The 57,671-nt window shown below is 62.2% G+C and carries 53 protein-coding genes and 1 tRNA gene (2 of these 54 running past the window's edge); 33 read left to right on the forward strand and 21 right to left on the reverse strand.

Annotated features, from left to right (window positions below):
- From deoA to ATY77_RS06265, 9 genes are all read right to left on the reverse strand, one after another.
- Positions 1-618: the beginning of a thymidine phosphorylase gene (gene deoA / locus ATY77_RS06225; protein ID WP_088686579.1), read on the reverse strand. It extends 690 nt beyond the left edge of the window; 618 of the gene's 1,308 nt are visible here — the first part of the coding sequence; it begins with the start codon at positions 616-618; its stop codon lies beyond the left edge, outside the window.
- A gap of 1 nt (position 619) precedes the next feature.
- Positions 620-1,396 (reverse strand): deoxyribose-phosphate aldolase, encoded by a 777-nt coding sequence (deoC, locus tag ATY77_RS06230; protein WP_088686580.1) that lies wholly within the window; start codon positions 1,394-1,396, stop codon positions 620-622.
- Between the two features lie 114 nt (positions 1,397-1,510).
- On the reverse strand, positions 1,511-2,311 hold the full coding sequence (locus ATY77_RS06235) for a purine-nucleoside phosphorylase (RefSeq protein ID WP_088686581.1): 801 nt from the start codon (positions 2,309-2,311) through the stop codon (positions 1,511-1,513).
- Positions 2,308-2,697, reverse strand: coding sequence for a cytidine deaminase (locus tag ATY77_RS06240; protein ID WP_088686582.1), 390 nt, complete (start codon positions 2,695-2,697; stop codon positions 2,308-2,310). Before ATY77_RS06240 ends, ATY77_RS06235 begins: the two co-directional genes overlap by 4 nt.
- A 2-nt stretch (positions 2,698-2,699) precedes the next feature.
- Entirely contained in the window at positions 2,700-3,671 is a 972-nt protein-coding gene (locus tag ATY77_RS06245; RefSeq protein WP_088686692.1) for an ABC transporter permease, read from the reverse strand.
- Between the two features lie 10 nt (positions 3,672-3,681).
- Positions 3,682-4,785 (reverse strand): ABC transporter permease, encoded by a 1,104-nt coding sequence (locus ATY77_RS06250; RefSeq protein ID WP_088686583.1) that lies wholly within the window; start codon positions 4,783-4,785, stop codon positions 3,682-3,684.
- A gap of 7 nt (positions 4,786-4,792) precedes the next feature.
- Positions 4,793-6,304, reverse strand: a complete 1,512-nt coding sequence (locus tag ATY77_RS06255; protein ID WP_088686584.1) for an ABC transporter ATP-binding protein — start codon at positions 6,302-6,304, stop codon at positions 4,793-4,795.
- A gap of 88 nt (positions 6,305-6,392) precedes the next feature.
- Positions 6,393-7,385, reverse strand: coding sequence for a BMP family ABC transporter substrate-binding protein (locus tag ATY77_RS06260; RefSeq protein WP_088686585.1), 993 nt, complete (start codon positions 7,383-7,385; stop codon positions 6,393-6,395).
- Between the two features lie 319 nt (positions 7,386-7,704).
- The gene (locus ATY77_RS06265; protein ID WP_088686586.1) at positions 7,705-8,022 is read right to left on the reverse strand and encodes a hypothetical protein; all 318 of its coding nucleotides are present in this window, start codon (positions 8,020-8,022) and stop codon (positions 7,705-7,707) included.
- A gap of 227 nt (positions 8,023-8,249) precedes the next feature.
- On the opposite strand from ATY77_RS06265, the gene ATY77_RS06270 reads away from it, so the two are divergent.
- From ATY77_RS06270 to ATY77_RS06280, 3 genes are all read left to right on the forward strand, one after another.
- Positions 8,250-8,339, forward strand: a tRNA-Ser gene (locus tag ATY77_RS06270).
- Between the two features lie 242 nt (positions 8,340-8,581).
- Positions 8,582-8,791 (forward strand): KTSC domain-containing protein, encoded by a 210-nt coding sequence (locus ATY77_RS06275; protein ID WP_088686587.1) that lies wholly within the window; start codon positions 8,582-8,584, stop codon positions 8,789-8,791.
- A gap of 371 nt (positions 8,792-9,162) precedes the next feature.
- Entirely contained in the window at positions 9,163-9,402 is a 240-nt protein-coding gene (locus ATY77_RS06280; protein ID WP_088686693.1) for a CrpP-related protein, read from the forward strand.
- Here ATY77_RS06280 and pncB read toward each other — a convergent pair.
- From pncB to ATY77_RS06315, 7 genes are all read right to left on the reverse strand, one after another.
- Complete coding sequence (gene pncB, locus ATY77_RS06285; protein ID WP_088686588.1) at positions 9,384-10,688, reverse strand: nicotinate phosphoribosyltransferase; 1,305 nt, start codon at positions 10,686-10,688, stop codon at positions 9,384-9,386. The two genes, ATY77_RS06280 and pncB, sit on opposite strands and share 19 nt — an antisense overlap.
- Before the next feature lie 188 nt (positions 10,689-10,876).
- Positions 10,877-11,239, reverse strand: coding sequence for a hypothetical protein (locus ATY77_RS06290; protein WP_190237585.1), 363 nt, complete (start codon positions 11,237-11,239; stop codon positions 10,877-10,879).
- An 84-nt stretch (positions 11,240-11,323) separates the two neighbouring features.
- Positions 11,324-12,283, reverse strand: a complete 960-nt coding sequence (locus ATY77_RS06295; RefSeq protein ID WP_088686589.1) for a glyoxylate/hydroxypyruvate reductase A — start codon at positions 12,281-12,283, stop codon at positions 11,324-11,326.
- A gap of 8 nt (positions 12,284-12,291) precedes the next feature.
- On the reverse strand, positions 12,292-13,929 hold the full coding sequence (locus tag ATY77_RS06300; protein WP_088686590.1) for an ABC transporter ATP-binding protein: 1,638 nt from the start codon (positions 13,927-13,929) through the stop codon (positions 12,292-12,294).
- Positions 13,926-15,074, reverse strand: a complete 1,149-nt coding sequence (locus ATY77_RS06305; protein WP_088686591.1) for an ABC transporter permease — start codon at positions 15,072-15,074, stop codon at positions 13,926-13,928. The genes ATY77_RS06300 and ATY77_RS06305 overlap by 4 nt, the downstream gene beginning before the upstream one ends.
- Positions 15,074-16,162, reverse strand: coding sequence for a microcin C ABC transporter permease YejB (locus ATY77_RS06310; RefSeq protein ID WP_088686592.1), 1,089 nt, complete (start codon positions 16,160-16,162; stop codon positions 15,074-15,076). Before ATY77_RS06310 ends, ATY77_RS06305 begins: the two co-directional genes overlap by 1 nt.
- A 150-nt stretch (positions 16,163-16,312) precedes the next feature.
- Positions 16,313-18,145, reverse strand: a complete 1,833-nt coding sequence (locus ATY77_RS06315) for an extracellular solute-binding protein (protein ID WP_088686593.1) — start codon at positions 18,143-18,145, stop codon at positions 16,313-16,315.
- 240 nt (positions 18,146-18,385) lie between these two features.
- Between ATY77_RS06315 and mepA the strand changes: the two genes are divergently transcribed.
- The 6 genes from mepA (at position 18,386) to ATY77_RS06345 (ending at position 24,385) form a co-directional block, all read left to right on the forward strand.
- Positions 18,386-19,462: a penicillin-insensitive murein endopeptidase gene (gene mepA / locus ATY77_RS06320; protein ID WP_088686594.1), complete on the forward strand. Its 1,077-nt coding sequence runs from the start codon at positions 18,386-18,388 to the stop codon at positions 19,460-19,462.
- Positions 19,463-19,550: 88 nt separating this feature from the next.
- Positions 19,551-19,931, forward strand: coding sequence for a methylglyoxal synthase (locus ATY77_RS06325; protein WP_088686595.1), 381 nt, complete (start codon positions 19,551-19,553; stop codon positions 19,929-19,931).
- A gap of 17 nt (positions 19,932-19,948) precedes the next feature.
- Positions 19,949-20,974 carry a glucokinase gene (locus ATY77_RS06330; protein WP_088686596.1) on the forward strand — a complete coding sequence of 342 codons (1,026 nt, stop codon included), beginning with the start codon at positions 19,949-19,951 and terminating at the stop codon, positions 20,972-20,974.
- 122 nt (positions 20,975-21,096) lie between these two features.
- Positions 21,097-22,884 carry an ABC transporter ATP-binding protein gene (locus ATY77_RS06335; RefSeq protein WP_088686597.1) on the forward strand — a complete coding sequence of 596 codons (1,788 nt, stop codon included), beginning with the start codon at positions 21,097-21,099 and terminating at the stop codon, positions 22,882-22,884.
- A 19-nt stretch (positions 22,885-22,903) separates the two neighbouring features.
- Positions 22,904-23,728, forward strand: a complete 825-nt coding sequence (gene dapB, locus ATY77_RS06340; RefSeq protein WP_088686695.1) for a 4-hydroxy-tetrahydrodipicolinate reductase — start codon at positions 22,904-22,906, stop codon at positions 23,726-23,728.
- Positions 23,729-23,749: 21 nt separating this feature from the next.
- Positions 23,750-24,385 carry a 2,3-bisphosphoglycerate-dependent phosphoglycerate mutase gene (locus ATY77_RS06345; protein WP_088686598.1) on the forward strand — a complete coding sequence of 212 codons (636 nt, stop codon included), beginning with the start codon at positions 23,750-23,752 and terminating at the stop codon, positions 24,383-24,385.
- Positions 24,386-24,428: 43 nt separating this feature from the next.
- Here the strand turns inward: ATY77_RS06345 and phnF are convergent, their stop codons facing one another.
- Positions 24,429-25,166, reverse strand: coding sequence for a phosphonate metabolism transcriptional regulator PhnF (gene phnF, locus ATY77_RS06350; protein ID WP_088686599.1), 738 nt, complete (start codon positions 25,164-25,166; stop codon positions 24,429-24,431).
- A gap of 111 nt (positions 25,167-25,277) precedes the next feature.
- Here phnF and phnG point away from each other — a divergent pair, with 111 nt between their 5' ends.
- The 15 genes from phnG to ATY77_RS06425 all read left to right on the forward strand — a co-directional run bounded on the left by phnG (position 25,278) and on the right by ATY77_RS06425 (position 37,963).
- Positions 25,278-25,754 (forward strand): phosphonate C-P lyase system protein PhnG, encoded by a 477-nt coding sequence (phnG, locus tag ATY77_RS06355; protein WP_088686600.1) that lies wholly within the window; start codon positions 25,278-25,280, stop codon positions 25,752-25,754.
- On the forward strand, positions 25,754-26,362 hold the full coding sequence (gene phnH, locus ATY77_RS06360; protein WP_088686601.1) for a phosphonate C-P lyase system protein PhnH: 609 nt from the start codon (positions 25,754-25,756) through the stop codon (positions 26,360-26,362). Before phnG ends, phnH begins: the two co-directional genes overlap by 1 nt.
- Positions 26,363-26,366: 4 nt before the next feature.
- Positions 26,367-27,470, forward strand: coding sequence for a carbon-phosphorus lyase complex subunit PhnI (locus ATY77_RS06365; protein WP_088686602.1), 1,104 nt, complete (start codon positions 26,367-26,369; stop codon positions 27,468-27,470).
- A complete protein-coding gene (locus tag ATY77_RS06370) occupies positions 27,467-28,342 on the forward strand; it encodes an alpha-D-ribose 1-methylphosphonate 5-phosphate C-P-lyase PhnJ (protein WP_088686603.1) in 876 nt (291 codons plus the stop codon). The genes ATY77_RS06365 and ATY77_RS06370 overlap by 4 nt, the downstream gene beginning before the upstream one ends.
- The gene (gene phnK / locus ATY77_RS06375) at positions 28,339-29,115 is read left to right on the forward strand and encodes a phosphonate C-P lyase system protein PhnK (protein ID WP_020052375.1); all 777 of its coding nucleotides are present in this window, start codon (positions 28,339-28,341) and stop codon (positions 29,113-29,115) included. The genes ATY77_RS06370 and phnK overlap by 4 nt, the downstream gene beginning before the upstream one ends.
- Before the next feature lie 81 nt (positions 29,116-29,196).
- Complete coding sequence (gene phnL / locus ATY77_RS06380; protein WP_088686604.1) at positions 29,197-29,904, forward strand: phosphonate C-P lyase system protein PhnL; 708 nt, start codon at positions 29,197-29,199, stop codon at positions 29,902-29,904.
- Complete coding sequence (locus ATY77_RS06385) at positions 29,901-30,518, forward strand: DapH/DapD/GlmU-related protein (protein ID WP_088686605.1); 618 nt, start codon at positions 29,901-29,903, stop codon at positions 30,516-30,518. The genes phnL and ATY77_RS06385 overlap by 4 nt, the downstream gene beginning before the upstream one ends.
- Positions 30,519-30,635: 117 nt before the next feature.
- On the forward strand, positions 30,636-31,481 hold the full coding sequence (gene phnC, locus ATY77_RS06390; RefSeq protein ID WP_088676442.1) for a phosphonate ABC transporter ATP-binding protein: 846 nt from the start codon (positions 30,636-30,638) through the stop codon (positions 31,479-31,481).
- Positions 31,482-31,569: 88 nt separating this feature from the next.
- Positions 31,570-32,475, forward strand: a complete 906-nt coding sequence (gene phnD, locus ATY77_RS06395; protein WP_088686606.1) for a phosphonate ABC transporter substrate-binding protein — start codon at positions 31,570-31,572, stop codon at positions 32,473-32,475.
- Positions 32,476-32,539: 64 nt separating this feature from the next.
- On the forward strand, positions 32,540-33,499 hold the full coding sequence (phnE, locus tag ATY77_RS06400; RefSeq protein WP_088686607.1) for a phosphonate ABC transporter, permease protein PhnE: 960 nt from the start codon (positions 32,540-32,542) through the stop codon (positions 33,497-33,499).
- Between the two features lie 7 nt (positions 33,500-33,506).
- A complete protein-coding gene (phnE, locus tag ATY77_RS06405) occupies positions 33,507-34,850 on the forward strand; it encodes a phosphonate ABC transporter, permease protein PhnE (RefSeq protein WP_088686696.1) in 1,344 nt (447 codons plus the stop codon).
- 144 nt (positions 34,851-34,994) lie between these two features.
- Complete coding sequence (locus ATY77_RS06410) at positions 34,995-35,690, forward strand: DUF1045 domain-containing protein (protein WP_088686608.1); 696 nt, start codon at positions 34,995-34,997, stop codon at positions 35,688-35,690.
- A gap of 14 nt (positions 35,691-35,704) precedes the next feature.
- Positions 35,705-36,844, forward strand: coding sequence for an alpha-D-ribose 1-methylphosphonate 5-triphosphate diphosphatase (locus ATY77_RS06415; protein WP_088686609.1), 1,140 nt, complete (start codon positions 35,705-35,707; stop codon positions 36,842-36,844).
- Entirely contained in the window at positions 36,844-37,437 is a 594-nt protein-coding gene (phnN, locus tag ATY77_RS06420) for a phosphonate metabolism protein/1,5-bisphosphokinase (PRPP-forming) PhnN (RefSeq protein WP_190237591.1), read from the forward strand. The genes ATY77_RS06415 and phnN overlap by 1 nt, the downstream gene beginning before the upstream one ends.
- A gap of 19 nt (positions 37,438-37,456) precedes the next feature.
- On the forward strand, positions 37,457-37,963 hold the full coding sequence (locus tag ATY77_RS06425; protein ID WP_088686611.1) for a GrpB family protein: 507 nt from the start codon (positions 37,457-37,459) through the stop codon (positions 37,961-37,963).
- A 34-nt stretch (positions 37,964-37,997) separates the two neighbouring features.
- Here the strand turns inward: ATY77_RS06425 and ATY77_RS06430 are convergent, their stop codons facing one another.
- Together ATY77_RS06430 and polA are read right to left on the reverse strand one after the other, a co-directional pair.
- Entirely contained in the window at positions 37,998-40,322 is a 2,325-nt protein-coding gene (locus ATY77_RS06430; protein WP_088686612.1) for a DNA translocase FtsK, read from the reverse strand.
- Positions 40,323-40,492: 170 nt separating this feature from the next.
- The gene (gene polA / locus ATY77_RS06435) at positions 40,493-43,492 is read right to left on the reverse strand and encodes a DNA polymerase I (RefSeq protein ID WP_088686613.1); all 3,000 of its coding nucleotides are present in this window, start codon (positions 43,490-43,492) and stop codon (positions 40,493-40,495) included.
- A gap of 426 nt (positions 43,493-43,918) precedes the next feature.
- On the opposite strand from polA, the gene ATY77_RS06440 reads away from it, so the two are divergent.
- Positions 43,919-44,335, forward strand: a complete 417-nt coding sequence (locus tag ATY77_RS06440) for a MarR family transcriptional regulator (protein ID WP_088676433.1) — start codon at positions 43,919-43,921, stop codon at positions 44,333-44,335.
- 11 nt (positions 44,336-44,346) lie between these two features.
- Here the strand turns inward: ATY77_RS06440 and ATY77_RS06445 are convergent, their stop codons facing one another.
- The gene (locus tag ATY77_RS06445) at positions 44,347-46,731 is read right to left on the reverse strand and encodes an EAL domain-containing protein (protein WP_088686614.1); all 2,385 of its coding nucleotides are present in this window, start codon (positions 46,729-46,731) and stop codon (positions 44,347-44,349) included.
- Between the two features lie 281 nt (positions 46,732-47,012).
- Here ATY77_RS06445 and ATY77_RS06450 point away from each other — a divergent pair, with 281 nt between their 5' ends.
- From ATY77_RS06450 to ATY77_RS06480, 7 genes are all read left to right on the forward strand, one after another.
- The gene (locus ATY77_RS06450) at positions 47,013-48,401 is read left to right on the forward strand and encodes a dipeptidase (RefSeq protein ID WP_088686697.1); all 1,389 of its coding nucleotides are present in this window, start codon (positions 47,013-47,015) and stop codon (positions 48,399-48,401) included.
- A gap of 372 nt (positions 48,402-48,773) precedes the next feature.
- Entirely contained in the window at positions 48,774-49,448 is a 675-nt protein-coding gene (locus ATY77_RS06455; RefSeq protein WP_088686615.1) for an SH3 domain-containing protein, read from the forward strand.
- Positions 49,449-49,809: 361 nt separating this feature from the next.
- On the forward strand, positions 49,810-50,031 hold the full coding sequence (locus ATY77_RS06460; protein ID WP_088686616.1) for a hypothetical protein: 222 nt from the start codon (positions 49,810-49,812) through the stop codon (positions 50,029-50,031).
- A 151-nt stretch (positions 50,032-50,182) separates the two neighbouring features.
- A complete protein-coding gene (locus ATY77_RS06465; RefSeq protein WP_088686617.1) occupies positions 50,183-52,510 on the forward strand; it encodes a transglycosylase domain-containing protein in 2,328 nt (775 codons plus the stop codon).
- Between the two features lie 282 nt (positions 52,511-52,792).
- A complete protein-coding gene (gene dnaK / locus ATY77_RS06470; RefSeq protein WP_088676428.1) occupies positions 52,793-54,709 on the forward strand; it encodes a molecular chaperone DnaK in 1,917 nt (638 codons plus the stop codon).
- Between the two features lie 85 nt (positions 54,710-54,794).
- Positions 54,795-55,922, forward strand: a complete 1,128-nt coding sequence (gene dnaJ / locus ATY77_RS06475) for a molecular chaperone DnaJ (protein ID WP_088676427.1) — start codon at positions 54,795-54,797, stop codon at positions 55,920-55,922.
- Between the two features lie 300 nt (positions 55,923-56,222).
- Entirely contained in the window at positions 56,223-56,423 is a 201-nt protein-coding gene (locus ATY77_RS06480) for a hypothetical protein (RefSeq protein ID WP_088676426.1), read from the forward strand.
- A gap of 268 nt (positions 56,424-56,691) precedes the next feature.
- Here the strand turns inward: ATY77_RS06480 and ATY77_RS06485 are convergent, their stop codons facing one another.
- The gene (locus tag ATY77_RS06485) at positions 56,692-57,057 is read right to left on the reverse strand and encodes a helix-turn-helix transcriptional regulator (protein ID WP_088676425.1); all 366 of its coding nucleotides are present in this window, start codon (positions 57,055-57,057) and stop codon (positions 56,692-56,694) included.
- Between the two features lie 379 nt (positions 57,058-57,436).
- On the opposite strand from ATY77_RS06485, the gene recF reads away from it, so the two are divergent.
- On the forward strand, positions 57,437-57,671 hold the 5' portion of the coding sequence (gene recF, locus ATY77_RS06490) for a DNA replication/repair protein RecF (RefSeq protein ID WP_088686618.1). It continues 890 nt past the right edge of the window; the window shows 235 of its 1,125 coding nt (coding positions 1-235); it begins with the start codon at positions 57,437-57,439; its stop codon lies beyond the right edge, outside the window.

Genomic DNA, 57,671 nt, shown 5'->3' on the forward strand with positions numbered 1-57,671 from the left:
AGCGCCGTTGCCGACCTTGACATCGAGCACCAGCGTCTGAAGGCCGGCGGCGAGTTTCTTGGAGAGGATGGAGGCGGTGATCAAGGGAATGGAATCGACGGTGGCGGTCACATCGCGCACGGCATAGAGCCTGCCGTCGGCAGGCGCCAAGGCGCCGGTCTGGCCGATGATGGCGCACCCCGCCTCTTTCACCACCCGGCGGAACAGATCCGCATCCGGGGTAATCGTATAGCCTGGAATGGATTCGAGCTTATCCAGCGTGCCGCCCGTATGGCCGAGGCCGCGTCCCGAAATCATCGGAACAGCGAGGCCGCAGGCTGCGGCGATCGGCGCCAGCATCAGCGAAACATTGTCGCCGACGCCTCCAGTCGAATGTTTGTCGGCGACCGGGCGATCGATGTCGGCCCATTCCAGCCTGTCGCCGGAATTGGCCATGGCCAGCGTCAAGGCCACCGTTTCGGCCCGCGACATGCCCTTGAACCAGACGGCCATGGCGAAGGCGCCGATCTGGCCTTCCGACAGTTGCCCGGCGGCAAGCGCGCCGATGAAGGAGCTGATATCGTTGGAAGCAAGCTCCTCGCCGTTGCGCTTGCGCCGAATGATCTCCTGCGGGATCATTTCAATAGCTCGATGCCGCAGCGGATACCGACTGCGCCCCACCGAGAACCGCCAGAATATCGTCGAGGAGGCCGGAGGCGCCGAAACGGAAGGTCGACGGCATCGCCCAGTCAGGCGTCATGATGGTCTCGGCGAGGCTCAGATAAAGCGCCGCATCGGCGACCGAGCCGATGCCGCCGGCCGGCTTGAAGCCGACCTTGCGGCCGCTCTCGCGAATGGCGCGGATCATGATGTCGGCGGCTTCGAGCGTCGCGTTGACGGCGACCTTGCCGGTGGAAGTCTTGATGAAATCGGCGCCGGCTTCGATGGCGAGTTCGGAGGCGCGGCGGATTAATGCCGCATCCTTCAACTCACCGGTCTCGATGATGACCTTGAGGAGAACCGGACCGGCGCATTCGGCACGAACGGCCCTGACCATGTCGGTCACCGCCTTCTCATTGCCTGCTATGAACTTGCGGTAGGGAATGACCAGATCGATCTCGTCGGCACCATCGGCAATCGCTTCACGCGTTTCGGCGGCGACATCGGCCACTTCCATATCGCCGGAAGGGAAGTTGACGACGGTCGCGATCCGCACCGCATGGCCCGTGCCGAGAATATTGCGGGCATGGGCGACGAAACGCGGCCAGATGCAGATCGCGGCGCTGTTGCCATAGGGCGTCTGCGCGCGGGCGCAGAGCACGTCGATCTGGGCTTCGGTGCAATCGTCCTTCAGATTGGTAAGATCGAGAAGGGAAAGGGCGACGGCTGCCGTCTCCCGGATGGAATGGCTATTCATTTTCGCTTCCTCTAGAGTATGAGGCCGAAAAGTGTGGGCGGTTTTCGGACGACATCATGCTCTCACTCTTGAATGTAGAACAGGATTCAGATTTTAGGCCGACCCGGTCTAAAATCATCCTGTACTGGCCGCAAGCATGTCGTTCAGTATGGCGGCGAGACGGGCGCCGCCGATGGGCGCCATGTCCTTGGTTTCTTCGTGGCTGAGCTCATTGCCAGTCATGCCTGCCCCATAGTTGGTGATAACGGAGGCGGCCGCAACCCTCAGGCCCAGCATTCTTGCGATGATGACCTCGGGCACCGTCGACATGCCGACGGCATCGGCGCCAAGAATGCGCGCCATGCGGATTTCGGCCGGCGTTTCGAAGCTCGGACCGGAGAACCACATGTAGACACCCTGCGCCAGCTCTATCTTGAGCTTTGCCGCAGCCTTCTGCATCGCGGCGGCCAGACCGGCATCATAAGCATTGGTCATGCCGACGAAGCGATGATCGCTTTCCTCGCCGATCAGCGGGTTCATGCCGGAATAGTTGATGTGATCGGTGATCTGCATCACCGAACCGGGCGGCATGTCCTCGCGCAGCGACCCTGCCGAATTGGTCAGGATCAGCGCCTCGACGCCGAGCGCCTTTAAGACCTCGATCGGCAGCCGCATGGCATTGGCGTCGCCCTTCTCATAGTAGTGGACGCGGCCGGAGAGCATGACCACAGGCACGCCGCCGAGGCGGCCGGCGACGACTTCGCCGGCGTGGCCCGACACGGCGCTGACGGGAAAGCCCGGCAGGTCGCGATAGGGAATACGCACGGCGCCTTCCAGCTGCCCAACGAGGGTACCGAGGCCAGAGCCGAGCACGATGCCGTGGCGCGGCTTGATGGTGCCGAGCAATGCGGCAAGCAGATCGACCGTCGCCCTCATCCGAGTTCGGTCTCGAAGCTGAAGGGAAGGAGCTCTTCCATCGTCATGGTTTTCTGCACGCCCGCCTCATCGCAGAGATAGATCCTGGTATCCTTGGAGGCGAATTCGGAGATCTTCTGCCGACAGCCACCGCAAGGCGGGCAGAGCGGCAGTTTCTCGGCGATGACGGCCATTTCGACGATCTGTTTGGCGCCGCCCATGATCATGGCGCTGATTGCCGTCGGCTCGGCGCACCACCCTTGCGGAAAGGAGAGGTTTTCGATGTTGGCGCCGGTATAGACCTTCCCGTTCTCGGCGCGGATCGCCGCGCCGACGGGAAACTTCGAATAGGGCGCATGGGCAAAGGCCATCGCCCCGCGGGCGGCTTCGAACAGGTCGTGGGACATAATCAACGCTCCTTCGTGTAAGGCACGCCGCCGGCCTTCGGCGGGATTGCGACGCCGATGAAGCCGGCAAGCAGGACGCAGGTCAGGATATAGGGCAGCGCCTGGAAGACCTGGACCGGCACCTCGCCGATCAGCGGCACCTGCTTGCCCTGCATGAAGTTCGCCAGCGCATCGAGGAAGCCGAAGAGCAGGCAGGCGAACATGACCGGCACCGGCTTCCACTTGGCGAAGACCAGAGCGGCGAGCGCGATATAGCCCTTGCCGGCCGACATGTCCTTGATGAAGGCGGCGGACTGGGCGATCGCGAGATAAGTGCCGGAAAAGCCGCAGAGGATGCCGGCGCACATGACGGCGCGGTAGCGCAGCCAGGTGACCGAGATACCTGCTGTATCGACCGCGCCCGGGTTTTCGCCGACGGCGCGCATCCTGAGGCCGAAGCGTGTGCGGTAAAGCACCCACCAGGAAAAGGGCACGGCGAGGAAAGCGAGATAGGTAAGGATATTGTTGCCCGATATGACGTTGGCGTAGAGCGGGCCGACGAGCGGGATGTCACGCAGGGCATCGGCGCCCGGCAGGATGATCGGCGCGAAGCGCGCATCCGGCGGCAGCTGCGGCGTGCGCCCGCCCTGACCGAACCAGGCCTGGCCGAGCACGATGGTGATGCCGGCGATGAAGAAGTTGATGGCGACACCCGACACGATCTGGTTGCCGCGGTTGGTGATCGAGGCAAAGCCATGCACCAGGCTGAGGGCCACCGAGCAGACGATGCCGGCGCCGAGACCAAGCCAGGCCGAGCCGGTGAGATAGGCCACGCAGGCGGCGGCGAAGGCCGAGCCCAGCATCTTGCCCTCGAGACCGATATCGAAGATGCCCGCACGCTCGGAAAACAGGCCTGCGAGCGCTGTAAAGATCAGCGGGATGGAGAGCCGTACCGTCGAACTCAGGACATTGATGAAGATGTCATAATAATCCATCATCCGCTCCTCAGGCTCGCTTGAACTGTTGATAGACGCGCACCATCGCCGGCCGAAACATATATTCCAGCGCGCCGGCAAACAGGATCACCAAGCCCTGGATGACGAGGATCATCTCGCGCGTGATGTTCGGCATTTCGAAGGAGATCCAGTCGCCGCCCTGATAAAGGACGCCGAAGAGGATTGCGGCGAAGATGATGCCGAGCGGATGATTGCGGCCCATCAGCGATACAGCGATACCGACGAAGCCGGCGCCGCCGACGAACTCCACCTGCAGACGGGCGGAAGAGCCCATGACCGGGTTCAGCGCCATCATGCCGGCAAGCGCGCCGGACAGCAGCATGGCGATGATGACGATCCGCGAATAGGGAATGCCGGCATAGGCTGCCGCCGTCGAACTGACGCCCAGCGTACGCATTTCGAAGCCGAGCTTGGTGCGCCAGATCAGGATCCAGACGAACCAGGCGGCGAAAAGCGCGATGATGAAGGAGACATTGAACGGCGCGGCACCCAGCTTGCTGCCAAAGATGCTCATGACCCAGCCAAGCTTCGGAAGCTGTCCGCCCTCGAGGAAGGTGCGGGTTTCCGGCGCCATCTTGCCCGGCACGATCAGCACGTGCACCAGCAGGTACACCATGAGAGCGGCGGCGATGTAGTTGAACATGATCGTCGTGATGACGATATGGCTGCCGCGCTTGGCCTGAAGGAACGCGGGAATGAAGGCCCAGGCTGCACCAAAGAGACCAGCGCCTATGACGGCGATCGGCATCGTCACATACCACGGCACATAGCGATCGAGCGCCAGCGCCACGAGCGCGCAGCCGAGGCCGCCAATATAGGCCTGACCTTCCGAGCCGATGTTGAAAAGGCCGGCATGGATGGCAACCGCGACGGAAAGGCCGGTGAAGATGAAACTCGTCGCGTAATAGAGCGTGAATCCTATGCCTTCGCCGCTGCCGAACGCGCCTTCGAGCAGCAGCGACAGCGCATCGAGCGGGCTCTCGCCGATCAGCCAGACGACGAAACCGGAGATCAGGAAAGCGACGAGGAGGTTCAGGAGCGGGATCAGGCCGTAACTGATCCAGTTGGGCAATGGAACTGATGCAGTGCTCATAAAATCCTCACGCGGCAATGCCGGCCATCATCAGGCCGAGGGTCTGTTCACCGGCATCGGGCGTCTTCTCGCCGACGACATGGCCGGCGAACATGACCAGGATACGGTCTGAAAGGGCGCGGATCTCATCGAGTTCGACGGAGACGAGCAGGATCGCCTTGCCCGCATCGCGCATCTCGATTATCCGGCGGTGAATGAATTCGATGGCGCCGATATCGACGCCGCGGGTCGGCTGGCCGATGATCAGCATCTTCGGGTCGCGTTCGATCTCGCGGGCGACGACGATCTTCTGCTGGTTGCCGCCGGAGAAATTCGCCGTCTTCAGCCGCGGGTTCGGCGGGCGGATGTCGTATTTCTTGATCTTTTCCATCGCATCCCTGCGGATCGCTTCGAGATCGAGCAGCGGACCTTTGCTGTAACCCGGGCGGCGATGATAGCCGAGCACGGAATTTTCGTATTCCTCGAACTTCAGCACCAGCCCCATATGATGGCGGTCTTCGGGAATATGGGCGAGGCCGAGTTCGCGCAGACGGGCAGGGTCGGCCTTGTCGATCGTCTGACCGTCGAGAAGGATTTCTCCGGAGATGGGCTTGCGGATGCCGGCAATCGCCTCCAGCAATTCCGACTGGCCGTTGCCGGCGACACCGGCGATGCCAACGATCTCGCCGGCCCTCACGTCGAAGGAGACATTGTCGACCATGGTGACGCCGCGATTGTCCTTGACGGTGAGGTTGCGAACCGTGAGCACCGGAGCGCCGGGGTTTGCCTCACCCTTCTGAACGCGCAGCAGCACGCGGCGGCCGACCATCAACTCGGCGAGTTCCTCCACCGTCGTTTCCGCCGTCTTGCGGGTCGCGACCATCTCGCCGCGGCGCATGACGGACACCGTATCGGTGATCGCCATGATCTCGCGCAGCTTATGGGTGATGAGGATGATCGTCTTGCCCTGGTGGCGCAGCACCTTGAGGATGCGGAAAAGATGGTCGGCCTCCGCCGGCGTCAGCACGCCGGTGGGCTCGTCGAGGATCAGGATCTCGGCGCCGCGATACATGGCTTTCAGGATTTCGACGCGCTGCTGCAGGCCGACCGGAAGCTCTTCGATGAGCGCATCTGGATCGACTTCCAGCCCATATTCCGTTTCCAGCCGCTTCAGCTCGGCGCGGGCCGAAGCGACGCCTCTCGCCAGCAGCATGCCGCCTTCGGCGCCGAGCATGATGTTCTCCAGCACCGTGAAATTGTCGACCAGCATGAAATGCTGGTGCACCATGCCGATCCCGGCGGCGATCGCCGCCTGGCTGTCGCGGATGGTGACCGGATTGCCGTTGACGCGGATCTCGCCGCTATCGGCGTGGTAAAAACCGTAGATGATCGACATCAGCGTCGATTTGCCGGCGCCGTTTTCACCGATGATGCCGTGGATCGTCCCCTTGGCAACGGTGAGGTTGATATCCTTGTTGGCGTGGACGGCACCGAATTTCTTATCGATGCCGACAAGCTCGATAGCGGGCTTATCTGTCACTGCAGGCTCCAAATAAGAAAAGGGCGTATGGCGAAAATCCCCTCCGCCATACGCCCGATCTCAATCGTCGATTACATCAGGGCACGGATCACTTCGGGCAAGCGTTGTCCGAGGTATAATCGTGAACCTTGACGGTTCCGGCAATGATGTCGGCCTTCGCCTTGTCGACGGCGGCCTGCATTTCCGGCGTGATCAGCGACTTGTTGTTGTCGTCGATCGCAGCACCGACACCATCTTCCTTGACGCCGAGCGCCTGGACGCCGCCGGTGAACTTGTCGTTCTTGGTGTCGGTATAGGCGTTGTAGACGGCGAGGTCGACGCGCTTGACCATCGAGGTCAGCACCGAGCCGGGATGCAGGTGGTTCTGGTTGGAGTCGACGCCGATCGACAGCTTCTTGTTGTCGGCGGCGGTTTGCAGAACGCCGAGACCAGTGGCGCCGGCTGCCGCGTAAATGACGTCGGCACCCTGGTCGATCTGGTTCTTGGTGAGCTCACCGCCGCGAACCGGGTCGTTCCAGGCCGCACCGGTGGTGCCGGTCATGTTCTGGAATACTTCGATATCGGCCTTTGCGGCGCGGGCGCCCTGCTCATAGCCGCATTCGAATTTGCGGATCAGCGGAATGTCCATGCCGCCGACGAAACCGACCTTGCCGGTCTTGGAGGCCATGCCGGCGAGAATGCCGACGAGATAGGAGCCCTCTTCTTCCTTGTAGACGACCGAACGGACGTTCGGCTTGTCGACGACGGAATCGACGATGATGAACTTGGTATCGGGGAATTCGGCTGCGACCTTCTCAATGGCCGAAGTCCAGGCGAAGGAAACGGCAACCACCGGATTGAAGCCGCGGCTTGCGAAGTTGCGGATGGCCTGTTCGCCCTGGGTGTCGCCCGTCGGCTCGAAATCGCGATAGGCAATGCCGGTCTCGGCCTTGAATTTCTCTGCGCCGTTATAGGCCGCTTCGTTGAAAGACTTATCGAACTTCCCGCCAGTGCCGTAAACCAGCGCCGGCTTGACATCGGCGGCCAGCGCCGTCGTCGACATGGCAGCCATGGCAAGGAGGGTGAGAAGGGATTTTTTCATGAGTTGCAGCCCTGTTGTTGCTATTTGTTAGGGGTCCTCCCGCAAGTCCTTTTCGGACATGTCTGCGGAACCACCGACCTCCCCCCGGAGGCCAGGCTGCGCGCATCCTTGCATGGCTCACGGAAAAATTCACCAGAAATTTTTCGGTTGGTAAAGATTTGCGGCGATTGCTGAAAATCAGTTCTTGGAGACCGATTTTTGGACGCCCCCGCTCACCTGAATGCGGATTTTCTAGCCAATCCGGCCATCGACGTCGAGAGGAAGGAAGGGCGGCAATCCTTCGAATTTCTCAGCGGATCGTGCCGGCGAGACTTTCCTTCTATGCGATGAAGCGACCGGAAATCTGCGGCTTCTTGTAGCCGACCATCCAGAGAAGCAGCGCGATCACCAGGAAGACGGCAAAGGCCGGCTGGAGCATCAGCCACTGGAAAATGAAAGCATAGAAACGCGGGTGGACGTAGTAGGAAAGAGACGATTGCAGCGAGGTCAGCGTCGTCGGGCTCACATCCTGCCAGGCATCGGAGATCGGAGTCATCACCACGGCCGAGGCCGCAACCGACTGTATCGAATCGATGGTCCCGGCAATAACGGCTGCCGCAAGCGCGACAAGACTCGCCAGACGCAACAGGAAACGCATCAATCCCTCCGACGCTTCGATATGCCAGACAATTCCGGCCAGCCCGCGCCATTCTCCACCTTGAGAATTACATAGTCGTCGATGAGATGAAGTACAATGGGATGGGCGCAGGCGAGTTTTATCGGAAGAAGTCAAAAAACTGTTAGATTTGGGTTGATCGGCAAAAATTCATCGGTATATATCGCGCCGTTCCGACGATTTGCTCCTATCCGGGCGCGAACGCCAAAGGACAGGTGGCCGAGTGGTTTAAGGCGCACGCCTGGAACGCGTGTGTACGTGAAAGCGTACCGAGGGTTCGAATCCCTCCCTGTCCGCCATTTTCCGCATCCGCGTTTTGATCTTCCAATAGATTGAATTTTAAGCCTGACCTGGCTGGTCCAATCTTCGTGTCCATGGCGAATACGGATAATGAGCCAGCGCGGAAACGAAGGCCCGATCCCCCATCGAGAAAAGCGCCAGGACTCATCAGAAAGATTCCTGAATTTTTACCACGCTGCTTCACCGCGTCTTTGCACGTTTGGGTTTAACGTCTGCAAAACTAAAAACAGAGGTAAAACAGGTGGAAGAACTCTCGGTCAAATCGAAGATCATCAAATCCGTCTATTTCAGCCAGGCAGACGGGCGGCTCAGGATTTGTTTCAAGAATGGCGAAGAGCGCCTGTTTGAAGGCGTTCCGTCCGCGGAAGCCCATGCGATGACGGCGGCGCCGTCTCCTGGGCATTATTACCTCGACAAGATCAGGACGCGCTTTCGCAGACTGGCTGCCTAGGTCGGAAAGGGATGCCAGCCCACGCCGGGATGGTTCGGTTTGGGACGAGGCCGGTGGATATTAACCCTTGGTTAACGCTCCCACCCATCGCAGTTGGATCGACCCGAGCGGAAAGCGGCAAGTTGTCGACGCTGCCGGCTTTGAGAGATTCGGACAGCCGGGAGGCCCGGTGGGCGGACCCCAGCCAGGAAACCGGGCCTCCCCGTCACGCTCCCTCCGTCACACTGAGTCGACCTCAGACTGGGCCGCCATCCTCCCAAAATAGCGAATTGGGGCTAATCCTGTGAAAAACCGGAATGGCGATATCCGGACTCGACAATGCTTCATTAGCATGATTGCATAAACCCATCGAATGGAGGGTCGGGGTGATGATGTTCGAGAATCTGCTTGAGATGCAGGAGCGCGGCGTGCGCGACCGTGCACTTGGCCGTACCTTGGCCGACAATCCGATGTCGAAGCCGGATGTGCTGCCGATCACCGATCTGCAGGAATGGTATTCGATGTTCGACGCCTGGCGCTTCGGCTGGTCGATCGAGGATGCGATGGCGGGGCATATCGATATGCCCCGGGACGGCCGCGCCGCGCCGCGCGCCTATACCAGGACGGTCTGATCGACCCTATCCTCGGCGCCGAAGAATTTCAGGTAACGCTCGACCTCCGCCGGCTCGCCGGTTGCCTTCTGCGGGTTGTCCGAGAGTTTTACCGCCGGATGGCCGTTGGCGTCACTGACCTTGCAGACGACGGAGATCGGGTTGAGGCCCGATATTTCGGTTGGCGCGCAGCCGGCAAAATCATTCGTCAGATTGGTGCCCCAGCCGAAGCTCATGCGCACACGTCCTTCGAAATGTCGGTAGGTATCGATGATGGCGTCGACATCGAGGCCGTCGGAAAAAATCAAGAGTTTCTGGCGCGGATCGCGGCCCATCTTCTTCCACCAGTCGATGATCTTTTCGCCGCCTTCGATCGGAGGTGCGCTGTCCGGGCGGAAGCCGGTCCAGTCGGCGACCCATTCCGGCGCGTCGCGCAGGAAGGCCGCAGTGCCGAAAGCATCCGGCAGGACGATCAGAAGATTGCCGCCATAGAGCTTGTTCCAGTCGCGCAGGATCTTGTAGGGCGCGTTGCGCAGCTGCTCGTCGGTTTCCGCCAGCGCTGCGGCCACCATCGGCAGTTCATGGGCATTGGTGCCGACCGCTTCGAGATCGGAATCCATCGCCAGCAATACGTTGCTGGTGCCGGAAAAGGCCGGGCCGATGCCTTCCTTCAGCGCCTCGACGCACCAGCGCTGCCAGAGGAAGCTGTGGCGGCGGCGGGTGCCGAAATCGGAGATGCGCAAGCCTGGAAGCTCCTTCAGCCGCTCGACCTTCGACCACATCTTCGCCTTGGCGCGGGCATAGAGCACATCGAGGGTGAAGGGGCCGAGCGCCTTCATCGCCGAGCGCGAACGCAGCTCGTTGACGATGGCAAGTGCCGGAATCTCCCACATGGTGGTTTCTTTCCACGACCCGTGGAAATCCAGGACATATTGCCCATCCTTCTTCGACAGCTCGTATTCGGGGAGCTGGAAGTTGGAAAGCCAGGCCAGGAATTCCGGCTCGAAGATCTGCGCGCGGCCATAGAAGCTGTTACCCGCAAGCCAGATCATCTCCTTCTTGGAGAGCCTCAATGTGCGGGCATGATCGAGCTGTTCGCGCAATTCGCCCTCGTCGATCTCCTCGGCGAGATGCACGCGCTTGGTACGGTTGATCAGCGTGAAGGAGGCGTTCACATCGGGATAGAGCTTCCAGATCATCTGCAGCATTAGGAGCTTGTAGAAATCGGTATCGATCAGGCTGCGGATGATCGGGTCGAGTTTCCAAGCGTGATTGTAGACGCGTCTCGCGATATCAGTCTTGGCCATGAGATTCCTGCCCCTGTCCACTCCGGTCAGGTGCTGCCAAGTTCCGAGGTGCTGCTAAGCTCCGGCCGGGCGCACGAAACCGGCTCGTGCGCCTTCTTATCGAAAAATCGGCAGAGAAAGTCCAGACAAAACAATAAACATCCCGCCGCGGCATGGCGGCGGGATGCAGGAGATTAACTGGCAAAGCTTTACTGGGCCGGCGCGACCGGCTGGGCTGGTGCAGGCGCGACATTCGGCGCGGCCGGCGTGGTGTTCGGCGTTTCGGTCGGAATCGCATCGCCATTCTGCAGCGTCGGCGCGGGTGCTGCGCTTGGCTGCTGCGATTGAAGCTGCTGACCGGGCTGTTGCGGCGCCACTTCCTCCGCCTCGCGATTGCCCCAGATTTCCACTGGAATCCAGACCACGAAAGCAAGCACCAGGGCGGCGAGCAGCACCATCAGGATGCGATATCCCATGCGCCCCTGCCTTGCCTTCACCGGTGGGATCTGTTCTTCCCGGTGAAGCTTGCCATCGGACTTTTCCCAGCGTGTTTCCGTCTGATGCGCCATCATCGTTTCCTTCCGCTGTCTTGAGGGCCGATCGGCCATAAAGAACTCTGCAGGGAAACGGGCTGATGTCTCGAAGGTTCCGGGCTCTCAGTAGCCGACGGCGCGGTCGACGACGAATTGCAGCGGCTCGCCGCGCTCGAAGCAGGCGATCTGCGCCTCGACATGACGGAAGAGTGCGTTTTCTTCCGAGACGGCCGCATCATGCGGCGTGATGAAGACGTTCTCCAGGTCCCATAACGGGCTGCCGGAAGCCAGCGGCTCCACTTCGAAGACATCGAGGGAAGCGCCGCCGAGGGTACCATCAGCTATTGCGGAAACGATATCGGCCTCCACCTGGCTCTTGCCGCGGCCGGCATTGATGAAGACCGGCTTTCCAAGCGCCCCATCGCGGCGGAGCTTTTTAAAGAGCCCGCTATTATAAAATCCTGTTGTCTCAGGCGTCAGCGGCAGAAGGCCGACGAGAATGTCCGTCCTCGCGAGGAAGCGGTCCAGCGCGCGCGCATCGAAGGTTTCGACGCCGTCGATCTCCCTGCGGGTGCGCGACCAGCCGATGACATCGAAACCCATCACCTTGAGCTTGGCGACCGCATCCTGGCCGAGAATGCCAAGGCCCATCACGCCGACCGTGACCTCGGCCGCCTCCGGCGCAATCAGCTTGGCCCATTGGCGCTGCCGCTGGCTGATATCATGGGCGTATTGGCCACGCAGATGCATTAGGCACTGCATGACCACCCATTCGCTCATGCGGGTCGTCAGGCTGCGATCGACGAAACGGACAATCGGGATATCGGGCAGGCCGTCCATGCCGATGATATGGTCGACGCCGGCGCCGCCCGAGAAGATTGCCTTGAGGTTCGGCGCTCGCTGGAAGAGGTCGGCATCCGGTTTCCAGAGAAGGGCGTATTCAATCTCGCTTAGATCACGCCCGCGATTGGCGGGCTCGGCGAGATTGATGCTGCCGCGATCGGCAAAGGCCGTCTTCAGGACGCGGGCGACGCCTTCGGGATTGAACTTGATATCGACGAGAACGGGAGGACGTGCGGACATAATCTTCTTTACTGCTGCACGGCGGGCGTCGGCACCGCCTCGATGTTGAAAGCGGCGGCCATCAGCGCCTTGGTGTAATCGGCCTTCGGCGCGCGGAAGATTTCCGATGACGGCCCCTGCTCGACCACCTTGCCGAAACGCATGACGATGACGTCGTTGGCGAGCGCCTTCACCACCTTCAGGTCGTGGCTGATGAAGAGATAGGCGAGGTCATGCTTCTTCTGCAGGTCGCGCAGGAGATCGACCACCTGGGCCTGCACGCTCATGTCGAGGGCGGATGTGGGCTCGTCGAGCATGACGAAGCGCGGCTTCAGCACCATGGCGCGGGCAATGGCGATGCGCTGGCGCTGGCCGCCGGAGAATTCATGCGGATAACGCCAGCGGGTCAGGGGATCGAGCCCCACCTCCTCCAGCGCCCAGCAGACGCGCTGGTCGCGCTCTTCGGCGCTCAAGGCGCGCTCATGCACCTTCAGCCCTTCGGCAATGATATCGCCGACCGACATGCGGGGGCTGAGCGAGCCGTAGGGATCCTGGAAGACGATCTGCAGCTGATTGCGCAGCGGCCGCATCTCGCTGAACGAATAGCCGGCTATATCCTTGCCGACGAAAGCGATCCGCCCTTTCGAGGAGATCAGCCGGGTGAGCGCGAGACCGAGCGTGGTCTTGCCGGAACCGGATTCGCCGACGACGCCCAGCGTCTGCCCGGCGCGCAGCGAAAGATCGATGCCGTCCACCGCCTTCACATGATCGACGACCCGGCGCATCAGGCCTGCCTTGATCGGGAACCAGACGCGGATATCGGAGCCTTCCATCACCACCGGCTTCGACGGATCGGCAAGCGGCGGCTCGCCGCGCGGCTCGGAGGCGAGAAGGTGGCGTGTATAGTCGTGCTTTGGATTGGTGAAGACCTCCTCCACCGTGCCGGCCTCGACGATCTTGCCCTTGGTCATGACGCAGACGCGGTCGGCGAATTTGCGCACGATGCCGAGATCGTGGGTGATGAACAGCAGCGACATGCCATGCGCCGTCTTCAATTGCCGCAGCAATTCGAGGATCTGCGCCTGCACGGTGACGTCGAGCGCCGTTGTCGGCTCGTCGGCGATCAGCAGTTCCGGCCGATTGGCGAGCGCCATGGCGATCATGACACGCTGGCGCTGGCCGCCGGAGAGTTCGTGGGGATAGGCCTTCAACCGCTTCTCCGGCTCGCGGATGCCCACCTGGTTCAACAATTCCAGCACGCGCTCACGCGCCGGCTGGCCGGTTAGACCCTGATGCAAAGCGAGGATCTCACCAATCTGCTTCTCGATCGTGTGAAGCGGATTGAGCGAGGTCATCGGCTCCTGGAAGATCATGGTGATGTCGTTGCCGCGCACCTCCCGCAACACTCGCTCCGACGCCTTCAGCAGATCCTTGCCCTTGAACAGGATTTCGCCGGAGGGATGGCTTGCAGAGGGATACGGCAGGAGCCGCAGGATCGAATTGGCAGAGACGGATTTGCCCGAACCGGATTCGCCGACGAGCGCCACGACCTCGCCCTTGGCGATGTCGAAGGAGATGCGATCGACGGCGAGCGAGGTCTCGCCGCCCTGGTGAAAGGCAACCGAGAGATCGCGGACGGAAAGCAGCGGTTCTGTCATCTCACTCATTGAAACGTCTTCCTCGGATCGAAGGCGTCGCGCACGGCTTCGCCGATGAAGATCAGCAGGGAGAGCATGATCGACATGGTGAAGAAGGCCGTCAGCCCCAGCCAGGGCGCCTGCAGGTTGGTCTTGCCCTGGGCGATCATCTCGCCGAGCGAGGGGGAGCCCGGCGGCATGCCGAAGCCCAGGAAATCGAGCGAGGTCAGGGTCGTGATCGAGCCGGAGAGAATGAAGGGCAGGAAGGTCAGCGTGGCCACCATGGCATTCGGCAAGAGGTGACGCCACATGATGGTGCGGTTGTTGACACCGAGCGCGCGGGCGGCGCGGACATATTCGAAATTGCGCGCGCGCAGGAATTCGGCGCGCACGACGCCGACGAAGCCAACCCAGGAAAAGAGCAGCATGATGCCGAGCAGCACGAAGAAGCCGGGCGGCAGGATGGCGGCGATGATCAGCAGGATGTAGAGCACCGGCATCGATGACCAGATTTCGATGAAACGCTGCAGCAACAGATCGGTCCAGCCGCCGAAATAGCCCTGCACCGCGCCCGCCGTGACGCCGATGATCGCCGAGCAGATGGTGAGCGCCAGGCCGAAGAGCACCGATATTCGGAAACCATAGATGACGCGCGCCAGCACGTCGCGGGCCTGATCGTCGGTGCCGAGCCAGTTGAGATTGCCGAGGGTGCAGGCGGGATCGTTCACGCCTTGGGGATAACCGGCGCAGCGCTCTTCCTTGGACATCAGCCAGAAGGGGGCAGTCGGCGCCGAATGCGGGATGTTTGAATTGACCGAGCGGTAGGAATAGCGGATCGGCGGCCAGATCATCCAGCCATTGGCGTTGATTTCGTCCGCGATCACCGAGGAGCGGTAATCGGTTTCCGCCAGGAAGCCGCCGAACTTCTCCTCGGGATAATCGACCAGCACCGGAAACAGGATCTCTCCCTTGTAGGAAGCGATGATCGGCCGATCGTTGGCGAGGAATTCGGCAAACAGGCTGAGCCCGAACAGCAGCAGGAACAGCCACAGCGACCAGTAGCCGCGGCCGTTCGCCCGGAAATTCTTCCAGCGGCGAATGTTGGTCGGCGAGAGCAGTCCCTTGCGCGGCGGCTTGACCGGGGTTGCGACGGCGGGATTTGCGGCGGCGTCCATCAGACATCCCTCCGCTCGAAATCGATGCGCGGATCGATCCAGGTGTAGATCAGATCCGAAACCAGGCTAACGAAAAGGCCGAGCAGCGAGAAGATGTAGAGTGTGGCGAAGACGATCGGATAATCCCGGTTGACCACCGAGAGATAGCCGAGGCGCCCGAGGCCATCCAGCGAGAAGATGTTTTCGATGAGCAGCGAGCCGGTGAAGAAGGCGGAGATGAAGGCGCCGGGAAAGCCTGCGATGATGATCAGCATGGCATTGCGGAAGACATGGCCGTAGAGCACCTGCCGTTCGTTCAGGCCCTTGGCGCGGGCGGTGACGACATATTGCTTCTTGATCTCCTCGATGAAGGAATTCTTGGTGAGCAACGTCGTGGTGGCGAAGGCGGCGAGAGAAAGCGAAATCAGCGGCAAGGCGAGATGCCAGAAATAGTCGAGCGGCTTCTGCCACCAGGCGAGCTGGTCGAAATTGTCGGAGACGAGACCCCGCAGCGGAAACCAGTCGTAGAAGGAACCGCCGGCGAAAAGCACGATCAGCAGAATGCCGAAGAGGAAGCTCGGCACGGCGTAACCGATGATGATGACGCCCGAGGTCCAGACATCGAAAGTCGATCCGTCCTTGACCGCCTTGCGGATGCCGAGCGGGATGGAGATGGCATAGGAGAAGATCAGGATCCAGATGCCGAGCGAGATCGACACCGGCAGCTTCTCCTTGATCAAGTCGAGCACGGAGGTGTTGCGGAAGAAGCTCTCGCCGAAATCAAAGCGGATGTAATTCCACATCATCTCGCCGAAACGCGTCAGCGGCGGCTTGTCGAAGCCGAACTGTTTTTCCAGCTTGGCGATCAGTTCCGGATCGAGCCCCTGGGCACCGCGATATTTGGAGCCTTCGTCTCCGCCGCTATCACCCAAGAGGTCGCCGCCGCCTGACAGGCGCTGGTCGGCGCCATCGGCCTGGCCGGTCAACTGGGCGATCACCTGCTCGACGGGGCCACCCGGCGCAAATTGAATGACGATGAAGGAAATCGCCATGATGCCGACGATGGTCGGGATCATCAGAAGCAGGCGGCGAATGACATAGGCGCCCATCAGCCTTCAGCCTCCGGAAATGTTCTTCTTGTCTGCCTGCCGTCCAATCTGATGCCGCTCAATCCGCCAGCCTTCCCTTGCCGGCTTTGCCGGCTTGTCGTGATTCGCTTGTGCCATTTGGAGCCGAGGGGCCCTGCAATGCAAGCCCGCTCATTTTGCCGAAGCTGACCACCAGGCATCGGGGAAGCCGAGGCTGTAGGCCGGGAATTCGGCCGGATGGGTGATCGTGTTCCAATAGGCCAGGTTATAATTGCCGCGATAGAACAGCGGAACGACGTAGTGGTTGGCAAGCAGGACCCTGTCCATCGCCTTGATCGCCGCAACCTGTTCATCGCGGTTCGGCGCGAAAATGATCATGCGGATGAGTTCGTCGACGGCCGGATTGGCGATGCCGGCATAATTCTGGGAGCCTTGCTGGTTGACCGAGCCGGATCCCCAATAATCGGCCTGCTCGTTGCCGGGGTTCATCGTCTGCGCCCAGACATTCCAGATCATGTCGTAGTCGAAGCTGCGTTCGCGATTGACAGCTTGCGATGCATCGACCGTCCGCACCCGCGCATCTATGCCGATTTTCCGGAGATTGTTGGCATAGGGCACGGCCCAGCGCTCCAGTATCGGGCTCGACAACAGGATCTCGAAGCTCATCGGCTGGCCGGTCTTGGTGTTGACCATGCGATTGCCCTTCAGCTCCCATCCCGCTTCCTTCAGAAGCGCAATCGCCTTGCGCAGGTTGTCGCGGCTTTTCTGCGGATCGCCCCCGACGGGGTTGGTGTAGGGCGTCGTGAAGACCTCGGGCGGAACCTTGTCCTTCATGCCCTGCAATATTTCCAGCTCACGCCCTTGCGGCAGGCCGGACGAGGCGAGTTCGGTGTTCCAGAAGTAACTGTCGATGCGCTTGTAGCTGTTGAAGGCAACCGTGCGGTTCAGCTCCTCGAAATCGAAACCGTAGTTCAATGCCTCACGGACGCGCTCGTCCTTGAAGAGGTCGCGCCGCATGTTGGGCACGAGAGCCTGCAGGATGCCGGTGGAGCGCAGCGGGTTTGCAACCTCTTCCTTCTTGACGCGCCCTTCCTTCACCGCGGGAAAATCATATCCCGTCGCCCAGCGGGAAGCCGTCGTCTCCTGCCAATAGTCGCTGTTGCCGGCGCGAAAGGCTTCGAACTCGACATCGCGATCGCCGAAATAGGTGTAGATGACGTTGCGAAAATTGTTCTGGCCGACATTCACGTTGAGGTCCTTGCCCCAATAGTCGTCACGCAGCTCATAACGGATCGTCGAACCGGGCGAGAAGGATGCGATCTTATACGGTCCGGACCCCATCACAGGCTCGAGTGTCGTCTTCGAGATATCGCGCGGCTTGCCGTCCGGGCCTTGTCCTTCCCACCAATGTTTCGGCACGACCACCAGCTGGCCGAGAATATTGGGGAGCTCGCGATTGTTCTTCTCGTCGAAGGTGAAGGTGACGTCGCGATCACCGGTCTTTTCGGCCTTTACCACATGGCGATAATAGTTCGCGGTGACGGGATTGAGTTCCTTGGTCTTGTCCAGGCTGAAGATGACGTCCTCGGGCGTCACCGGCTGGCCATCCGCCCATTTCGCCTCCTTGCGCAGGCGAAAGGTCGCGCTCGATACGTCAGCGGGAAAGGACAGCCCCTCGGCAAGCAGGCCGTAGGAGACGAGGAGCTCGTCATCGGCTGATTTCATCAACGTGTCGTGGACGAGCGAAAGACCGACCGCCGTCTGGCCTTTGGCAAGCAGCGGGTTGAAGGTGTCGAAGGCGCCGCTCGCGGACAGGCGCAGGTCGCCGCCCTTCGGAGCGTTAGGATTGACGTAATCGAAATGCGCAAAGCCCGGCTTGTACTTCATCTCGCTGATGACAGAGCTTCCGATCTGAAACGGCTGATCCTCGGCCATAACAGTCACTGGCACCAGAGCACCGGCAAGCGACAGAACCAGACCGATCTTCGACCACAAAGCCGCCATTCATGCTTTCCCCTAATTATTGATAGATTCGACAATAAGGAAAATACTGGCGAAAAACAGGAGAGAGTTTGGTTTTTGCCAGGCTCGCGAAATTTTGACTTTCGCTCGTTTCAGCTCCACGAGATCAAGTGTCACGCGATCCGTCAGCGCTTGTTCCAGTCCACGCCCGCCAAAACATCGATTCACCAAAATCACTTTTCACGATAGATTCGAACGCAAATCACTTCTCAAGGGAACAGCATGGCATTCGGCTTCGCTCAGGCTTTCAGGACATTCGGCAAACTGGCGCTCGCCGGCACGATCGGCGCGAGCCTTGCCGCCGGCGACGTCGGCGCTCAACAGAAGAAGCCGAGCCCGGGCAGCGCCAAGGCTCTGTTCGGCGGCACTAGCCTGCCGACGCAGGGACCGGCGCAGCCGATCGGCTTCTACGCCAAGGGCTGCATGACCGGAGCCGTGGCGCTGCCGACCGACGGCCCGACCTGGCAGGCGATGCGGCTTTCGCGCAACCGCCGCTGGGGCAACCCTGCGATGATCGCGCTCCTGGAACGGTTTTCTCAGGATGCGGTCACGTATGCCGGCTGGCCGGGCATTCTCGTCGGCGACATCGCCCAGCCGCGCGGCGGGCCGATGCTCAACGGCCATTCCTCGCACCAGATCGGCCTCGATGCCGATATATGGTTCACGCCGATGCCGGGCCGCCGCCTGACGGCCGAGGAGCGTGAGAGCCTGCCTTTCACCACCATGCTGCAGAAGAACAAGTTCCTGACCGTCGATCCCAAGGTATGGACACAATCGCGGGCGCGGCTTTTGATGCTGGCGGCGAGCTATCCCCAGGTGGAGCGCATTTTCGTCAATCCTGCGATCAAGAAAAAGATGTGCGACACCTGGACGGGCGACCGCACCAACCTCGGCAAGCTCCGGCCGATATATGGCCATGACTCGCATTTTCACATCCGTATGAAGTGCCCGTCCGGCGCAGCCGGATGCACGCCGCAAGCTCCCGTCGCCGCGGGAGACGGCTGCGACAAGTCGCTCGCCTATTGGTTTACGCCGGCCCCCTGGGCGCCGCCCAAGCCGCCGAAGCCCGGCGCCAAGCCGCCGAAGCCGCCGCGCGAGATGATGGTCTCCGATCTGCCAAAGGCCTGCGGCGCCGTGCTCGATTCCGCTTCCGTCGCCTCGGTCCAGGCCGCCACCTACGGCGGATCTTCCGCCGCGAGCGCGCTCACCGCCGCTCCGGCCGCGGACCCTGCCGCCGATGCCGAGGGGATGCTGCCGGATGTCGGCCCGTTTCCGAACGACAAGCCGGTGATGCAGTGAGCGGCGCCGGCAGGCTGTCTTTCAAATCGCAAACTCTTGGTATAGAAGCGGTCAAATCGATTGAATTGTTCGGGCGGAGATTGGGTTCATGGCCGGCGGCAAATGCCTCGCTTTGATTGCGCATGACCAGAAGAAGGACGATATGGCGGATTTCGCCCGCGCCAACAGGGACGTCCTTTCCCGCTGGAAGATCGTCGCGACAGGCACGACCGGCGGGCGTGTGCTCGACGCCGCTCCCGATCTCGACGTCACCAGACTGAAAAGCGGGCCGCTCGGCGGCGACCAGCAGATCGGCGCGCTGATCTCGACCGGCGAGGTCAGCGGCCTAATCTTCTTTGTCGACCCGCTGACGCCGATGCCGCATGATGTCGACGTGAAGGCGCTGATGCGGCTGGCGATCGTCTACGACATTCCGATGGCGCTCAACCACGCGACCGCTATAAAGCTCCTTCCCACACTCGAAGCCTGATCAGCACGGGACCGGCCATGCCAAAACCGAACAACAGTACCGCTCCGCTGCCCTTCCCGATCCTGATCGGCGATATCGGCGGCACCAATGCCCGCTTCTCCATCCTGTCCGATGCCTATGCCGAGCCGAGGCAGTTTCCGAACGTGCGCACGGCGGACTTCGCGACGATCGACGAAGCGATCCAGAAGGGTGTGCTCGACAAGACCGCTGTGCAGCCGCGTTCGGCGATCCTTGCCGTCGCCGGCCCGATCAACGACGACGAAATCCCGCTGACCAATTGCGACTGGGTGGTGCGGCCGACGACGATGATCGAGGGGCTCGGCATCGAGGACGTGCTCGTCGTCAACGATTTCGAGGCACAGGCGCTGGCGATCGCCGCCCTGTCGGATGAAAACCGCGAGCGCATCGGCAGCGCCACCGGCGACATGATCGCCTCGCGCGTCGTGCTCGGACCCGGCACCGGCCTCGGCGTCGGCGGGCTCGTGCATGCCCAGCACAGCTGGATCCCGGTTCCAGGCGAAGGCGGCCATATCGATCTCGGACCGCGCAGCAAGCGCGACTATGACATCTTCCCGCATATCGAGACGATCGAAGGCCGTGTTTCGGCCGAACAAATCCTTTGCGGGCGCGGCCTCGTCAATCTCTACAACGCAATTTGTATCGTCGACGGCATTCAGCCGACGATGAAGGATCCGGCCGACATCACCTCGCATGCGCTTGCTGGCAGCGACAAGGCGGCGGTGGAGACGGTGTCGCTATTTGCCACCTATCTCGGCCGCGTGGCGGGCGATATGGCGATGGTGTTCATGGCGCGCGGCGGCGTCTACCTCTCCGGCGGCATCTCGCAGAAGATTCTCCCGGCGCTGAAGAAGCCGGAATTTCGCGCCGCCTTCGAGGACAAGGCGCCGCACAGCGCGCTGCTACGCATGATCCCGACCTATGTGGTGACGCATCCGCTGGCAGCGCTCGCCGGGCTTTCCTCCTATGCGCGGATGCCGGCCAATTTCGGCGTCTCGACGGAAGGCCGGCGCTGGCGGCGCTGACCAGCGCCCCCCTCCCGGGGCGCGGGGCGCTCTAGCCAAACCAGTCCCAACTCTTTATAGAGCCCGCGAAAGTGCACGCCGCATTTTACGGCGCGTTTGGCCTCGGACAGGAAGCTTAATATTTGGAAGCCGTGGAAAGCAGAAAGCAGAGCGTCAGCAGCGATACCGTCACCGGCATCCTGAAGCGCATCATCGCTGAAAACGGCCGCGACCATCTCTGGGGTTATGTCTTCGCGATCGCCTGCCTCGTGGTCGTGGCGCTTTCGACGGCATTCACCGCCTGGATCATGCGGGCAATCATCGACGAGGCCTTCGCCAACCGCCGCGCCGACGTCGTCTGGATCATCTGTCTTTCGATCTTCGTCGCCTTCGTGCTGCGCGGTTTTGCGAGCTACGGCCAGGCAGTGGCGCTCTCCAAGGTCGGCAACGATATCGTCGCACGATATCAGCGCCGCCTCTATTCGCATCTGATGACGCTTTCGGTCGGCTACTTCAGCGAGGCGCGCTCGGCTCACATCGCCGCGCAGGTGAGCCAGAACGTCACCGGCATCCGCGACGTGCTCAATCTGACGATCACCTCGACGGTGCGCGACCTCCTGACCTTTGTGTCGCTGATTGGCGTGATGGTCTTGCAGGACCCACTGCTCAGCCTCGCCGTCTTCATCATGGCCCCGCCGCTGCTTTACGCACTTCGCTATGTTTCCAAGCGGCTGCGCTCGGCGACCCGCGAGGCGGTGCATCTGAACAGCCACGTGCTGGGCGCGATGCAGGAGACGATCCAGGGCATTGCCATCGTCAAAGCCTTCACGATGGAAGAGGAGCTGGAAAGCAAGGTCAACAAGCTCATCAAGGCTGCCGAAAACCGGGCGAACCGGATTGCGCGGCTTTCCGAGCGCACCTCGCCGCTGACGGAGAGCTTCGCGGGCTTTGCCGTCGCCAGCGTGCTTGCCTATGCCGCCTATCGCTCGATCTATTACAACGTGCCGCCGGGCGCCTTCTTCTCCTTCGTGACGGCGCTGCTCCTTGCCTATGATCCGGCCCGCCGGCTTGCCCGCCTGCAGGTGCAGATGGAGCGGGCCGTCGTCAATGCCCGGATGATCTACGAGTTGCTCGACATGGAGCCGCGCCAGCGCGATCTGCCGGATGCGCGGCCGCTTGTTGTGACGCAGGCCCGCATCGAATTCCGCAACGTCTCCTTCGCCTATGGCAATGAGAGCGTGCTGAGCGGCGTCAGCTTCGTCGCCGAAGGCGGAGAAACCACAGCGCTCGTCGGCCCTTCAGGTGCGGGCAAATCCACCGTCATCAGCCTCATTCCGCGCTTTTACGATCCGCGCGAAGGCGAAATCCTGATCGACGGGCAGGATATTGCCCACATCACCAAGAAGTCGCTGCGCCAGCAGCTCGCCTATGTCTCGCAGCAGCCCTATCTGTTCGAGGGCACGATCCGCGACAATATCCGCTACGGCCGGCCGGAAGCGACGGATGCCGAGGTGGAAGAAGCGGCCCGGCTTGCCTATGCGCATGACTTCATCTCAGCCCAGCCGCAGGGCTACGATACGCCGGTCGGCGAAAACGGCGTGACGCTTTCGGGCGGCCAGCGCCAGCGCCTGTCGATCGCCCGCGCGCTCGTCCGCAACGCGCCGATCCTGCTGCTCGACGAAGCGACCTCGGCGCTCGACACCGAATCCGAAGCCGCCGTGCAGAAGGCGCTCGACGAGGCGATGACCGGACGCACCGTCGTCGTCATCGCCCACCGGCTTTCGACCGTGGTGCGCGCCGACAAGATCGTCGTCATGCAGCAGGGCCGGGTCGTGGAAGAGGGCAATCACGAGACGCTTGCGAAGGTCAGCGACGGTCTTTACGCTCGCCTCAACAATCTGCAGAGGCCCTCGGCCTCCGATTTAAACTGAGCTGATACGGATGACCGAGATGAGCGATGCTGCGATGAAACTGGTGGTGGTTGGCGCAGCAGGGCGCATGGGACAGACGCTGATCCGGCTCATCCATTCCATCGAGGGCGTGGTGCTGCACGCCGCCGTCGAGCGCGCCGGCTCGCCCTTCGTCGGCAAGGACGCCGGCGAAATCGCCGGCCTCGGCCCGAGCGGCGTCATCATCGGCGACGATCCGCTGCAAGCCTTCCTGCATGCCGAAGGCGTGTTCGATTTCACTTCGCCCGCTGCCACAGTGGAATTCTCCGGTCTCGCCGCACAGGCCCGCATCGTCCATGTCATCGGCACGACGGGTTGCTCTGAAGACGACGATGCCAGGATCGCCGCGGCGGCTCGCCATGCCCGCATCGTCAAGTCGGGCAATATGAGCCTTGGCGTCAACCTGTTGAGCGTGCTTGCCGAACAGGCCGCACGGGCGCTGGAGCCAGCCGACTGGGATATCGAGATCCTGGAAATGCATCATAAGCACAAGGTGGATGCACCTTCCGGCACCGCCCTTCTCCTCGGCGAAGCCGCGGCCAAGGGCCGCAATATCGATCTCGCCTCGAAATCGGTCAGGGTGCGCGACGGCCATACCGGAGCCCGCGAGGCCGGCACGATCGGCTTTGCGACGCTGCGCGGCGGCTCCGTCATCGGCGAACATTCCGTGCTTTTCGCCGGAGAAGGCGAAATCGTCACCCTGTCGCACAGTGCTGCCGACCGCTCGATCTTCGCGCGCGGCGCCATCAAGGCCGCACTCTGGGCGCGCGACAAGAAGCCGGGTCTCTATTCCATGCTCGACGTGCTCGGGCTTTCTTCCCAATAACGACATATCGGAGGCATATTCATGAGCGGTACCCTCGTCCTCGTTCGCCACGGCCAGAGCGACTGGAACCTGAAGAATCTCTTCACCGGCTGGAAGGACCCCGACCTGACGGAGCTCGGCATTCAGGAAGCCAATGCCGGCGGTGCCGCCCTTGCCGAATACGGGATCAAATTCGACGTCGCCTATACCTCGGCGCTGGTGCGCGCCCAGCACACGCTGAAGCTCATCCTCGACAAGGTCGGCCAGCCCGATCTCCAGACGATCCGCGACCAGGCGCTGAACGAGCGCGACTACGGCGATCTCTCCGGCCTCAACAAGGACGATGCGCGCGCCAAATGGGGCGAGGAACAGGTGCATGTCTGGCGCCGCTCCTATGACGTGCCGCCTCCGGGCGGTGAAAGCCTGCGCGACACCGGCGCCCGCGTCTGGCCCTATTACCTCACCGAAATCCTGCCGCGGGTGCTGCGTGGCGAAAAGGTGCTGGTCGCTGCCCACGGCAATTCGCTGCGTTCGCTGGTCATGGTGCTCGACAAGCTGACCAAGGAAGGCGTGCTCGCCCTCAACCTCGCGACCGGCGTGCCCATGGTCTACAAGCTGAAGGCCGATTCCACCGTGGCTTCCAAGGAAGTACTCGGCGACATGTCCGGCGCGCACTGAGGCCTGCTGAACGTGCCAGCCGGAGCGGCCGGCACGTCATTTCTCAATTTTCAATCGTGAACTGCACCCGATCGGCCGCGAAGCGGCTGATCGAATATTGCACCGGCACGCCGTCGAGGTCGGTATTCATCGCCTTGGCGATCAGCAGGATCGCACCGGGGGTGAGTTCCAGATCGGCGAGATCAGCCGTGCTCGCATGGGCGGCCGTCACCTCGGTGGTCGCGCGGACATAGTCCGACAGGCCGAGTTCGGCGAAAGCCTTGGTGATCGATTCGTGCTTGCGATAGGCCTCGCCGATCCCGGCGAAGCGGACGGCGGGAAACCAGCTCGTCGCCTTTGAGACCGGCCGCTTGTCGGCATGGCGCAATGTTTCCAGCCGGACAACCTGTTCCCCCGGCTTGAGGCCCAGCCAGCGGGCGACCTCGGCGCTGGCCTCCTCCGTCGCCCCATCAAGCAGAAGGCCGCGCGTCTCGCGCGCCTGATCGCCGATGCCTGACGTGAAGCGGGTGCGCCGGGTGATCGGGAAGTTCAGCCGCTCCTTGCGCTCGATCAGCGTGCCGCGACCTTGTACCGCGCGGACGATCCCCTCCTGCGCCAAGGCCGCGAGCGCACTGCGCACCGTATGCCTGTTGACGCCGAATTGCAGCGCCAACACCGTTTCCGGCGGCACCATTCCCGTCTCGTCATAGGCTCCCGTGCCGATCGCCTCGCGAATCCGGTCGGCGATCTGACGCCACAGCGCCACACCGGTCTGCCTCTGCACCTGCTTCAATCCTGCCATTCAGCCCCTGCCCTGCGCCGACGATGTCACACGCTTGTCACGACATCAATTTAAGGTTAGGTATAGCTTGTATGGTTGTCTATATCAATAGACATTTTAGAGGAAGCGGCGATGGCATCAGCGGACAGGAACGACGCTGCGTCACAGGCGGTCTTAGGGCGCAAACGCGCCGCCGACCTGCTGGCGCGTGCGGAACGGAGCGAACTCCAGGCGGTCTGGGATGCCTTGCCGCAAAAGCCCGCAGCGCATCCGGTGCGCGGACCGGAGACCGGGCTGGTCATGGTGCGCGGCCGCATCGGCGGCGGCGGAGCGCCGTTCAACCTTGGCGAAGTGACGGTGACGCGCGCGACGGTCCGGCTGGAATCCGGCTCTATCGGCCATGCGCAGGCGCTCGGCACCGACCGCGAGAAGGCGCGGCTTGCGGCGATCTTCGACGCGCTCTGGCAGGAGGACGCGACGACGGATTTCGTCGAACGGGCGCTGCTTTTACCGATCGCCGAACGCATCGCCGCCGCCGAACGCCGCAAGGCGGAGGAGACGGCCGCGACCCGCGTCGATTTCTTCACCATGGTGCGGGGGGACAACTGATGGGACTCGCGACAGAAGCCTTGACCGGCGGCTTTGCCGATCCGGTTTTCCATGCGCAGAGCGTCTTCAAGATGCTGATGGACGGCATGGCCCGCCCCGGCACCATCCAGACCGCAGGGCCGGATATCGATCCGCCGGCGCCGTTCGGCATCGCCGCCGGCGCGATCGCGCTCACCCTTTGCGACCACGACACATCCGTGTGGCTGACGCAGGGATTGGCGAAATCCGCCGTGCCGGACTGGCTCGGTTTCCATACTGGCGCTCCGCTGACCGCCGAAAAGGCCGATGCGCGCTTTGCCTTCATCGAGGCGGGCGCCGCGCTTTGCTCCTTCGGCCTTTTTGCGTCGGGCACACAGGAATACCCCGACCGCTCGACGACCCTCGTCATCGAACTTCCCGCACTCGAAGGCGGACGCAGATTGGCGCTGATGGGTCCCGGCATTAAGGGCGTGACGGAGATCGAGCCAGTTGGCCTGCCTGAGACCTTCCTGCGGCTCTGGACCGAAAACCGCGCGCTCTTTCCCCGCGGCATCGACATCGTGCTGACATCGGGCAAGCGGTTCCTCTGGCTGCCGCGCACCACCAAGATCACAGCAACGGAGATCTGAGCTCATGTATGTTGCCGTCAAGGGTGGCGAGGCAGCCATCGCCAATGCCCACCGTCTGCTCGCCGACCGCCGGCGCGGCGACCGCTCGCTGCCGGCGATCGGCATCGACCAGATCGTGGCGCAGCTGGCGCTCGCCGTCGACCGCGTCATGGCCGAGGCCTCGCTGTTCGACCGTACGCTCGCCGCACTGGCCGTCCGCCAGTCGCGCGGCGATATGATCGAGGCGATCTTCCTGCTGCGCGCCTATCGCACGACGCTGCCGCGCTTCGGCTATTCGAAGCCGCTCGACACGGCTGACATGACGATCGAGCGCCGCATCTCGGCCACCTACAAGGATCTGCCGGGCGGCCAGCTTCTTGGGCCCACCTTCGACTATACCCATCGCCTGCTCGACCCCTCGCTGCTTTCCGATGAGGCGATCGAACCGCCGGCGCAGCGTACCGCCGAGACCGGCCGCGTCATGCGGGTCTCCGAAATCCTCGGCGAGGAAGGGTTGATCGAGGCCGATGGCGACATGCCCGAGGATCACGAGATCGGCGACCTGACCCGCGAGCCGATAGAATTTCCGATGAGCCGCGATCTGCGCCTGCAGGCGCTTGCCCGCGGCGACGAGGGTTTTTTGCTGGCGCTCGGTTATTCCACCCAGCGCGGCTATGGCCGCAACCACCCCTTCACCGGTGAAATCCGCATCGGCGAGGTCGAAGTGGAACTCGACGTGCCGGAACTCGGTTTCGCCGTCTCGCTCGGCGTCATCCAGGTCACCGAATGCCAGATGGTCAACCAGTTCAAGGGTTCTGCCAAGGCGCCGCCGCAATTCACCCGCGGCTACGGTCTCGTCTTCGGCCAGAGCGAGCGCAAGGCGATGGCGATGTCGCTGGTGGATCGCGCATTGCGGGCTGAAGAGCTCGGCGAGGATATCACCGCGCCGGCCCAGGACGAGGAATTCGTCATCTCCCATTCCGACAACGTCCAGGCGACAGGCTTCGTCGAGCATCTGAAGCTTCCGCATTATGTGGACTTCCAGGCCGAACTCGATCTCGTCCGCCGTATGCGCCGCGAATTCGAAGCCGCCCGCAGCGGTGAAGACATCAAGGAAGCCGCCGAATGAGCGATCTCGCCAGCTACAACTTCGCCTATCTCGACGAACAGACCAAGCGGATGATCCGCCGCGCTATCCTGAAGGCCATCGCCATTCCCGGCTACCAGGTGCCCTTCGCTTCGCGCGAAATGCCGATGCCCTACGGCTGGGGCACCGGCGGCGTGCAGGTGACGGCCTCGATCATCGGGCCTGACGACGTGCTGAAGGTCATCGACCAGGGCGCCGACGACACGACCAACGCCGTCTCCATCCGCGCCTTCTTCCAGAAGGTCGCCAATGTCGCGGTGACGACGCATACAGGCGAGGCGACGATCATCCAGACGCGCCACCGTATCCCTGAGGAAAAGCTCAAGACCGGGCAGGTGCTCGTCTATCAGGTGCCGATCCCAGAGCCGCTGCGCTTCCTCGAGCCGCGCGAAACCGAGACGCGCAAGATGCATGCGCTGGAAGAATACGGCCTCATGCATGTGAAGCTCTACGAGGACATTGCCCATAACGGCCGCATCTCCAGGACCTACGCCTATCCGGTGAAGGTTCACGGCCGCTACGTCATGGACCCGTCGCCGACGCCGAAATTCGACAATCCGAAGATGCATATGTCGGATGCCCTTCAGCTCTTCGGCGCCGGCCGCGAAAAGCGTATCTATGCGGTCCCGCCCTATACCGACGTCGTCAGCCTGGATTTCGAGGACTACCCCTTCGATATCCAGCGCTTCGACAGGCCCTGCGCCCTTTGCGCCGCGGAGGATGTCTATCTCGACGAAGTCATCCTCGACGACAAGGGCGGCCGCATGTTCGTCTGCTCCGACACCGATCATTGCGAAGACCGCCGCGCACAGGGGCATGCCGGCGAGATGCTGGCCCGGGAGGCTGCAGAATGAGCGATACGCCGCTTCTCAAAGTCCATGATGTCTCGAAATTCTACGGCAACCGCATCGGCTGCCGCGACGTCTCCTTCGAGCTCTGGCCGGGCGAAGTGCTCGCCATCGTCGGCGAATCCGGCTCCGGCAAGACGACGCTGCTGAATTGCCTCTCGACCCGTCTGCTGCCGAGCACCGGCAGCGTCGAATATCACATGCGCGACGGCAGCTACCGCGACCTCTACCGCATGAACGAGGCCGAGCGGCGCTTCCTGATGCGCACGGACTGGGGCTTCGTGCACCAGAATCCGGCCGATGGCCTGCGCATGACGGTCTCGGCCGGCGCCAATGTCGGCGAGAGGCTGATGGCGATCGGCGACCGGCACTACGGCAAGATCCGCGCCTCGGCCATCGACTGGCTGGAACGCGTCGAGATCGATGCCGACCGCATCGACGACCAGCCGCGCGCCTTTTCCGGCGGCATGCGCCAGCGATTGCAGATCGCCCGCAACCTCGTCACCGGCCCGCGCCTGGTCTTCATGGACGAGCCGACCGGCGGCCTCGACGTCTCCGTGCAAGCGCGCCTGCTCGATCTCGTGCGCGGTCTCGTCAACGATCTCGGCCTCTCGGCCATCATCGTCACCCACGATCTTGCGGTCGCGCGTCTGCTGTCGCATCGCATGATGGTGATGAAGGACGGCCACGTCATCGAACACGGGCTCACCGACCGGGTGCTCGACGATCCGCGCGAACCCTACACGCAGTTGCTCGTCTCCTCGATCCTGCAGGTCTGAGCAATTCAAGATTGCGCAGCGTCCTTTGCGCATCTTTCAGACGCGCGGCGCTGCAGGTTCGCAACCAAGAAAGAGGAAATCATGCCAACGCCCCTCGTCGTTTCCGAAGTCTCGAAAAGCTTCACCATGCATCTGCGCGACGGCATCCGGCTGCCCGTCGTCTCCGATGTCGCCTTCTCTGTCTCATCGGGCGAATGCGTCGTGCTCGGCGGCCCCTCGGGAATCGGAAAGAGCTCGCTGCTGAAGATGATCTACGGCAATTACGCCGTCGATACCGGCCAGATCCTCATCCGCCACGAGGAAGGCATCATCGATCTCGCCTCCGCCGATCCGCGCACCGTGCTCAATGTGCGGCGCGATACGCTCGGCTATGTCAGCCAATTCTTGCGCACGGTGCCGCGCGTTGCGGCGATCGACGTGGTGGCGGAACCGCTGGTGGCGCGTGGAGAGGCAGCCGGAGCAGCACGGGCGAAGGCGGGCGCCTTGCTTGCCCGGCTCAACCTGCCGGAAGCGCTGTGGCAGCTTCCGCCCGCCACCTTCTCCGGCGGCGAGCAGCAGCGCGTCAACATTGCGCGCGGCTTCATCACCGAGCATACGATCCTGCTTCTCGACGAACCCACAGCCTCACTCGACGCGAAAAACCGCGCCGTCGTCGTCGACATGATCGCGGAGAAGAAGAAGGCGGGTGTCGCCCTTCTCGGCATCTTCCACGACGAGGAGGTTCGCGAGGCGGTCGCCGACCGCATCCTCGACGTCCAGCAGTTCTCACCAAGGAAGATTGCCGCATGAGCCGCAAGCTGGGCACCGAGCCCTATTTCCACGAAACGGCTGATGTCAGCCACTCCACCTTCGGGCGCTATACGGAGGTCTCCGAGCGCTGCCGCATCAGCGAGGCCGAGTTCGGCGACTATTCCTACATCATGCAGGATGGCGCCGTCTGGTGCGCGACGATCGGCAAGTTCGTCAATATCGCCGCCGCCGTGCGCATCAACGCCACCAACCATCCGACCTGGCGCGCGACACTGCATCATTTCACCTATCGCGCCGCCGACTACTGGCCGGACGGCGACATGGAGACGGACTTCTTCGCCTGGCGGCGCGCAAACCGCGTGACGATCGGCCACGACGTCTGGATCGGGCACGGGGCGACCATCCTGCCGGGCGTCAGCGTCGGAAATGGCGCCGTCATCGGTGCCGGGGCCGTCGTGTCCAGGAATGTGGCGCCCTATACGATCGTCGGCGGCGTGCCGGCTAAGCTCATCCGGGAACGCTTCCCGAAAGAGATCGGCGAGCGCATGGACAGGCTCTCCTGGTGGGACTGGGAACACGACCAGTTGCGTCTGGCTTTGCAGGATTTCCGCAACCTGAGCGCGGAAGACTTCCTGTCGCGCTACGAGCGCTAGAGCCTCCCTCGGCGAGGGACGATTTGTGACACGACTTACACAAATATGACACGCGAGGTTCACGAAGCGGGACTAATGCGATGCTCATCAGAGCCTGGAATACAAGGGAAGAGCATGATGTTCGAGCTGCAGAATGTCACACGCCGTTTCGGAAGCAAGCTCGCCGTCGACACCGTCACGCTCAGCATTCCCCAAGGCCAGATGGTCGGCATCATCGGCCGCTCCGGCGCCGGCAAGTCGACGCTGCTGCGCATGATCAACCGCCTGCAGGAGCCGAGCTCCGGCTCTATTCACTTCGCCGGCGTCGAGGTTTCCGGGCTTCGCGGCCGGGCGCTGCGCAACTGGCAGCGCGACTGTGCGATGATTTTCCAGCAGTTCAACCTGGTGCCGCGCCTCGATGTTCTCACAAATGTCATGCTCGGCCGCCTCAATCACCGCTCGACGTTTCTCAGCTTGCTTAACATCTTCACCCGCGAGGAGCGCGTGCATGCGATCGCCGCCCTCGAACGCCTCGGCATCGAGCAGACGGCGCTGCAGGCGGCCGGCACGCTCTCCGGTGGCCAGCAGCAGCGCGTGGCGATCGCTCGCGCGCTGATGCAGAACCCGAAGATGGTGCTTGCCGACGAGCCGATCGCCTCGCTCGATCCGCTGAACGCCAAGATCGTCATGGACGCGCTGCGCGATATCAACGAGCGCGAGGGCATCACCGTCATCACCAACCTGCACACGCTCGATACCGCCCGCAACTATTGTGAGCGCATCGTCGGCATGGCCGGCGGCCGCGTCGTCTTCGACGGCAAGCCGTCGGAACTGACGGCCGACGCGGTGAGGGCGATCTACGGGACGGACAGGGACGGGGCCGGCATCGACGAAACGATGACCTCCACATCGATCAACATCGCGCCCGAGCGGGCGGACAATCAATCCGCCGGCGTCCAGCCGCTGGCGCTGGCCGGTCTCTGAGCGGGACGGCCGCGATCGAAGGCCCGCGTCAAGGGCACATTTCTTTGTAACGGGAAGGCCGGGGACACCGGCCGATAGGAGAGAACGCATGTTGAAGAAAGCACTCTTTGCGGCAACGGCGCTGTTTGCGCTCGCCGGCGCCGCCAACGCCGCAGACCTCAAGGAATTCCGTATCGGCATCCTCGGCGGCGAAAACGAAACCGACCGCCTGCGCAACTATGCCTGCCTCGCCGACCACCTGAAACAGGAATTCGGCTTCGAGAAGGTCTCGCTCTTCCCGGCCGCCGATTATGACGGCGTCATCCAGGGCCTGCTCGGCGGCACGCTCGACTTCGCCGAACTCGGCGCTTCCGGCTATGCAGCCGTCTATATCAAGGATCCGAAGGCGGTTACGCCGATCCTGACGACGCAGCAGAAGGACGGCTCGACGGGCTACTACTCGATCGGCCTTGCTCTCAAGTCCTCCGGCATCAAGTCCATCAAGGACGCCAAGGGCAAGAAGCTCGGCTACGCCGATCCGGATTCTACCTCGGGCTATCTCGTTCCGCTGACGCAGATCCCGAAGGACACGGGCATGCCGAACGACAAGTTCTTCGCCTCGACGCAGTTCAACGGCGGCCATGAGAACAATCTGCTGGCCGCCTATGACGGCAAGGTCGACATCGCGGTCGACGACTCCTCCGGCATCGGCGATTTCAAGGACGGCTACACCTCCGGCACCTTCCGCAAGGAAGTCGACAAGGGCGCCGTCGATCCGAACAAGCTCGTTGAAGTCTGGCGTTCGCCGCTGATCCCGAACGGCCCGCTCGTCGTCCGCAACGCCCTCGGTGAGGAGTGGCAGACGAAGCTTGCCGCCTTCTTCACGGCTCTGCCGGCAAAGGATCACAAGTGCTTCACGGCCGTCGAAGGCGGCGACTACCAGGGCTACGCTCCCGTCAAGCATGACTTCTACAATGCCGTCGTCGACGTTCGCAAGGCTGCCATCGGCGGCTGATTGCCTTTCGAAAAGGGGCGGCCGGAAACGGCCGCCCTTTGTCTTATGATCGCGCGAGGCGTCCATGACTATTGCCGATACACAGCCGCATATGCAGAGCACCGAGGAGATCGGCACCGCCTGGGAGCGGATGGTCGCCAGGCGCCGTTTCTACACCGTGCTCGGTCTGGTCATCCTCATTGCTGCTTTCGTGAGCTCCGTCCGCTTCGCCGACGAGAGCAATGCCGGCCATTTCTTCGACCGGCTGCCGCATCTCTTCGACTTCCTGAGCTGGCTCATCCCGAAGGATTGGAACGACGTCTGGCGTGCGCTGTTCGACATAGCGAGCGTCAACGACAAGGGCGGCGAGGAATTCAATTTCGACAAGGGCCGCGTCTATATCTCAGGCGCCTTCTACATTCCCGAATATTTCGAGCTGATGATCGTCACGATCAACGTGGCGCTGATCTCGACGATCGTCGCCTTCATCTTTGCCGTTCCCCTGAGTTTCTTTGCCGCGCGCAACCTGACGCGCTCATGGCTGCTGCGCGTCTTTACCAAACGGCTGATGGAATTCCTGCGCGCCTTCCCCGAAATCGTCATCGCCGGCCTGTTTTCGGCGATCCTGTCGATCGGGCCTGTCGCCGCCATCATCGCCATTACCCTGCACACGATCGGCGCGCTCGGCAAACTCTTCTACGAGGTGGCCGAGAATATCGACATGAAGCCGCATGAGGGCATGAAGGCCGTCGGCGCCAACTGGTGGGAGCGTGCGCGATTCGCCGCACTGCCGCAAGTGATGCCGAACTTCGCCTCCTATGCGCTGTTGCGGCTCGAGATCAACGTGCGCGCCTCGACCATTATCGGAGCCGTCGGCGGCGGCGGCATCGGCGAGGAACTGAAGCTTTCGATCTCGCGCGGCTTCGGCGCGAAGACGATGGCGCTCGTTCTCCTGCTGTTCGTGACAATCGTCGCCGTCGATCAGTTCTCCGCATGGCTGCGCCGCCGTCTCGTCGGCGAGCATGCTTTCCTTCTGCAACATTGAGGCCGCCATGACGGTGATCGACGCAAACCGCATGAACGAGATAAAAGCGCGCTATCCCGAATATTTCCACCGGTCGTTCCGCCAGCGTTTCGGCGGACTGATGATCGCGATCGCGACGCTGCTCTACGGCCTCTACGCCGTCTGGTTCTTCGACCTGCCGAAGCTCTTCGCCGAAGCCCGCTGGGAGCGTGTCGGTATTTATCTCAGCCAATGGGTGAGCTACGACGTTCAGCCGGAATTCCGCATCCAGGACGACGGCTCGATCGAGGTGCGTTATCCCCGTTTCTCGCCGCTCGGCGACAATCCCCACCCCGATTGGCTGGTCAACAATCCCGACGGCAGCGTCACCGTTTCCATCAGCGGCACGAGCCGCACCGTGACCGTCTCGAAGAGCGAGACGATCGTCGCCGCGCATGGCGTCAGCGTCCCCGTCGACGTGTCGAGCGGCGCGCCGAAGGTCCTCGGACCCGTGCCGAGCTGGATGACGGTTTATGACGACAACGTGCTCGCAAATCTCGGCTTTGGCGGCGACGTCAGCATTTCCGTCGACCGCGTGAAGATCCGCAAGCGTTTCATCGGCTGGGCGAACTTCCTGTTCGACCCACAATCGTCCTTCTTCGACAAGCCGGCCGGCGAGGTCGTCAGCCTCATCGTCTCCGGCCCGCGCCTCGAGCCCGACCAGTCCAACCTGTCGCTTGCCTTCGACGACATCTGGAACAACAGCGAATGGCAGCATGGCGACGTCTGGACGAAGCTTTTCCAGACGATCGTCATGGCGTTCCTCGGAACGTTGCTCGGCTCGCTCGCCGCCTTCCCGCTCGCCTTCCTGGCGGCGCGCAACATCACGCCGAACCGCCTGCTGAACCAGATCCTCAAGCGCTTCTTCGATTTCCTGCGCTCGGTCGACATGCTGATCTGGGCGCTGTTCCTGACCCGCGCCTTCGGTCCCGGCCCGCTTGCCGGTTCCGGCGCAATCTTCCTCACCGAGACCGGCACGCTCGGCAAGCTCTATTCCGAAGGCCTGGAGAATATCGACAACAAGCCGCGGGAGGGCGTCAAATCAACTGGCGCTGAGGCCGTGCTCGTCCATCGTTACGGCATTATGCCGCAGATCGTCCCCGTCATCGTCAGCCAGACGCTCTATCAGTGGGAATCGAACGTGCGCGGCGCAACCATCATCGGCGCCGTCGGCGCGGGCGGCATCGGGCTCAAACTCTGGGAAGCCATGCGCACCAACGCCAATTGGGAAAACGTCGCCTACATGGTCATTCTGATCCTGATCGTCGTTTTCCTCTTCGACGCGGCTTCGAACGCGCTGCGCCACCGGCTGATGGGCACGAAAGCGCCCTGACCTATCTGTCCAAAGGTGGTGGCGGCGCTGCCGTCATCATCATTCTGTCACGGAAATCTTTTAGCCGGGAGCCTGCTTGCGGTTCGCCGCCAAATCACTGCACAGTGCGCTCCCCCGTCTCGACGATCCCCAGGATAAAAAGCCTTGCGCTACGCTCTCTATTTTTCGCCGCCGAAGGATGATCCCCTGACCGGCGCGGCCTCGCTCTGGCTCGGCCGCGACGCCTTCACCGGCGAGACCTATCCTGCGCCGGCGCACGAGACGCTGAGTGCCACCGAGCAGTTCGAGCTGACCGCCGACCCGCGACGCTACGGCTTTCACGCCACGATCAAGGCGCCGTTTTCCCTTGCCGCCTCGGTCACCGAGAGGGATCTCATGGCGTTTGCGGAGGAGTTTGCCGCACGCACGCCGGCTTTCGAGATCCCCGAGCTCGTGCTTGGCCAGCTCGGCCGTTTTTTTGCCCTTGTTCCCGGTTCTCTTCATCAACCTCTTCAGGATTTCGCCGCGAAGGTGGTAAAATCCTTCGAGCCCTTTCGCGCAGCGCTCTCCGAAGCCGATATCGTCAGGCGCAATCCGGAGAAGCTCAGCGACAGCCAGCGCGCCAATCTGCAGCGCTGGGGTTATCCTTACGTCATGGAGGATTTCGGCTTTCACATGACACTGACCGGCCAGGTGCCGGAGACACGTGCCGCAGTGATGAAGGCGATCCTGGCCGAACGTTTTGCCGGTTTCACCGGCCGGCCGCTTTTGATTTCCGGCCTTGCCGTCTTCACCGAGGAGACGCGCGGCGCCCCGTTCAAAGTTCATTCCTGGTTGCCGCTTGCCGGCGCCAAACGCTGAAAGATCAGACGCCCATGAGCACAGAGACCGTGTTTTCCAATGCCCGCATCGTTCTCGAGGACGACATCCTCACAGGCTCGATGCTCATTCGCGACGGCAAGATTGCCGATATCTCCGAAGGCAATTCGGTAGCCGGCGAAGATTTTGATGGCGATTACATCATTCCGGGCCTCGTGGAGCTGCACACCGACCATCTCGAAGGCCATTACCAGCCGCGTCCCGGCATCCGCTGGAACAAGACGGCCGCGATCCAGGCGCACGACGCCCAGATCGTCACATCGGGCATCACCACGGTCTTCGACTGCCTGCGCATGGGGGCCGACGAGGACGGCGGTTTCGAGCATGGCGAGATGCGCGAGATGGCCGATGCCATCCAGGCGGCGGAGAAGGAAGGACGGCTGCGCGCCGAGCACCTCATCCACCTGCGCTGCGAGGTCTCGGCCGACAATGTGCTCGAGCATTTCGCCGATTTCGAAAAGGACCCGCATGTACGGCTCGTCTCGCTGATGGATCATGCACCCGGCCAGCGGCAGTTCCAGACAATGGACCAGTACATTTTCTACTACCAGAAGAAGCGCGGCTTGAGCGACGAGGTCTTCGCCCGCTTCGTCGCCAAACGTCAGGCCGAATCGGCGCGCAATTCGACGCCGCATCGCAACGCCATCGCCAAGGTCTGTGCTGAGCGCGGCATCACCGTCGCAAGCCATGACGATGCAACGCTTTCGCATGTCGACGAGGCGATCGACAACGGTGTCCGCCTTGCCGAATTCCCGACGAGCTTCGATGCCGCTCGGGCCTCGCACGAGCACGGCATGAGCGTGCTGATGGGCGCGCCCAATATCGTGCGCGGCAAATCCCACTCCGGCAATATCGCCGCCCGCGATCTCGCCGAAATGGGCGTGCTCGACGTGCTATCCTCCGATTACGTGCCGCTCAGCCTGCTGCACGCGCCTTTCATCCTCGCCGACGAGGTGGAGAGCATCACGCTGCCGAAGGCGATCGCCATGGTGACGTCGACGCCCGCCCGTACCGTCAGCCTCGACGACCGCGGCCGGATCGCAACCGGGCTGCGCGCCGATCTCGTGCGCGTTCACCGTTCGCATGGCGTGCCGGTGACGCGCTCCGTCTGGCGCCAAGGACGCCGTGTCGCATGATGCCGCACGAACCGCATCCCGGAGCCGGCGCCGAGCACGGCATCATGGTCGTCGTCGTCGGGCCGAGCGGCGCCGGCAAGGACACGCTGATGAAGCTTGCCGCCCGGCATTTCACCGGCCGCGCCGATGTTCATTTCACCCGCCGCGTCATCACTCGTCACCGCGACGCCGGGGGCGAGGATCATCTTTCCGTCTCCCTCCAAGGCTTTGCAGCCATGGAGCAGTCAGGTTCCTTCGCCGTCTGGTGGGAAGCGCACGGCCTGAAATACGGCATTCCGGCCGAGGTCTCGGTGGCGCTGTCGAAGGGCCATATCGTCGTCGCCAACGGCTCGCGCTCCGCGCTTCACCGCTTCCAAGCCGCCTTCCCGCGGCTGAAGGTGATCAACGTCACCGCCCGCCCCGAGGTACTCGCCGGCCGGCTGGAGGCGCGCGGACGCGAGACGCATGAGGATATCATGGCGCGGCTCGCCCGCGGACCGCTGACGGTGCGTGGCGAATACGACGTGACGGATCTCGACAATAGCGGCTCGCTCGAAGAGGCCGAGCAGAAGATGATCGAGATCCTGGACGGGCTCCTGGCCGAGGTGCACTGACCGCAAGCGAGAGACCAGCATGCGCGCCATCAAAGTTGTCGATTACGACCCTTCCTGGCCGCTGCTTTTTGACGACATCAGCGCCGAGGTCTCCGTCCTGCTCCCGGGCCTCGTGCTTTCCATCGATCATATCGGCAGCACCTCCGTGCCTGGCCTGGCGGCCAAGCCGAAGATCGACGTCGATGCGGTGGCAATTTCCGACGATGCGCTGCAGACGGCGATCGAATTGCTGCGCACCGCAGATTTCACCTTTCACGGCGACCTTCATGGAGAAGGCCGATGGGTCTTCACCCGGGACTGTGAAGGGTACGGGTTCAAGCTCTATCTTTGCGGACCCGATAATCGCGCGCATCGGCAACGCATCCTGTTTCGCGACTACCTCAGAGATCATCCCGAGAGAGCCACGGCCTATGCCGACCTGAAACGGCGGCTGGCTGCGCAGGCAGACGGTGATTGGGACATCTATACCGTCGGAAAGACCGAATTCGTCAGCGAGACCGTGCGATTGGCGGCGCTGAGACCGTGAGACGGAATGCACCCGCACTCAGTCCCGCCATCGATCAGTCGCCCTCGCCTCGTCCCGATACAATCTCGCGCTTGCCGACGTGGTTAGCCGGTCCGACGAGACCTTCTTTTTCCATGCGCTCCACCAGGGAGGCTGCGCGGTTGTAGCCGATGCCGAGGCGGCGCTGGATGTAGGAGGTGGAGCATTTCTTGTCGCGCATGACGACTTTCACCGCCTGCTGATAAAGCTCGTCGCCGTCCTCGGCGCCCATGGCGCTCTTGTCGAACACCGCGCCGCCCTCTTCCTCTTCCGTCTCTTCCTCCTCATCGGCGGTGACGGTGTCGAGATATTCGGGGCGTCCCTGCGTCTTCAGATGGGCAACGACCTTTTCGACCTCGGCGTCCGACACGAAGGGGCCGTGAACGCGGGCGATGCGTCCGCCGCCCTGCATATGCAGCATGTCGCCCTGGCCGAGCAGTTGCTCGGCGCCCTGTTCGCCGAGAATGGTACGGCTGTCGATCTTCGAGGTGACCTGGAAGGAGATGCGGGTCGGGAAGTTCGCCTTGATCGTGCCTGTTATGACGTCGACCGAGGGGCGCTGCGTCGCCATGATCAGGTGAATGCCGGCGGCACGCGCCATTTGCGCGAGACGCTGGATCGCACCTTCGATCTCCTTGCCGGCGACCATCATCAGGTCGGCCATCTCGTCGACGATGACGACGATATAGGGCATCGGCGCCAGATCCAGCTCCTGCTGCTCCTCGATCGGCGCGCCGGTCTGCCGGTCGAAGCCGACCTGGACCATGATGTGGACGGTTTCGTCCTTTTCGCGCGCCTGCGCCACACGGTCGTTATAGCCGTCGATGTTGCGTACGCCGAGGCGCGACATCTTGCGATAACGCTCCTCCATTTCACGCACGGCCCATTTCAGCGCCATCACCGCCTTCTTCGGATCGGTAACAACAGGCGTCAGCAGATGCGGAATGCCGTCATAGACGGAGAGTTCGAGCATCTTCGGATCGACCATGATCAGCCGGCACTGCTCCGGCGTCATCCGGTAGAGCAGCGACAGGATCATCGTGTTGATGGCGACCGACTTGCCCGAGCCGGTGGTGCCGGCAACGAGCAAATGCGGCATCTTGGCGAGCTCGGCAATGACGGGCTCGCCGCCGATGGTCTTGCCGAGGCCGAGCGCCAGCTTGTAGCCGCTCTTCTCGAAATCCTGGCTTTCGATCATCTCGCGGAAATAGACGGTTTCACGCGTGACATTCGGCAGCTCGATGCCGATGACGTTGCGGCCCGGCACGACGGCGACACGGGCCGAAAGCGCCGACATCGAGCGGGCGATATCGTCGGCAAGGCCGATGACGCGCGACGACTTCACGCCCGGCGCCGGCTCGAATTCGTAGAGAGTGACGACGGGACCGGGGCGGACATGGATGATCTCGCCCTTGATGCCGAAATCCTCCAGCACGCTTTCCAGGAGGCCGGCATTCTGCTCCAGCGTCTCCTGTGACATGATCTCGCCAAGGCGTTCCGGCGGCTCCTGCAACAGGGCGCGCGGCGGGAACTCATAGCCTGACGGATCGACCTTTTCCGGCCTTGCCGCAAGACGCGGCGACGGCAGGACCGCCGCGACGGGCGGCATCTGACGGGGGGCCGGTGCAGCCTGAGCTACAGGTGCAGCTTGAGGAACGGGTGCTGCCTGAACCGCCGGCGCGACGGGCACTTCGGGAGCCGGGGCGGGTCTTTCCCGGGATAGCGTCGCGGGCGGGCGCACGGCGGGCCGCACCGGCGCTGCAACCGGCGGCTGGACCGGGCGGGATGCGGCGGGCGTGATTTTCGGTGCGCCCGGACGCCATTCCATGACGCGGAACAAGGAGGTGATCGATTCTGGGGTGGTCTCGATCTTCGGCAGAATGATTGCGGGCGCGCGGACCGGCTCGGCCTCCTCGAAGGCCATGACTTCCCAGAAGGCAAAATCCGAAATCGAAGACAGCTCGGACGCCGCACGCAGGCCCGGCGCTTCAGCTGCGACGGAGAGCGCCGGCTGTTGAGCCTCGACCACGGGAACAGGCGCCGGGGCAAGCTCTTCCGGTTCCGGCAGGTAAATGTCGAAGGGCACGTCGACGGCGACCGGCTCGATTCGGATCGCCTGCTGTGCAATCTGCGAATCATCGCGAACGGGTTCGTTCGGCGCCCGGCGCCGGCTGATCAGCGTCTCCGGCGTTCGGGTGAAACGAACGTTCGGCGCCAGTGAAAAATTGCTCTGCCAAATCGGCGCCGGCGGTCTTTCGCCGGCATCTTCCTCTCGAAGCTCAGTTTCAAGCCCGCTGGAAAAATCTGCGGCATCCGTCAAATTGGTTCTAGGAAAACGCATGCGTCCGCTACTCACTCACGCTTGGCAAATTACGACCCTACCGGGATAGAAAAGGAAGGTTAATAAGTTCCTTCCAGCCGTATCGTTCCGACACGGCTTCCGGGCATAAGTTGCTGCGATTTCAATGAATTGGGAAAAGCGGAAAAATCTTCGCTTTTTTCGGGACGTGGCTAGTGCGCCTCGTCCCAATTGGTGGCGGCGCGCGCATCGACCTTCAGCGGCACGCGCATTTCGAGCGCCGGCATGGTGGCATTTTCCATGACCGAGACGATGATGGGCATCGCCTTTTCGACATCCTCGTCCTCAACTTCGAAGATGAGTTCGTCATGCACCTGAAGCAGCATGCGAACGCGCTCGGCAAGGCCGGCTTCCGCGAGCGCCGGCTCCATCTTGATCATCGCCCGGCGGATGACGTCCGCCGCCGAGCCCTGGATCGGGGCGTTGATCGCCGCACGTTCGTTGAAGGCCCGCACGGACGGATTGGAGGAACGAATCTCCGGATAATTGATTCGCCGGCCGAAGATCGTTTCGACATAGCCCTTGTCGCGCGCCATCGCCTTGCGGCTGTCCATATAGTCGCGGATGCCGGGGAAGCGCTCGAAATACTTCTTGATGTAATCGCCGGCCTCCGAACGTTCGATCGAAAGCTGGTTGGCAAGCCCGAAGGCCGAGATGCCGTAGATGATGCCGAAATTGATCGCCTTGGCGCGGCGGCGTACCTCGCTCGGCATGCCTTCGACGGGCACGCCGAACATTTCCGACGCGGTCATGGCATGGATGTCGACGCCATCCTCGAATGCCTTGGTCAGCTGCGGGATCTCGGCCACATGGGCAAGCACGCGCAGTTCGATCTGGCTGTAGTCGGCGGAGATCAGCTTGTGGCCCGGCGTCGAGATGAAGGCGGTGCGGATCTTGCGGCCTTCGGCGGTGCGCACCGGAATGTTCTGCAGGTTCGGCTCGGAAGAGGACAGGCGCCCGGTCGTCGTCGATGCCAGCGAATAGGAGGTGTGAACCCGCTTGGTTTCCGGATGGACGTAGCCGGGCAGCGCGTCGGTATAGGTGGATTTCAGCTTGGTGAGCTGGCGCCAGTCGACGATCTTGCGCGGCAGTTCGAAACCGGCGGCGGCGAGGTCCTCGAGCACCGAAGCGGAGGTCGACCATTGCCCGGTCTTCGTCTTGCTGCCGCCGGCAAGGCCCATCTTGCCGAACAGGATATCGCCGAGCTGCTTCGGCGAACCGATATTGAAACGCTCGCCGGCCAGCTTGTAGATCTCATCCTCCAGGCCCGCGGCGCCCTGGGCGAGCTCGCCGGAAAGGCGTGACAGGATCTGCCGGTCGACGGTGATGCCGCGCGCTTCCATGTGCGCCAGCACCGGCAGCAGCGGCCGCTCCAGCCGTTCGTAAACGCTGGTCAAGCCCGCGGCCGCCAGCCTCGGCTTCAACACCAGCCAGAGGCGCAGCGTCACATCGGCATCTTCGGCGGCATAATGGGTGGCGCGGTCGATATCGACCAGATCGAAGGTGACGTTCGCCTTGCCGCTGCCCGCCACATCCTTGTAGGGGATGGGCGTGTGACCGAGGAATTTTTCCGAGAGCGGGTCCATGCCGTGGGCGCCAGTGCCGGCGTCGAGCACGTAGGAAATCAGCATCGTATCGTCGAAACTTCTGGTCTCGACGCCGTATCGCTTCATCAGGAGGTAATCGTATTTCAGGTTCTGGGCGACCTTGAGAACCGATTCGTCCTCCAGCAAGGCCTTGAGCCGCGGCAGGGCATCGCGCATCGGGATCTGGTTTTCGGCAAGGCCGCCGCCAAGCAGATCGCCGACGCCGTTCTTGTGGGCAAGCGGCACGTAGGCGGCGCGGATCTTCGTGCCGGTGGGATCGGCGACATTGTCGGCAATCGCCATCGAGAAGCCGACGAGCTCGGCCTGCATCGCATCGAGCGACGTCGTCTCGGTATCGAAAGCGACGAGGCCGGTATCGCGCGCATCGGCGATCCAGCGATCGAGTGTCGCGAGATCGCGGATCGTCACATAGGCGGAATGATCGAAGGGCAGCGTCGCGAAGGCCTCGGCCCGCGTCTTGGCGAGGTCCGCCGGCGAAAAAGCGCCTTCGACGGCGGCCTTCGCCTTCGCACGCTGCGGCACCGGCACGGCTTCACCGGCAACGTCAGGGATGCCGCCGGCGACCGGTTCCGGCTCTGCCGCACTGAGATCGGGACCGTGGGCCGCATCACCCCATTCGATGCGCACGACCGCCGGTTCGATGGCGCTCGCATCGCAATCGCAAACTTCGGCGACCCGGCGCGTCAGCGTGGTGAATTCCATCGCCTTGAGGAAGCCGATCAGCTTCGGCCCGTTCTGCGGTTCCAGCACCAGCGCATCGAGATCGAGGTCGAGCGGAACATCGGTGCGCAGCCGCACGAGTTCGCGCGAAAGCTTTGCCATGTCGATATTGGCGAGGATCGTCTCGCGGCGCTTGACCTGCTTGATCTCGGTGGCGCGTTCGAGCAGCGTGTCGAGGTCGCCATATTCCTCGAGCAATTGGGCGGCAGTCTTCGGGCCGATGCCGGGAATGCCGGGGACATTGTCGACGGAATCGCCGGTCATCGCCTGCAAATCGATCATCTTTTCCGGCGGCACGCCCCATTTCTCGACGACATCGGGAATGCTGATCTGCTTGTCCTTCATGCTGTCGTACATGTGGACATTCGGTGTGACGAGCTGCATCAGATCCTTGTCTGACGAGACGATGGTGACATCGGCGCCCGACGCCTCGGCCAAGCGGGCGTAAGTGGCGATGATGTCGTCGGCCTCGAAGCCTTCGGTCTCGATGCAGGGCAAGTTGAAGGCGCGCGTCGCCTCTCTTATGAGGCCGAATTGCGGAACGAGTTCTTCCGGAGGCGCCGAGCGATTGGCCTTGTAGGCATCGTAGAGATCCTTGCGGAACGTCTTGGCCGAATAGTCGAAGATGACGGCAAGATGGGTCGGCGTGACGCCGACATCCGTATTGCGCGCATCTCTCAACAGCTTCCACAGCATGTTGCAGAAACCGGAAACGGCGCCGACCGGCAGGCCGTCTGTTTTGCGCGTTAGCGGCGGCAATGCATGAAACGCCCGAAAAATGAATCCGGAACCGTCGACTAGGAAGAGGTGATCGCCTTTTTTCATGCGTGCATGGATAGCGCGGGCACGGGACGAGGTCCATATAAAGTTCGAACGCCTGAGATTATGGGCGTTTGAAATCCGAGAGATTTCTGCTCACCAAACTGTTACCGATTTGTAACGTAGCGTTACCCTTGAAAAACCACATTCGTAGTCACAAATCCATGTCACCGGCGCTTGATGTGCCGCGGGTCTGATCACCGGCTTGTCCCCCGCCGCGTCAGGCTTGGACAAAGGCCTTATCCCCCTCTCCGGGCCTTTGTCCTCACTATCAAGCCGCCATGGCCAACCTCCAGGCCATGGCGGCTTTATGTTTTTTGCAGCCACTCGAAATTATGATCTCGGCTCATATGTTTTGGATCATCCTGGGCGATTTGCTGCATTGTCTCCGGCATGCTTTTGAGCCAACTTGCAATCATGGGATTTAACCGCATGGATTCGGGAGCTTACCTTGCCAGCCAGTTGGCGAAGGGTTTCGCCCGCTCGCTGCACCAGCGCGCGGTCGGGCTTGGTTTTTCTCCGGGCCAGTTTCCCATCTTGCTGGAGCTTTGGGCCGAAGACGGACTGACCCAGAAACAGCTTCTCGAACGGGTCGACATCGAGCAGGCGACCATGGCCAATACGCTATCGCGCATGGTCCGAGACGGATTGATCGAACGGCAGCCGCATCCATCCGACAAGCGGGCGCAACTGATCTTCCTGACGCCGAAGGCGCGCGCCATGGAGGCGGAGGCGATCGAGACCGCGCGCGAGGCCGACCTTGCGCTGTTCAAAGGTTTTCGCTCTTTCGAGCGTGAACTGACGCTTGAATATATCCGCCGGCTCCTGGAAAACGCCAAGGCGCTCTGACCAAATTAAGATCATTCGCTGACGAGGCTTGTGCGCCATCGCGGCGGCACGCCGGTTCCGGCCTGCTTGGGCATGAAGCCTTGATGAGCGGCAAGCTTTACGCTCGGCTCGATATCCGGCTCGCCGAGCAATATGCCCTGCACCTGCGCGCAGCCTTCCTCGACGACGATCCGGCGCTGCACCTCGGTTTCCACGCCCTCGGTGACCACGGGCATGCCGAGGCTGTGGCCGAGACCGATGATGGCGCGCACGATCGATCGTGCCGTCGCGTCATGCTCCAGCACGCCGGTGAAGCTGCGGTCGACCTTGATCTTGTCAAAGGGGAACGAGCGCAGGTTGGAGAGCGAGGAGTAGCCGGTGCCGAAATCGTCCATGACGATGTGCACGCCCAATTTGCGCAGGCGCTGCAGCGTCACCATCACCCGGTCGCGATCGCGGATCAGGGCTGCCTCGGTGATCTCGAGTTCCAGCCGATCGGGCGCGAGTCCCGTCTCGGCGAGGACCGCCCCGATCCGCTCGCACAGATTGGGCAGCATGAACTGCACCGGCGAAACATTGACTGCAATCCTGAGGGGCTGCGGCCAGCGCATGGCCTCCATGCAGGCCTGCTGCAATATCCATTCGCCGAGCTGGACGATCGAACCGCTTTCCTCGGCGATCGGGATGAAGACGTCCGGTTCGGTCATGCCGTGGCCCGGCCGGTGCCAGCGCATCAGGGCCTCGTAGCCGCTGATCTCGCCACTCTGCGCGTTGAGGATCGGCTGGTAGCTGACATGAAGCTGGTTGCGGATGATCGCATGGCGCAGGTCGCTCTCGATCTGGCGGCGGTTGCGCGCCGCTTCGTCCATTTCCGCGTCGAAGAAACAGGCCTGGCCGCGGCCGTCGTGCTTGACGCGGTAGAGCGCGGTATCGGCATTGTTGTAGAGTTCTTCAGCCGTGCTCCCATCCCTGGGATAGAGCGCGATGCCGAGGCTGACGCCGACTGCGGTCGGATCCCGGGCCGTGTCCATCTCGGCGGCGAATTCGCCGATGATCGCAGCCGCAAGCCTTTGCGCTGACGCCGGCTGCTGCGCGGCGGGCTGGATGACGGCGAATTCGTCGCCGCCGAGGCGGGCGATCGTATCGCTGTCACCCGCCACCCGGCGCAGGATCGAGGCCACCTTGCAGAGAATGCGGTCGCCTTCGGCATGGCCGAAGATATCGTTGACCGCCTTGAACCGATCAAGGTCGAGAAGGAACAGCGCGACCTCGGTGTTCTTTCGTTCGGCCACTTGCAGCGCCTGCCGGATGCGGGTGTCGAAGAGCGACCTGTTCGGCAGATCGGTCAGCACGTCGTGGTGGGCGAGATGCTCGATCATCTCCTCGGCCTGCTTGCGCTCGGTGAGATCTCGTACCGCCAACACCTCGCAATTGCGGCCACGATAAACGATCCTGCTGCTGGTCGCCTCGACGGCAATTTCCCTGCCGGCGCGTGTGTTCAGCAGCGTCTCGCCGGGCCTGTTCTCCCGCGCTCCCTGAACGACCGTCAGGACATCCGAGGGCGCCTTGCCCAAGAGGGCGGCCAGCGTCCAGCCTGACAAGGCCTGGAACCGCTCGTTGGCGTCGATGATCCGGCCTTCGCGCAGGATCAGCAGCCCCTCTTGCGAGGCATTGGCAAGTCCGCGCAGATCCGTCAGATGGCTTTGGACGAAGACCACGGCAAGGACGACCAGGATGAGAGCGGTTGCCGCCACCACGACGATGGCGGCGAGCACCCTGGTGTCGAGCACCAATGTGGGAACCTCCTTGCCGGGGTCCGGCACGAGCGTAATGCTGCCCATCGAGATGAAGTGGAGCGTGCAGATGGCGAGGACGAAGACCAGCGACGAGGTCAGCAGCCGCCGTATGCCCTTCAAAGTGAAAAAGATATGGAAGGCGGCGCTCGCCAGAAGCATTCCGGCCAGAACCGCTGTCAGCGTCATCACGGGATCGTAGAGGATCACCGCCTGCGTCTCGATCGCCTGCATGCCGGTCAGGTGCATGGCGGCAATGCCGAGCGCCATCAGGACGCCACCGCAAATGCGGGAAAATCGTCCGTCGCGTTGCGTGGCGGCGAGGATCGCCACCCACGAGCTTGCGACCGACAGAAAAAAGGAAAGCAGTGTCAGGTCGAGTGCGTAGCTGATCGGCGTGCCGCCGTCATAAGCGAGCATTGCGATGAAATGCGTTGCCCATACGCCGGTGCCGAAGGCAAAGCCGGATGCGCCGATCCAGAGCTTGCGCCGCCCAGCGTCGCACTCCTGCGCACGGGAAAGCAGCAGCATCGCCGCCATGGTGCCAACCAAGCAGACAGCGGCCGCCACCAAGACCAGCCGCCAATCGTGATAGTCGCGAATACATGCAATGACCGAAAACATCTGCTCCCCCCGAACAGCTTGCTTCGGCCGATGCTATTTAGCTTGTGCTAAATAACTGTAAATTGAATTAGAACTTTCTTCTTTATTACTAACGCATGTCCTCAGGACGTCTGCAGCGGTTCCGGGATAAGACATGCTCAAAACAAAGAGCCAATGCGCTTCGCATGAATCAAGTTCGGGTCGTTTCGGCGCGCTTGCGCCCTATCGATTTTGCTTTTTCCGCCTCGCCTGCCTTTCCGGTTTGGTCTATCGTCCCGCCGAATTTCGAAAAGGAGTCGAAAATGACCGATATACAACCGGTGCTTTCGCGCGCGGACCAGAATCTTTCATCGAGCCTTGAAAAGCTGTTCGAGCTTCTGCGCATCCAGTCGATTTCCACCGATCCCGCCTACAAGGCAGAATGCCGCAAAGCCGCCGAATGGCTGGTCGCCTATCTCCAGGGGCTGGGCTTCGAGGCGTCGGTGCGCGACACGCCCGGCCATCCGATGGTGGTCGCCCACCATGCCGGCGCCGGCGCCGATGCGCCGCACGTTCTTTTCTACGGCCACTACGACGTTCAGCCGGTCGATCCGATCGAACTTTGGGAAAACGACCCCTTCGAGCCGTCGATCAAGGATGTCGGCGAAGGCCGCAAGATCCTCACCGGCCGCGGCACGTCGGATGACAAGGGCCAATTGATGACCTTCGTCGAGGCCTGCCGCGCCTATAAGGAGATCAACGGCGCCCTTCCCTGCCGCATCACCATCCTGTTCGAGGGCGAGGAAGAATCCGGCTCGCCGTCGCTGAAGCCCTTCCTGGAAGCCAATGCCGCCGAGCTCAAGGCCCACTATGCGCTGGTCTGCGATACCGGCATGTGGGACCGCGATACGCCGGCAATCGCCGCAGCGCTGCGCGGCCTCGTCGGAGAGGAAGTGGTCGTGACGGCTGCCGACCGCGATCTGCACTCCGGTCTCTTCGGCGGTGCTGCGGCAAATCCGATCCACATCCTCGTCGAGGCCCTTGCCGGCCTGCACGACGAAACGGGCCGCATCACGCTCGACGGCTTCTATGACGGCGTCGAGGAGACACCCGACAACATCAAGGCGTCATGGGAGACGCTCGGCAAGACGGCGGAAAGCTTCCTCGGCGAAGTCGGCCTTTCCATTCCATCGGGCGAAAAAGGCCGCTCGGTGCTGGAACTTACGTGGGCGCGGCCCACCGCCGAGGTCAACGGCATCTGGGGCGGATATACCGGCGAAGGCTTCAAGACGGTGATCGCCGCCAAGGCTTCGGCGAAGGTATCGTTCCGCCTCGTCGGCACGCAGGATCCGGCCGCTATCCGCGAGGCCTTCCGCAACTATATCAGGTCGAAGATTCCGGCCGACTGCTCGGTCGAATTCCATTCGCACGGCGGCTCGCCGGCGATTCATCTCTCCTATGATTCGCCTGTTCTGACCAAGGCGAAGAGCGCGCTGTCCGACGAGTGGCCGAAACCCGCCATCGTCATCGGCATGGGCGGCTCGATCCCGATCGTCGGCGATTTCCAGAAGATGCTCGGCATGGAATCGCTGCTCGTCGGCTTCGGCCTCAGCGATGACCGCATCCATTCGCCGAACGAAAAATACGAGCTCGTTTCCTACCACAAGGGCATCCGCTCCTGGGTGCGGATTCTTCAGGCGCTCGCTGCCTGAAGGTGCGGCGTTCCAGATCGCAATAACAAAAAGGCCGGTTGAAACCGGCCTTTCGTCATCCGCTCGCTCAGTGCCAGTTCATCCGTGGTCAAGGAGCAGCAGGTATTGCAGGCAGACTGCCCTCGAAAGGTTAACGGATCGTTAACGGCGCTCGAGCGCGCGGGTTTGACTGGCTATGGAAAGGGCTGGCTTCTTGGCATTGGCGGACTTCCCCGTTCAAGCTACGTTCATCGCGATCGTCGTATAAGCCATTGAAAGACAAGGTGAATGATAACGCTCTCTCGCGTAGAGGGCGAAGGTTTCACCGTTCGGTCGGATGGCAAATACATCAAGGCGCTGCCCCAAAACGCGCCTGTGAGGAGTAAGAGAAGCGTGAAAAATCTGTTTGCTAAAATCGCTGCGGCCGGCCTGTTCGTGCTGGCGCCTGTGGTCGCGCAGGCTGCCGAGGGCTATTCGACGGCGAACGTCAACATGCGGGCGGGACCGAGCACCCGGTATCCCGCCGTCGCGGTCATACCCGCCGGCTCTTCCGTCGAGATCCGCGGCTGCCTTTCCGACGTCAATTGGTGCGACGTGGAATTCTACGGCGGCCGCGGCTGGGTCTCCGGCCAATATGTCCAGGCCCTCTATCAGCAGCGCCGCATCTATGTCGGTCCGCAATATTACCGTCCGCTCGGCATTCCCGTCATTCGCTTCAGCGTCGACAATTATTGGGATCGTTACTACCGCAACCGAGATTTCTACCGCGAGCGTGACCGCTGGAGCCGCGGCCCGGACTATTACTACCGCGACCGCGACCGCAACAATCGGGACCGGGATCGGGATCAGGACCGGCGGGATCGAGACAACCGGAACGACGACCGGAACTGGCGCGATGCGGATCGCAACCGGGACGGCGACAGGGATTGGCGCAACCGGGACCGCGACAGAGACTGGCGCAATCGAGCCGGGGATCAGGAGAGGCAGGACGGCTGGCGAGATGGAAACCGCAGACCGGATCGCAGAGATCCTGATTGCCTCCCCGGCGATCTCTCCTGCGACCAATGATAAATAAGGGGCGGCGGCAGCGCCGCCCTTTTGGCATTTGTCGGCACGGCGGCCACTCGAGAAAAAGCCCGGCGATCCCTTGGGGGGATGCACCGGGCCTGATGTCGATCGGCGCGTGTTGAGGGGAGACGGCCGATCATTCGCGGGACGTGAGGGGGCTGTCCCGCTTCCCCATAAACAACCTCGAAGCCTGTTGGTTCCACCTGTCCGAGAAAAGATGTGCAACGCAGCGTCGTGGGTGCGACGGAAGCCCCACCGACAATTTGCTGTGAGGATCTCGTGATGCCCTTGTCTTGCCGGGTTCTTTATTGCACCTTCACGATATTGCGGATTGATTTGATCCGTTCGAGGCTGGAAGCTGATGACGCAAGACTACCTGGCTTTCTTCGGGCTTTTCGGCCCTCGGGCGGCCGCCAAAGACGTTACCGTTTGGCATAAATACAATCCCATCCTTCCCGTGCGTCTCACCGATGGGACAAACCTCAATCCTTCCGGCCAGATCTGGCGCCGCTTCCATTTGGGCCAATGGGAATATAAGCAAGACCCGGAGACGACCGATGATTACGAGGCTCGCCAGTATTGAAGGCGAGAGGCGTAGTTTCCGCCACTTTATGTTCTTTAACACCCCGTTAAATCGCCGCAATTAAAGTTCACTCGGATGATCGCGTCGCCCGCAAGTGCGCCGTTGTGCGAAGCCGGGCTTCGCGATCGAACAGGGGTGTGACCGGTCGGCGATGGCAGGCAGAGGCAGATCAGGCGACAGAATCGAACCGTCCTTCAGCGGCCGCGCGGCGCGCGATGATGACGAATTCTCGCTCGATGCCGACGACCGCATTGGCGGAAACAGGTCCGCGCGGCGCGGCAGCTCAAAGCCTCCGAAGCAGCGTGCGGCTCCCCGCCGGCGGCGCGAGCCGCGCGAGCGCGAAGGCGGCGGCTTTTTCGGCTTCCTGCGCGGCGTGGTCTACTGGTGCGTCGTGCTTTTCATCTGGGCCGGCATCGGCGTCGCCGGGCTTGTCGTCTATTACGGCTCGCGCATGCCGAGCGCCAGCACATGGGCGATCCCGGAACGGCCGCCGAACGTCAAGATTACCGCCGTCGACGGCAGCGTCATCGCCAATCGCGGTGCCACCGGCGGCGAGGCGCTGTCGCTCGAAAACATGTCGCCGTATATTCCGGAAGCCGTCATCGCCATCGAAGACCGGCGCTTCTATTCGCATTTCGGCGTCGATCCGCTCGGCCTCGGCCGAGCGATCGTCACCAACTTCACCGCCGGCCATATGGTGCAGGGCGGCTCGACACTGACGCAGCAGCTTGCCAAGAACCTCTTCCTCTCTCCCGAGAGAACGCTGGAACGCAAGGTGCAGGAGGTGCTGCTGGCGCTCTGGCTGGAGCAGAAATATACCAAGGACCAGATCCTTGCGATGTATCTCAACCGCGTGTTCTTCGGATCGAATGCCTATGGCGTCGAAGCGGCGTCGCGGCGCTACTTCAACAAATCGGCGCGTGACGTGAACCTCGGCGAGGCCGCCGTGCTGGCCGGCCTGCTCAAGGCGCCGTCGCGGCTTTCGCCGGCCCGCGACGCGGAAGCGGCGAATGCACGCGCCCAGCTCGTGCTCGCGGCGATGCGCGAACAGGGTTTCATCACCGATTCCGAGGTGAAGACGGCGATGTCGCAGACCCCGGCTTCGGCCAAAAGCTACTGGTCGGGCGCGGGACACTATGTCGCCGACATGGTGATGGACCAATTGCCCGGGCTGATCGGCGACATCAAGGAAGACGTCATCGTCGATACGACCATCGACAAATCGCTGGAGAAGAAGGCCGAACAATCGCTGGTCGACGTGCTCGACAAGGAAGGCGGCAAGCTCGACGCCTCGCAGGCGGCACTCGTCTCGATCGACGGCACCGGCGCGATCCGCGCGCTCGTCGGCGGCAGGGATTATGCGGCAAGCCAGTTCAACCGCGCCGTCAAGGCGAAACGGCAGCCGGGCTCCTCGTTCAAGCCCTTCGTCTATGCCGCTGCGCTCGAGAAGGGACTGACGCCCTTTTCGGTGTTCAACGACGCGCCGATCCGCATCGGCGACTGGACGCCGGAGAATTACGAGAAAAAATACAATGGCGAAGTGACACTGGCGACCGCGCTTGCCAAGTCGCTGAACACAGTGGCCGCCCAGCTGGTGATGTATGACGGGCCGGATCAGGTGATCAAGCTCGCCCACCGGCTCGGCATCGAAAGCGAGCTGCAGCCGAACGCGTCGATTGCGCTCGGCACATCCGAGGTCTCGCTGATGGAGCTGACCGCCTCCTACGCCGCCTTCATGAACGGCGGCTACAAGGCGACGCCGCACGTCATCCGCCGGGTGACGACCGCCGAAGGCAAGGTTCTCTACGAAAATACCTATGACAGCCCGCCGCGCGTGCTCTCCGAGCAGATCGCCGCCGAAATGGATGCGATGATGATGGGCGTCATCGAAAACGGCACCGGCAAGAGCGCCAAGATCCCCGGCTGGCAGGCGGCAGGAAAGACCGGCACGACGCAGAATTCGCGCGACGCGCTGTTCGTCGGCTTCACCAGTAATCTCACGACAGGCGTCTGGTTCGGCAATGACGACGGCAAGCCGATGAAGAAAGTGACCGGCGGCGGTCTTCCGGCCAAGGCCTGGAAGGAATTCATGATCGCCGCCCATAAGGGTCTTTCGCCGGCTCCGCTCTTTGGCAACGGCCAGCTGATCGGCGATCAGAACAACGGCCAGCCGATGGCGCAGGCCGTACCCGACGGCGGGCAGCCGGTCACGGCCGAGGCGCCGCCATCGACGACGATCGGCGGCATCATTTCCGGCGTCTTCGGCGGTGACGAAAGTGCCAATCGCTATCCGCAGGCGCCCGTTCGCCAGCAAAATGCCCCGTCCGGAAACGGTCCGGTCCCGCCTGCCGACGTCGCCGAAGGCGATGGCTCCGGCTATGGAAACGTCGTGCCACCCGGCGATGTCGGGACGCCGCAGGCGACCTCTTCGGTGCAGCCGCACCGCACCACTCTGCTCGATCTGATCATGGGCCAGTGAGATTTTTGCGGCACGCCCAGCACAAGCCCGATGCTTTAGGAAACGGCTGCCTTCCGGGCAAGCGGCAGCCCTCCTTACCGGCTGCCGTCAAAATTGAATGCAACACATTCGTTTTGCTGGATTCCGGGCCAATTGCCGCCTTGCAGTCCAGAAAACCGCTCCTTATATACGCCGCATCACCGCAATCACGATTGCGTAATCTCAAGTAGACCCATCCCGTAAGGGGCTGTCAGGGAAATGCCTTCTGGGGGTTCCGACAGCTTGCTTCAAGGAGAGAATGACATGGCAAAAGTAATTGGTATCGACCTTGGAACGACGAATTCCTGCGTCGCAGTCATGGACGGCAAGGACGCGAAGGTCATCGAGAATGCGGAAGGTGCACGCACCACCCCTTCCATGGTGGCTTTTTCCGATGATGGCGAGCGCCTCGTCGGCCAGCCGGCCAAGCGTCAGGCGGTCACCAACCCGACGAACACGCTCTTTGCGGTGAAGCGCCTGATCGGCCGCCGCTACGAAGATCCGACCGTCGAGAAGGACAAGCATCTCGTTCCCTTCAGCATCGTCAAGGGCGACAATGGCGACGCCTGGGTCGAAGCCAATGGCAAGGGCTACTCGCCCGCACAGATTTCCGCGATGATCCTTCAGAAGATGAAGGAAACCGCCGAATCCTATCTCGGCGAAAAGGTCGAGAAGGCCGTCATCACCGTTCCGGCATACTTCAACGACGCTCAGCGCCAGGCAACCAAGGATGCCGGCCGCATCGCCGGTCTTGAAGTGCTGCGCATTATCAACGAGCCGACCGCTGCTGCTCTCGCTTACGGCCTCGACAAGAAGGACGGCAAGACGATCGCCGTTTACGACCTTGGCGGCGGCACCTTCGATATTTCGATCCTGGAAATCGGCGACGGCGTCTTCGAAGTGAAGTCCACCAACGGCGACACCTTCCTCGGCGGCGAAGACTTCGACATGCGTCTCGTCGAATATCTCGTTGCCGAGTTCAAGAAGGACAACGGCATCGACCTGAAGAACGACAAGCTTGCCCTGCAGCGCCTCAAGGAAGCTGCCGAAAAGGCCAAGATCGAGCTTTCGTCCTCGCAGCAGACCGAAATCAACCTGCCGTTCATCACGGCCGACGCCTCCGGCCCGAAGCACCTGACGCTGAAGCTGACCCGCGCCAAGCTCGAAAGCCTGGTCGACGATCTCGTCCAGCGCACGATCGCGCCCTGCAAGGCAGCCCTCAAGGATGCCGGCGTCACCGCAGCCGAAATCGACGAAGTCGTTCTCGTCGGCGGTATGAGCCGCATGCCAAAGGTACAGGAAGTCGTCAAGCAGCTGTTCGGCAAGGAGCCGCATAAGGGCGTCAACCCGGATGAAGTCGTCGCCCTCGGCGCCGCTATCCAGGCCGGCGTTCTCCAGGGCGACGTCAAGGACGTTCTGCTCCTCGACGTGACCCCGCTGTCGCTCGGCATCGAAACGCTCGGCGGCGTCTTCACCCGCCTGATCGAGCGCAACACGACGATCCCGACGAAGAAGAGCCAGACCTTCTCGACCGCGGAAGACAACCAGCAGGCCGTCACCATCCGCGTTTCGCAGGGCGAGCGCGAAATGGCTGCCGACAACAAGCTGCTCGGCCAGTTCGACCTCGTCGGCCTGCCGCCATCGCCGCGCGGCGTGCCGCAGATCGAAGTCACCTTCGACATCGACGCCAACGGCATCGTGCAGGTTTCGGCCAAGGACAAGGGCACCGGCAAAGAACAGCAGATCCGCATCCAGGCTTCCGGCGGTCTTTCCGACGCCGACATCGAGAAGATGGTCAAGGATGCCGAGTCGCATGCGGCCGAAGACAAGAAGCGCCGCGAGGGCGTGGAAGCCAAGAACCAGGCCGAAAGCCTGATCCACTCCACGGAAAAGTCGCTGAAGGATTACGGCGACAAGGTCTCCGAAGCCGACCGCACCGCAATCTCGGATGCGATCGCCGCTCTGAAGTCCGCGACCGAGGCAACCGAAGCCGACGCCGAAGACATCAAGGCCAAGACCCAGACGCTCATGGAAGTTTCCATGAAGCTCGGCCAGGCGATCTATGAAGCACAGCAGGCCGAAGGCGGCGCTGCTGCCGATGCCTCGGCGGAAGGCGGCGACAATGTCGTCGATGCCGACTACGAGGAAATCAAGGACGACGACCGCAAAAAGTCCGCGTAATCCGCGGCGGCGTGGTTATGCTTCAACACCTGATCCGGCTGCTCACCACGGCAGCCGGAAATCCATTTCCGGGGTTTAATCCTTAATGGCAAAAGCGGACTTTTACGAAACTCTGGGTGTAGCCAAGTCGGCGGACGAGAAAGAGCTGAAGAGCGCCTTCCGAAAACTGGCGATGAAATACCATCCGGACAAGAACCCGGATGACAAGGACGCCGAACGGAAGTTCAAGGAAATCAACGAAGCCTATGAGATGCTCAAGGACCCGCAGAAGCGGGCGGCCTATGATCGTTACGGCCATGCGGCCTTCGAGCATGGCGGCATGGGCGGCGGTGGCGGCGGATTTGCCGGCGGCGGCTTCTCGGACATTTTCGAGGATATTTTCGGCGAGATGATGGGCGGCGGACGCGCGCGCCAGCGCTCGTCGGGCGGGCGCGAACGCGGCGCCGATCTTCGCTACAACATGGAAATTACCCTGGAAGAGGCCTTCTCCGGCAAGACGGCGCAGATCCGCGTGCCGACGTCGATCACCTGCGACGTCTGTTCGGGTTCGGGCGCCAAGCCCGGCACGCAGCCGAAGAACTGCGGCACCTGCCAGGGGACGGGGCGCGTGCGCGCCGCACAGGGTTTCTTCTCGATCGAGCGGACCTGCCCGACCTGCCATGGCCGCGGCCAGATCATTCCCGATCCTTGCCAGAAGTGCCACGGCCAGGGCCGGGTGACGGAAGAGCGTTCGCTCTCGGTCAATATTCCCTCGGGCATCGAGGACGGCACACGCATTCGCCTGCAGGGCGAGGGTGAAGCCGGCACCCGCGGCGGGCCGGCGGGTGATCTCTATATTTTCCTGTCGGTGAAGCCGCACGAGTTCTACCAGCGCGACGGGGCCGATCTCTATTGCGCCGTCCCGATCTCGATGACGACGGCCGCCCTCGGCGGTACTTTCGACGTGGCGACGCTCGACGGCACGAAATCGCGGGTGACGGTGCCCGAAGGCACGCAGGCCGGAAAGCAGTTCCGTCTGAAGAGCAAGGGCATGCCGGTGCTGCGTTCGGCGCAGACGGGCGACCTCTATATCCAGATCCAGATCGAGACACCACAGAAGCTGACGAAGCGTCAGCGCGAACTGCTGCAGGAGTTCGAGCAGATTTCCTCCAAGGAGAACAATCCCGAATCGACGGGCTTCTTTGCCCGGATGAAGGAATTCTTCGAAGGCTGAGGCTCCGATCGATACGCAATCGCAACAGCCGGGGACGGAAACGTCTCCGGCTTTTTTATCGGGCCAGTCCCGATTTGGGACATCTGTTCCAGATCGATACGGCGTTCAATCGGAAAAGAAACTGCGTTAACGCAGGCGGATGATGCCGCTTGCAAGTTTTCCAAATGACTTCAATCTCTGCCGTCAGCGCATAATCAGAAGATCGGCACCGATACCGGGAGGATGATGCGCAATTAACACGACACAGCGTTCTCAGCGCGTCCCATCGGACGCGAGACCACGGAAGCAAGAGTATCCATCATGGCGCCAGCCTTTTCCTCTCAGTCCGAAGACATCGACGTTCTCGCAGGCGCCATCTACACATGGTGCGCCGAACGCAACATCAAGCTTCGCAGCCAGCAGGGCCTTTCCATCGCCAGCATGGCGATCGACCTCTATCATGCCGGCCACCAGACGCAGGACGACCTGCTGACGGCGCTGCATGGGTGCGAGATTCACTAAAGCACGCCACGATCTTTCGGATCGCTTCGCGCGCTTCAGGTCTTCATTTCCTCGCACATCGTTGTCGAAAAAAAACCGCTGCCCACTTTGCGCGGCATGCCTTCAGGCGACGCATCCGCCGCAGCCGCTCTCTTCGCACGCCGTCACCCAGACGCTCTGTTCCTTAGGTGATGTGGACCTGCCGCGCGATTGCGCTGCAGACATGCAAAGGTCCGGGCGCCCTCCATTCCTTGAAGAGTCCCCGTTTTTCCTGACATAAAGCTGACGCTCAGGCGGCGCTTTCGACCGCTTCGCCGGTCATGAGCGTGAGGATGGTCTTGACGGCTTCCTTGCCTGCGGTCGAGCTCAGCTTGTCGTAGCTCAGGGCAAGCGCATAGGCGTCGGGACTGAGTTCGATCCGGCTGCCGAATTCCGATATGCCCGTTCCCTCGAAGAGAGCGGAGATCTCGACGCCGAGAAATACCGCGATCTGGTGCAGCTTGCTGGCGGAAACGCGGTTCGTTCCCTTTTCATATTTCTGGATCTGCTGGAAAGTCAGTCCGAGTGCTTCACCAAGTTCGAGCTGGGAAACACGGCGAAGGGCGCGAAGCTGTCTGATGTTGCGACCAACGATAATATCAACCGGATCTGGCACTTCACCACTCTCTTTACATAAACGCTTTGTTCACCATATCGTTTCTGCGGGATAACTCAACCCGAAAGTTGCAAATTTCAACCGACTTTTTCTGGACTTTACGTTACGTCAGTCGTTTCGCAAAAATGCGTCAAAGCCCCTGATATCAAGGCGCGCGAGCCGTAGCCGTCCCTGCAGGCGGCATAGCCTGGAGTCGCCCAACCATGGCCTTCCAGGTTGTATTTTTTTAAACGTTGAGAACGCTCCCCGTTCTATCGCGCCCGCTGCGGCGCTGATTTTCGCCAGCGCCAACAGGAGGTTACGACAGCAAAGAAGCGGCGAGCCTTGCCATCGGCGCCGCTTCGGCTTAGCTGTCACGCTTAACGATTCCGGACATCCGATGCCGCACAAGGTTTCCCTTTCCCGCCTGAAGCTGAGCGACTTCCGCAATTATGCGGCGGCGACGCTTGGCCTTGACGGCCGGCACGTCGTGCTGACGGGAAACAACGGTGCCGGCAAGACCAATCTGATGGAAGCGGTCTCGCTGCTTTCGCCCGGCCGCGGCCTCAAGCGCGCGGCCTATGGCAATATTACCCGCGTCGGCGCGGCCGGCGGCTTTTCGATCTTCGCCGCGC

It is taken from the genome of Rhizobium sp. R634 (assembly GCF_002211305.1).
Classification (GTDB): Bacteria; Pseudomonadota; Alphaproteobacteria; order Rhizobiales; family Rhizobiaceae; genus Rhizobium.

Coding starts and splice junctions, on each gene's coding strand:
- ATY77_RS06370 (WP_088686603.1), top strand. CDS start 27,467: ATGAGCGATCTCGCCAGCTACAACTTCGCCTATCTCGACGAACAGACC.
- ATY77_RS06265 (WP_088686586.1), bottom strand. CDS start 8,022: ATGCGTTTCCTGTTGCGTCTGGCGAGTCTTGTCGCGCTTGCGGCAGCC.
- ATY77_RS06430 (WP_088686612.1), bottom strand. CDS start 40,322: ATGCGTTTTCCTAGAACCAATTTGACGGATGCCGCAGATTTTTCCAGC.
- ATY77_RS06385 (WP_088686605.1), top strand. CDS start 29,901: ATGAGCCGCAAGCTGGGCACCGAGCCCTATTTCCACGAAACGGCTGAT.
- dnaK (WP_088676428.1), top strand. CDS start 52,793: ATGGCAAAAGTAATTGGTATCGACCTTGGAACGACGAATTCCTGCGTC.
- ATY77_RS06250 (WP_088686583.1), bottom strand. CDS start 4,785: ATGAGCACTGCATCAGTTCCATTGCCCAACTGGATCAGTTACGGCCTG.
- ATY77_RS06315 (WP_088686593.1), bottom strand. CDS start 18,145: ATGGCGGCTTTGTGGTCGAAGATCGGTCTGGTTCTGTCGCTTGCCGGT.
- ATY77_RS06280 (WP_088686693.1), top strand. CDS start 9,163: ATGTTCGAGAATCTGCTTGAGATGCAGGAGCGCGGCGTGCGCGACCGT.
- ATY77_RS06480 (WP_088676426.1), top strand. CDS start 56,223: ATGGCGCCAGCCTTTTCCTCTCAGTCCGAAGACATCGACGTTCTCGCA.
- phnL (WP_088686604.1), top strand. CDS start 29,197: ATGCCAACGCCCCTCGTCGTTTCCGAAGTCTCGAAAAGCTTCACCATG.
- phnH (WP_088686601.1), top strand. CDS start 25,754: ATGGGACTCGCGACAGAAGCCTTGACCGGCGGCTTTGCCGATCCGGTT.
- mepA (WP_088686594.1), top strand. CDS start 18,386: ATGGCATTCGGCTTCGCTCAGGCTTTCAGGACATTCGGCAAACTGGCG.
- ATY77_RS06345 (WP_088686598.1), top strand. CDS start 23,750: ATGAGCGGTACCCTCGTCCTCGTTCGCCACGGCCAGAGCGACTGGAAC.
- deoC (WP_088686580.1), bottom strand. CDS start 1,396: ATGAATAGCCATTCCATCCGGGAGACGGCAGCCGTCGCCCTTTCCCTT.
- ATY77_RS06415 (WP_088686609.1), top strand. CDS start 35,705: ATGAGCACAGAGACCGTGTTTTCCAATGCCCGCATCGTTCTCGAGGAC.
- ATY77_RS06330 (WP_088686596.1), top strand. CDS start 19,949: ATGCCAAAACCGAACAACAGTACCGCTCCGCTGCCCTTCCCGATCCTG.
- ATY77_RS06440 (WP_088676433.1), top strand. CDS start 43,919: ATGGATTCGGGAGCTTACCTTGCCAGCCAGTTGGCGAAGGGTTTCGCC.
- ATY77_RS06240 (WP_088686582.1), bottom strand. CDS start 2,697: ATGTCCCACGACCTGTTCGAAGCCGCCCGCGGGGCGATGGCCTTTGCC.
- phnE (WP_088686696.1), top strand. CDS start 33,507: ATGACGGTGATCGACGCAAACCGCATGAACGAGATAAAAGCGCGCTAT.
- ATY77_RS06295 (WP_088686589.1), bottom strand. CDS start 12,283: ATGTCCGCACGTCCTCCCGTTCTCGTCGATATCAAGTTCAATCCCGAA.
- phnE (WP_088686607.1), top strand. CDS start 32,540: ATGACTATTGCCGATACACAGCCGCATATGCAGAGCACCGAGGAGATC.
- ATY77_RS06445 (WP_088686614.1), bottom strand. CDS start 46,731: ATGTTTTCGGTCATTGCATGTATTCGCGACTATCACGATTGGCGGCTG.
- phnN (WP_190237591.1), top strand. CDS start 36,844: ATGCCGCACGAACCGCATCCCGGAGCCGGCGCCGAGCACGGCATCATG.
- ATY77_RS06305 (WP_088686591.1), bottom strand. CDS start 15,074: ATGGACGCCGCCGCAAATCCCGCCGTCGCAACCCCGGTCAAGCCGCCG.
- ATY77_RS06460 (WP_088686616.1), top strand. CDS start 49,810: ATGACGCAAGACTACCTGGCTTTCTTCGGGCTTTTCGGCCCTCGGGCG.
- ATY77_RS06365 (WP_088686602.1), top strand. CDS start 26,367: ATGTATGTTGCCGTCAAGGGTGGCGAGGCAGCCATCGCCAATGCCCAC.
- ATY77_RS06260 (WP_088686585.1), bottom strand. CDS start 7,385: ATGAAAAAATCCCTTCTCACCCTCCTTGCCATGGCTGCCATGTCGACG.
- ATY77_RS06235 (WP_088686581.1), bottom strand. CDS start 2,311: ATGAGGGCGACGGTCGATCTGCTTGCCGCATTGCTCGGCACCATCAAG.
- ATY77_RS06300 (WP_088686590.1), bottom strand. CDS start 13,929: ATGAGTGAGATGACAGAACCGCTGCTTTCCGTCCGCGATCTCTCGGTT.
- dnaJ (WP_088676427.1), top strand. CDS start 54,795: ATGGCAAAAGCGGACTTTTACGAAACTCTGGGTGTAGCCAAGTCGGCG.
- phnG (WP_088686600.1), top strand. CDS start 25,278: ATGGCATCAGCGGACAGGAACGACGCTGCGTCACAGGCGGTCTTAGGG.
- phnF (WP_088686599.1), bottom strand. CDS start 25,166: ATGGCAGGATTGAAGCAGGTGCAGAGGCAGACCGGTGTGGCGCTGTGG.
- phnK (WP_020052375.1), top strand. CDS start 28,339: ATGAGCGATACGCCGCTTCTCAAAGTCCATGATGTCTCGAAATTCTAC.
- ATY77_RS06465 (WP_088686617.1), top strand. CDS start 50,183: ATGGCAGGCAGAGGCAGATCAGGCGACAGAATCGAACCGTCCTTCAGC.
- ATY77_RS06450 (WP_088686697.1), top strand. CDS start 47,013: ATGACCGATATACAACCGGTGCTTTCGCGCGCGGACCAGAATCTTTCA.
- phnC (WP_088676442.1), top strand. CDS start 30,636: ATGTTCGAGCTGCAGAATGTCACACGCCGTTTCGGAAGCAAGCTCGCC.
- polA (WP_088686613.1), bottom strand. CDS start 43,492: ATGAAAAAAGGCGATCACCTCTTCCTAGTCGACGGTTCCGGATTCATT.
- phnD (WP_088686606.1), top strand. CDS start 31,570: ATGTTGAAGAAAGCACTCTTTGCGGCAACGGCGCTGTTTGCGCTCGCC.
- pncB (WP_088686588.1), bottom strand. CDS start 10,688: ATGGCCAAGACTGATATCGCGAGACGCGTCTACAATCACGCTTGGAAA.
- ATY77_RS06425 (WP_088686611.1), top strand. CDS start 37,457: ATGCGCGCCATCAAAGTTGTCGATTACGACCCTTCCTGGCCGCTGCTT.
- ATY77_RS06245 (WP_088686692.1), bottom strand. CDS start 3,671: ATGGATTATTATGACATCTTCATCAATGTCCTGAGTTCGACGGTACGG.
- ATY77_RS06310 (WP_088686592.1), bottom strand. CDS start 16,162: ATGGGCGCCTATGTCATTCGCCGCCTGCTTCTGATGATCCCGACCATC.
- dapB (WP_088686695.1), top strand. CDS start 22,904: ATGAGCGATGCTGCGATGAAACTGGTGGTGGTTGGCGCAGCAGGGCGC.
- ATY77_RS06290 (WP_190237585.1), bottom strand. CDS start 11,239: ATGATGGCGCATCAGACGGAAACACGCTGGGAAAAGTCCGATGGCAAG.
- ATY77_RS06325 (WP_088686595.1), top strand. CDS start 19,551: ATGGCCGGCGGCAAATGCCTCGCTTTGATTGCGCATGACCAGAAGAAG.